At 52.5% G+C, this 57,671-nt stretch carries 51 protein-coding genes and 1 pseudogene (1 of these 52 running past the window's edge); 36 read left to right on the forward strand and 16 right to left on the reverse strand.

The genetic code is table 11. The features are described 5' to 3' along the window. Positions 1-131: 131 nt before the first annotated feature. The 6 genes from folK to thpR form a co-directional block, all read right to left on the reverse strand. Positions 132-611, reverse strand: a complete 480-nt coding sequence (gene folK / locus ACUU1I_RS03235; protein WP_000215147.1) for a 2-amino-4-hydroxy-6-hydroxymethyldihydropteridine diphosphokinase — start codon at positions 609-611, stop codon at positions 132-134. After that, positions 608-2,005, reverse strand: coding sequence for a polynucleotide adenylyltransferase PcnB (pcnB, locus tag ACUU1I_RS03240; RefSeq protein ID WP_203401281.1), 1,398 nt, complete (start codon positions 2,003-2,005; stop codon positions 608-610). Before pcnB ends, folK begins: the two co-directional genes overlap by 4 nt. 59 nt (positions 2,006-2,064) lie before the next feature. Then, entirely contained in the window at positions 2,065-2,961 is an 897-nt protein-coding gene (gene gluQRS / locus ACUU1I_RS03245; protein ID WP_005066037.1) for a tRNA glutamyl-Q(34) synthetase GluQRS, read from the reverse strand. A 66-nt stretch (positions 2,962-3,027) separates the two neighbouring features. Then, complete coding sequence (gene dksA / locus ACUU1I_RS03250) at positions 3,028-3,483, reverse strand: RNA polymerase-binding protein DksA (RefSeq protein WP_001155227.1); 456 nt, start codon at positions 3,481-3,483, stop codon at positions 3,028-3,030. 177 nt (positions 3,484-3,660) lie between these two features. After that, positions 3,661-4,365 carry a DNA/RNA nuclease SfsA gene (gene sfsA, locus ACUU1I_RS03255; protein ID WP_000396044.1) on the reverse strand — a complete coding sequence of 235 codons (705 nt, stop codon included), beginning with the start codon at positions 4,363-4,365 and terminating at the stop codon, positions 3,661-3,663. 14 nt (positions 4,366-4,379) lie between these two features. Then, a complete protein-coding gene (gene thpR, locus ACUU1I_RS03260; protein WP_001294709.1) occupies positions 4,380-4,910 on the reverse strand; it encodes an RNA 2',3'-cyclic phosphodiesterase in 531 nt (176 codons plus the stop codon). 73 nt (positions 4,911-4,983) lie between these two features. Here thpR and hrpB point away from each other — a divergent pair, with 73 nt between their 5' ends. From hrpB to fhuB, 6 genes are all read left to right on the forward strand, one after another. Further along, positions 4,984-7,413 carry an ATP-dependent helicase HrpB gene (gene hrpB / locus ACUU1I_RS03265; protein WP_005114862.1) on the forward strand — a complete coding sequence of 810 codons (2,430 nt, stop codon included), beginning with the start codon at positions 4,984-4,986 and terminating at the stop codon, positions 7,411-7,413. A gap of 201 nt (positions 7,414-7,614) precedes the next feature. Then, positions 7,615-10,149 carry a bifunctional glycosyl transferase/transpeptidase gene (mrcB, locus tag ACUU1I_RS03270; protein WP_000918143.1) on the forward strand — a complete coding sequence of 845 codons (2,535 nt, stop codon included), beginning with the start codon at positions 7,615-7,617 and terminating at the stop codon, positions 10,147-10,149. 219 nt (positions 10,150-10,368) lie between these two features. Beyond that, on the forward strand, positions 10,369-12,612 hold the full coding sequence (gene fhuA / locus ACUU1I_RS03275) for a ferrichrome porin FhuA (protein ID WP_000124426.1): 2,244 nt from the start codon (positions 10,369-10,371) through the stop codon (positions 12,610-12,612). 50 nt (positions 12,613-12,662) lie between these two features. Then, positions 12,663-13,460, forward strand: coding sequence for a Fe3+-hydroxamate ABC transporter ATP-binding protein FhuC (gene fhuC / locus ACUU1I_RS03280; RefSeq protein WP_001158930.1), 798 nt, complete (start codon positions 12,663-12,665; stop codon positions 13,458-13,460). After that, positions 13,460-14,350, forward strand: coding sequence for a Fe(3+)-hydroxamate ABC transporter substrate-binding protein FhuD (fhuD, locus tag ACUU1I_RS03285; protein ID WP_000015992.1), 891 nt, complete (start codon positions 13,460-13,462; stop codon positions 14,348-14,350). Before fhuC ends, fhuD begins: the two co-directional genes overlap by 1 nt. After that, complete coding sequence (gene fhuB / locus ACUU1I_RS03290; protein ID WP_000044075.1) at positions 14,347-16,329, forward strand: Fe(3+)-hydroxamate ABC transporter permease FhuB; 1,983 nt, start codon at positions 14,347-14,349, stop codon at positions 16,327-16,329. The genes fhuD and fhuB overlap by 4 nt, the downstream gene beginning before the upstream one ends. Positions 16,330-16,363: 34 nt before the next feature. Here the strand turns inward: fhuB and hemL are convergent, their stop codons facing one another. Beyond that, entirely contained in the window at positions 16,364-17,644 is a 1,281-nt protein-coding gene (hemL, locus tag ACUU1I_RS03295) for a glutamate-1-semialdehyde 2,1-aminomutase (RefSeq protein ID WP_000045271.1), read from the reverse strand. A gap of 165 nt (positions 17,645-17,809) precedes the next feature. Between hemL and yadX the strand changes: the two genes are divergently transcribed. From yadX to erpA, 4 genes are read left to right on the forward strand one after another with little or no spacing between them, the layout of a single operon-like run. Beyond that, entirely contained in the window at positions 17,810-17,857 is a 48-nt protein-coding gene (yadX, locus tag ACUU1I_RS03300; RefSeq protein ID WP_211180485.1) for a protein YadX, read from the forward strand. A gap of 11 nt (positions 17,858-17,868) precedes the next feature. Then, positions 17,869-19,290, forward strand: a complete 1,422-nt coding sequence (clcA, locus tag ACUU1I_RS03305; RefSeq protein ID WP_000845381.1) for a H(+)/Cl(-) exchange transporter ClcA — start codon at positions 17,869-17,871, stop codon at positions 19,288-19,290. Positions 19,291-19,313: 23 nt separating this feature from the next. Beyond that, positions 19,314-19,379 carry a small protein YadW gene (gene yadW, locus ACUU1I_RS03310; RefSeq protein ID WP_128567298.1) on the forward strand — a complete coding sequence of 22 codons (66 nt, stop codon included), beginning with the start codon at positions 19,314-19,316 and terminating at the stop codon, positions 19,377-19,379. After that, positions 19,372-19,716 carry an iron-sulfur cluster insertion protein ErpA gene (gene erpA, locus ACUU1I_RS03315; protein WP_001295564.1) on the forward strand — a complete coding sequence of 115 codons (345 nt, stop codon included), beginning with the start codon at positions 19,372-19,374 and terminating at the stop codon, positions 19,714-19,716. Before yadW ends, erpA begins: the two co-directional genes overlap by 8 nt. Before the next feature lie 46 nt (positions 19,717-19,762). Here the strand turns inward: erpA and ACUU1I_RS03320 are convergent, their stop codons facing one another. The 3 genes from ACUU1I_RS03320 to mtnN are packed head-to-tail and all read right to left on the reverse strand — an operon-like array spanning position 19,763 to position 21,915. Further along, entirely contained in the window at positions 19,763-20,386 is a 624-nt protein-coding gene (locus ACUU1I_RS03320) for a TRIC cation channel family protein (protein WP_000964211.1), read from the reverse strand. Between the two features lie 37 nt (positions 20,387-20,423). Then, positions 20,424-21,224 carry a vitamin B12 ABC transporter substrate-binding protein BtuF gene (gene btuF / locus ACUU1I_RS03325; RefSeq protein WP_005053399.1) on the reverse strand — a complete coding sequence of 267 codons (801 nt, stop codon included), beginning with the start codon at positions 21,222-21,224 and terminating at the stop codon, positions 20,424-20,426. Beyond that, the gene (gene mtnN / locus ACUU1I_RS03330) at positions 21,217-21,915 is read right to left on the reverse strand and encodes a 5'-methylthioadenosine/S-adenosylhomocysteine nucleosidase (protein WP_000689849.1); all 699 of its coding nucleotides are present in this window, start codon (positions 21,913-21,915) and stop codon (positions 21,217-21,219) included. The genes btuF and mtnN overlap by 8 nt, the downstream gene beginning before the upstream one ends. A gap of 83 nt (positions 21,916-21,998) precedes the next feature. Here mtnN and dgt point away from each other — a divergent pair, with 83 nt between their 5' ends. From dgt to cdaR, 3 genes and pseudogenes are all read left to right on the forward strand, one after another. Then, positions 21,999-23,516, forward strand: coding sequence for a dGTPase (gene dgt / locus ACUU1I_RS03335; RefSeq protein ID WP_000057067.1), 1,518 nt, complete (start codon positions 21,999-22,001; stop codon positions 23,514-23,516). Positions 23,517-23,645: 129 nt separating this feature from the next. Next, positions 23,646-25,070 carry a serine endoprotease DegP gene (gene degP / locus ACUU1I_RS03340; protein WP_000753940.1) on the forward strand — a complete coding sequence of 475 codons (1,425 nt, stop codon included), beginning with the start codon at positions 23,646-23,648 and terminating at the stop codon, positions 25,068-25,070. Positions 25,071-25,224: 154 nt separating this feature from the next. After that, positions 25,225-26,381: pseudogene (gene cdaR, locus ACUU1I_RS03345) on the forward strand (DNA-binding transcriptional regulator CdaR). Positions 26,382-26,469: 88 nt separating this feature from the next. Here the strand turns inward: cdaR and ACUU1I_RS03350 are convergent. From ACUU1I_RS03350 to map, 4 genes are all read right to left on the reverse strand, one after another. After that, the gene (locus tag ACUU1I_RS03350) at positions 26,470-26,856 is read right to left on the reverse strand and encodes a DUF3461 family protein (RefSeq protein WP_000272188.1); all 387 of its coding nucleotides are present in this window, start codon (positions 26,854-26,856) and stop codon (positions 26,470-26,472) included. 313 nt (positions 26,857-27,169) lie between these two features. Next, positions 27,170-27,994 (reverse strand): 2,3,4,5-tetrahydropyridine-2,6-dicarboxylate N-succinyltransferase, encoded by an 825-nt coding sequence (dapD, locus tag ACUU1I_RS03355; protein ID WP_001186650.1) that lies wholly within the window; start codon positions 27,992-27,994, stop codon positions 27,170-27,172. A gap of 30 nt (positions 27,995-28,024) precedes the next feature. After that, the gene (gene glnD, locus ACUU1I_RS03360; RefSeq protein WP_001094600.1) at positions 28,025-30,697 is read right to left on the reverse strand and encodes a bifunctional uridylyltransferase/uridylyl-removing protein GlnD; all 2,673 of its coding nucleotides are present in this window, start codon (positions 30,695-30,697) and stop codon (positions 28,025-28,027) included. A gap of 61 nt (positions 30,698-30,758) precedes the next feature. Further along, complete coding sequence (gene map, locus ACUU1I_RS03365) at positions 30,759-31,553, reverse strand: type I methionyl aminopeptidase (protein ID WP_001018194.1); 795 nt, start codon at positions 31,551-31,553, stop codon at positions 30,759-30,761. A 367-nt stretch (positions 31,554-31,920) separates the two neighbouring features. Here map and rpsB point away from each other — a divergent pair, with 367 nt between their 5' ends. The 20 genes from rpsB to tilS all read left to right on the forward strand — a co-directional run bounded on the left by rpsB (position 31,921) and on the right by tilS (position 55,676). Continuing rightward, positions 31,921-32,646 carry a 30S ribosomal protein S2 gene (rpsB, locus tag ACUU1I_RS03370; RefSeq protein ID WP_000246888.1) on the forward strand — a complete coding sequence of 242 codons (726 nt, stop codon included), beginning with the start codon at positions 31,921-31,923 and terminating at the stop codon, positions 32,644-32,646. Between the two features lie 257 nt (positions 32,647-32,903). Next, positions 32,904-33,755, forward strand: a complete 852-nt coding sequence (gene tsf / locus ACUU1I_RS03375; RefSeq protein WP_000818114.1) for a translation elongation factor Ts — start codon at positions 32,904-32,906, stop codon at positions 33,753-33,755. Positions 33,756-33,901: 146 nt separating this feature from the next. Next, positions 33,902-34,627, forward strand: coding sequence for a UMP kinase (gene pyrH, locus ACUU1I_RS03380; RefSeq protein WP_000224573.1), 726 nt, complete (start codon positions 33,902-33,904; stop codon positions 34,625-34,627). A 291-nt stretch (positions 34,628-34,918) separates the two neighbouring features. Continuing rightward, positions 34,919-35,476 carry a ribosome recycling factor gene (gene frr / locus ACUU1I_RS03385; RefSeq protein WP_000622418.1) on the forward strand — a complete coding sequence of 186 codons (558 nt, stop codon included), beginning with the start codon at positions 34,919-34,921 and terminating at the stop codon, positions 35,474-35,476. A 91-nt stretch (positions 35,477-35,567) separates the two neighbouring features. Next, entirely contained in the window at positions 35,568-36,764 is a 1,197-nt protein-coding gene (gene ispC, locus ACUU1I_RS03390; RefSeq protein ID WP_000811938.1) for a 1-deoxy-D-xylulose-5-phosphate reductoisomerase, read from the forward strand. A 188-nt stretch (positions 36,765-36,952) separates the two neighbouring features. Continuing rightward, the gene (gene ispU / locus ACUU1I_RS03395) at positions 36,953-37,711 is read left to right on the forward strand and encodes a (2E,6E)-farnesyl-diphosphate-specific ditrans,polycis-undecaprenyl-diphosphate synthase (protein ID WP_001295562.1); all 759 of its coding nucleotides are present in this window, start codon (positions 36,953-36,955) and stop codon (positions 37,709-37,711) included. A gap of 12 nt (positions 37,712-37,723) precedes the next feature. Beyond that, entirely contained in the window at positions 37,724-38,581 is an 858-nt protein-coding gene (gene cdsA / locus ACUU1I_RS03400; RefSeq protein WP_000922444.1) for a phosphatidate cytidylyltransferase, read from the forward strand. A gap of 11 nt (positions 38,582-38,592) precedes the next feature. Further along, the gene (rseP, locus tag ACUU1I_RS03405) at positions 38,593-39,945 is read left to right on the forward strand and encodes a sigma E protease regulator RseP (protein ID WP_005066075.1); all 1,353 of its coding nucleotides are present in this window, start codon (positions 38,593-38,595) and stop codon (positions 39,943-39,945) included. Positions 39,946-39,974: 29 nt separating this feature from the next. Beyond that, positions 39,975-42,407, forward strand: a complete 2,433-nt coding sequence (gene bamA / locus ACUU1I_RS03410) for an outer membrane protein assembly factor BamA (protein WP_001240915.1) — start codon at positions 39,975-39,977, stop codon at positions 42,405-42,407. A 121-nt stretch (positions 42,408-42,528) separates the two neighbouring features. Then, positions 42,529-43,014, forward strand: coding sequence for a molecular chaperone Skp (gene skp, locus ACUU1I_RS03415; RefSeq protein WP_000758956.1), 486 nt, complete (start codon positions 42,529-42,531; stop codon positions 43,012-43,014). Positions 43,015-43,017: 3 nt separating this feature from the next. Further along, complete coding sequence (lpxD, locus tag ACUU1I_RS03420; protein ID WP_001139282.1) at positions 43,018-44,043, forward strand: UDP-3-O-(3-hydroxymyristoyl)glucosamine N-acyltransferase; 1,026 nt, start codon at positions 43,018-43,020, stop codon at positions 44,041-44,043. Positions 44,044-44,147: 104 nt separating this feature from the next. Beyond that, positions 44,148-44,603 carry a 3-hydroxyacyl-ACP dehydratase FabZ gene (gene fabZ, locus ACUU1I_RS03425; RefSeq protein ID WP_000210739.1) on the forward strand — a complete coding sequence of 152 codons (456 nt, stop codon included), beginning with the start codon at positions 44,148-44,150 and terminating at the stop codon, positions 44,601-44,603. Positions 44,604-44,606: 3 nt separating this feature from the next. Then, positions 44,607-45,395, forward strand: coding sequence for an acyl-ACP--UDP-N-acetylglucosamine O-acyltransferase (lpxA, locus tag ACUU1I_RS03430; RefSeq protein WP_449144809.1), 789 nt, complete (start codon positions 44,607-44,609; stop codon positions 45,393-45,395). Next, positions 45,395-46,543: a lipid-A-disaccharide synthase gene (gene lpxB / locus ACUU1I_RS03435; RefSeq protein WP_000132063.1), complete on the forward strand. Its 1,149-nt coding sequence runs from the start codon at positions 45,395-45,397 to the stop codon at positions 46,541-46,543. Before lpxA ends, lpxB begins: the two co-directional genes overlap by 1 nt. Continuing rightward, positions 46,540-47,136, forward strand: a complete 597-nt coding sequence (gene rnhB, locus ACUU1I_RS03440) for a ribonuclease HII (protein WP_000569431.1) — start codon at positions 46,540-46,542, stop codon at positions 47,134-47,136. Before lpxB ends, rnhB begins: the two co-directional genes overlap by 4 nt. A gap of 36 nt (positions 47,137-47,172) precedes the next feature. After that, on the forward strand, positions 47,173-50,655 hold the full coding sequence (gene dnaE / locus ACUU1I_RS03445; RefSeq protein WP_001294740.1) for a DNA polymerase III subunit alpha: 3,483 nt from the start codon (positions 47,173-47,175) through the stop codon (positions 50,653-50,655). A 12-nt stretch (positions 50,656-50,667) separates the two neighbouring features. Next, positions 50,668-51,627, forward strand: coding sequence for an acetyl-CoA carboxylase carboxyl transferase subunit alpha (accA, locus tag ACUU1I_RS03450; protein WP_000055741.1), 960 nt, complete (start codon positions 50,668-50,670; stop codon positions 51,625-51,627). A gap of 98 nt (positions 51,628-51,725) precedes the next feature. Continuing rightward, positions 51,726-53,867 carry a lysine decarboxylase LdcC gene (ldcC, locus tag ACUU1I_RS03455; RefSeq protein WP_001021011.1) on the forward strand — a complete coding sequence of 714 codons (2,142 nt, stop codon included), beginning with the start codon at positions 51,726-51,728 and terminating at the stop codon, positions 53,865-53,867. A gap of 56 nt (positions 53,868-53,923) precedes the next feature. Then, positions 53,924-54,313, forward strand: coding sequence for a VOC family protein (locus ACUU1I_RS03460; RefSeq protein WP_000901098.1), 390 nt, complete (start codon positions 53,924-53,926; stop codon positions 54,311-54,313). Between the two features lie 64 nt (positions 54,314-54,377). Next, a complete protein-coding gene (gene tilS / locus ACUU1I_RS03465; RefSeq protein WP_024260590.1) occupies positions 54,378-55,676 on the forward strand; it encodes a tRNA lysidine(34) synthetase TilS in 1,299 nt (432 codons plus the stop codon). A 48-nt stretch (positions 55,677-55,724) separates the two neighbouring features. On the opposite strand, the gene rof is transcribed toward tilS, so the two are convergent. Next, on the reverse strand, positions 55,725-55,985 hold the full coding sequence (gene rof / locus ACUU1I_RS03470; protein ID WP_000062312.1) for a Rho-binding antiterminator: 261 nt from the start codon (positions 55,983-55,985) through the stop codon (positions 55,725-55,727). Continuing rightward, positions 55,972-56,172: a YaeP family protein gene (locus ACUU1I_RS03475; protein WP_000417058.1), complete on the reverse strand. Its 201-nt coding sequence runs from the start codon at positions 56,170-56,172 to the stop codon at positions 55,972-55,974. The genes rof and ACUU1I_RS03475 overlap by 14 nt, the downstream gene beginning before the upstream one ends. Before the next feature lie 153 nt (positions 56,173-56,325). Between ACUU1I_RS03475 and ACUU1I_RS03480 the strand changes: the two genes are divergently transcribed. The 3 genes in view from ACUU1I_RS03480 to nlpE are tightly spaced (at most 13 nt apart) and all read left to right on the forward strand, a layout consistent with a single transcriptional unit that may run on beyond the window. Further along, positions 56,326-56,859 carry a YaeQ family protein gene (locus ACUU1I_RS03480; RefSeq protein ID WP_001185289.1) on the forward strand — a complete coding sequence of 178 codons (534 nt, stop codon included), beginning with the start codon at positions 56,326-56,328 and terminating at the stop codon, positions 56,857-56,859. An 8-nt stretch (positions 56,860-56,867) separates the two neighbouring features. After that, positions 56,868-57,290, forward strand: a complete 423-nt coding sequence (gene arfB, locus ACUU1I_RS03485) for an alternative ribosome rescue aminoacyl-tRNA hydrolase ArfB (RefSeq protein ID WP_000635531.1) — start codon at positions 56,868-56,870, stop codon at positions 57,288-57,290. Between the two features lie 13 nt (positions 57,291-57,303). Next, on the forward strand, positions 57,304-57,671 hold the 5' portion of the coding sequence (gene nlpE, locus ACUU1I_RS03490; RefSeq protein ID WP_000239155.1) for an envelope stress response activation lipoprotein NlpE. It continues 343 nt past the right edge of the window; only the first 368 of its 711 coding nucleotides appear in the window; it begins with the start codon at positions 57,304-57,306; its stop codon lies beyond the right edge, outside the window.

The following is a 57,671-nucleotide window of genomic DNA, read 5'->3' on the forward strand; positions in this document are numbered from 1 at the left end:
GCGATGGGATTGATATTTATCTGCGGGAATTTATATTATGTTTCTGCAAAAATGTTTAAACTAAAATTTTTATTAAGGAAAGAGAGGATGTATGATTTTCAGAAAATATTTATATTCGTAATATAAATAAATTACCATTTGCTTAATTTGTCAAATGCTCTTGTATGTAAGACTTCACGCAACGTCTCCCCATCAGGAAACGCCAGCTCCGGTGCAATCTCAAACAGCGGCCACAGCATAAATCCACGATTCTTCATATCGTAGTGCGGAACGGTCAGGCGTTCGGTATTTATCACTTCATTACCAAACAGCATGATATCGAGATCCAGCGTGCGTGGTCCCCAGCGTTCAGCTTTACGAACACGACCCTGTTGCAGTTCTATGCGCTGTGTATGGTTGAGTAACTCTTCCGGGGCGGGCGAAGTTTCAAGCGCCACGGCGGCGTTGAGGTAATCGGGTTGATCTTGCGGCCCCAGCGGTGGGGTGCGGTAAAACGAAGAAACGGCAAGAATGCGGCTTTCAGGGATATCGCCTAATGCTTTCAGGGCAGCATTGACCTGCTCCAGCGGAGAGGCCAGATTGCTGCCTATGGCAATATACGCCACTGTCATGTGGTACCCTCACGACGCGGTGCGCGTTTGCGTGGACGACGAGTACGACGACGCGGTGACGGTTCTTCATCCAGCTCGTTAAGCATCCCTTTTTGATCTGGTGGTGCGGAAACCTGGAACTCACCCCACCATTTCACCAGACGCTGCAGTTCAGCATTACGTTCAACTTCAGCTCGCAAGGCCAACAGGTCATAAGCCGCACGGAACTTAGGATGCTCCAGCAGTTTCCATGCGCGTTTACCCTGACGACGGGACATACGCAACTGCAACTGCCAGATATCGCGGGTTAACGTCGTCAGACGTTTCGGGATTGCCAGTGAACGGCAGGCTTCGTCCAGCACGTCGTTCATCGCCAGCGCGAAAGCGTCGTGATAGGTCAGGCCGCTTTCCTGGGCGATCTTCTGTGCCGTCTCCAGCAGTGGGTACCAGAACATGGCGGCAAACAAGAACGCCGGGTTCACGCGCATATCGTTATGGATACGCGTATCGGTATTCTTCAGCACCTGTTCAATGATCCGCTCCATCGGGCTGTCGCCATTTTCCGTGAAGTAGCGGGTAATGGTCGGGAACAGCGGCTGGAACAGATGATATTCACACAACAGCTTATAGGTTTCGTAACCGTAGCCCGCTTGTAGCAGTTTAAGCGATTCTTCAAACAGGCGTGCCGGTGGGATATCGTTCAGCAGGGTAGCGAGGCGAGGGATCGGTTCTGCGGTTTCCGGGCTGATGCGCATACCCAATTTGGCGGCAAAACGTACCGCGCGCAGCATACGTACCGGATCTTCACGGTAGCGCGTTTCCGGGTTACCAATCAGACGGATAACGCCGTCCTTCAGATCCTTCATACCGCCAACGTAATCACGGACGGTAAAATCCGCTACGCTGTAATACAGGCTGTTGATAGTGAAATCGCGGCGCTGGGCGTCTTCTTCGATGGAGCCGAAAATGTTGTCGCGCAGCAACATGCCGTTTTGCCCGCGTTGGGAGGTCGTGCGGTCGCTGACGTTACCTTCGTGGTGTCCACGGAAGGTCGCAACTTCGATAATCTCCGGGCCAAACATTACATGAGCCAGACGGAAACGGCGACCCACCAGGCGGCAGTTACGGAACAGTTTGCGCACCTGCTCAGGCGTGGCGTTAGTGGTTACGTCAAAATCTTTCGGCTTTTTGCCAAGTAACAGGTCGCGCACGCCGCCGCCAACCAGCCAGGCTTCGTATCCCGCTTTGTTGAGCCTGTACATTACCTTCAGGGCATTTTCACTGATATCTTTGCGGGAAATAGCATGCTGCTCACGCGGGATCACCGTCACCTGTGGACGGGCGACTGCCTGTTCAGCCTCGCTTTCCTCGCGGCTTAGCACCTTGCGGCAAAAATTAGCGACTCGGGTAAAAATAGTACACCTCGGTAGTGTCAAACATCATTCAGGACAAAAAAATAGCGGCTAATCATAGCTCAGCATGACGCATTTGAGAATGTTGAATTTACAATTGCCGACTCGGGCACGGCGGTCAGCATCCAGTTTTTGACGGCTGACTGAAGGATTTGCTCGACGCTGAAATCCTGCCAGTGTGCTTCTGCCTGCTGCCCCAGAAATTGAAGTGCCGCGATTAGTACCGGGCGTGGATCGCCTTTCGGCAACGCAGGCGCATGATTCTGCTTGGAAAGTTTAGCGCCTTGTGGATTAAGCGCCAGCGGCAGATGAATGTAATCTGGCACTTTCCAGCCAAAAAGCTGGTACAGCGAGATTTGCCTTACTGTTGGTTCAATCAGATCAGCCCCACGCACTATTTCTGTAACGCCCTGGAAATGATCATCAACCACAACAGCCAGGTTGTAGGCGAACAACCCATCACGGCGATGAATGATAAAATCTTCCCGTGCCAGTTTTTCGTCGGCGTGAATAATGCCTCGCAGCAGGTCAGTAAATTGCGTGACCGGATGCTGCTGGCGGATACGCACTGCGGCGTTGTCTGGTCCATGATGCAACACCCGGCAATGACCGTCGTAAATACCGCCAATGCTTTGAATACGCGCACGCGTACAGGTGCAGTAATAACTTAGTCCTTGTTCATGTAACCAGGCGAGTGCTTCACGATAGGCGTCGTGACGTTGCGATTGCCAGAGAACATCGCCGTCCCAGTGCAGACCGTAATGTTCCAGCTGGCGCAGGATAGTTTCTGCGGCACCGGGAACTTCACGAGGCGGGTCGATATCTTCTATGCGTACCAGCCAGCGACCTTGCCGGGCGCGACCCTGCAAATAGCTGCCGAGCGCGGCGATCAGAGAGCCAAAATGAAGCTCGCCGGAAGGAGAGGGGGCGAAGCGGCCAATATACTGTGTGTCTGTCATCTCTTTGAACAAAAAATAAGGCGGGAGCATTTCCCGCCTGTGGTAAACATGATGGAACGGCTGTAATTAGCCAGCCATCTGTTTTTCGCGAATTTCAGCCAGCGTTTTGCAGTCGATGCACAGATCGGCTGTCGGGCGCGCTTCCAGACGGCGAATACCAATTTCAACACCGCAGGATTCGCAGTAGCCGAAATCTTCGTCTTCCACTTTTTTCAGCGTCTTCTCGATCTTTTTGATCAGCTTACGCTCGCGATCGCGGTTACGCAGTTCGAGGCTGAACTCTTCTTCCTGGGCTGCACGGTCTACCGGGTCCGGGAAGTTGGCTGCTTCATCCTGCATATGTGTAACGGTGCGATCGACTTCATCCCTGAGTTGATTACGCCATGCTTCCAGAATACGACGGAAGTGCGCCAGCTGGGCTTCATTCATATACTCTTCGCCCGGCTTCTCCTGATATGGTTCCACCCCAGCGATGGCGAGAATACTCAGGGACGATGTTTTACGGTTTTGCCCTTCTTGCATGTTGCTTCTCCTTAACACGCACTATCGATCCCCATGTTCGGGGGAAAAATGAGGCCGCTATAAATAGCAGATGCTTTTCCGGATAGCAATTATCTAAACGTAACACTTGACAACTGTGTGAGGAAAAGCGTATTCGCGCACGCGACCAGAATGTAAATTAACCAGTTACTTACTTTACTACAATGTAACCGGCAGTGATTTTTTAAGAGCCATGCCTTCAGCAGAAATTTCCGCTTTGTAAGCCAGAATTTCTACCCCCCTCTGTTGAGCTTCTGACAATAGTTGCGCGTATTTCTCATCGATGTGGCGCGCGGGTGAAAACCGTGTAATGGCTGAATGCAGCACGGCGAAAAAGATAACCGCACGCTGGCCTTCAGCCGCTACGCTCATCAACTCCCGAAGGTGTTTCTGACCTCGTTCAGTGACCGCATCGGGAAAATATCCCTGTTCGTTCTCCGCTAACGTAACCGATTTCACTTCAATATAGCAGTCTGGACGCGAATCCGCCTGCAACATAAAGTCAATACGGCTGCGTTCGGAGCCGTATTTTACTTCGCTTTTCAGCGAGCTATAGCCTGACAGTTCTGAAATTGATTCATTAAGGATAGCCTCTTTCGTCAACCTGTTAGCCCAAAGCGTATTGACGCAAATAAATGCGCCGCTCTGGCTTTGAGTTAATTCCCAGGTGTGTGGGTATTTCCGTTTGGTGTTGTCTGAAGTCGAATACCAGACGGTATCGCCAGGCGTTGCACAACCGGTCATCGCACCCGTATTCGGGCAGTGTAGCGTTAATTCGCGACCATCGGGTGTGATCACATCGGCTAAAAAACGTTTGTAACGCTGAATTAGCGTCGCGCGCTGTAGAGGGGGAGAAAATTCCATTGCGACAATCCTTGTTATTGCGTTAGCGCCCAGCGTTTTAGCGGCGTGTAGCGTGTGCGTCCACGGGCAAACGAGGAGGCGTAAAGGGTGAACTCCGTCACCGCATAAGACCAGTTAAAACCCGGCGGCGGGAATGTCACCGCCTCGCTGGCGTCGCGCAATAAGGTAATATGTGGATGAAACGGACGATTGCTTTGAAAACAACCGCTGCGGGCAGCCTGTGAACGGAGCATATTCGCCAGCTGGATTAAGCCGCGTGGAGGCTGACGCATCCCTAACCACACCACACGCGAACGCAGCCATTGTCCGGCGTCATCAAGCGTGAGTGTGAAACCTGGTTGACGAATCCGTCCGGCTAAAAGAGAAAGCGCCTTCTCTTTCTCTGCGCTCACTTCGCCTAAAAATGCCAGAGTCAGATGCAAATTATCGGCGGCGACCGGACGTCCCGCCTCAGGTGGGAAGTGTGTGGCGCGCCAATGGATAATCTGTTCGCGGGTTTCTGCAGGTAAGTCGATAGCAAAGAACAGACGTTGCGGTTCAGACATGTGAGGCACTCGGTTATGAATTACCGCGATGCTACAATGTGGCGCGAAGAATGTTAACCCTCTGGAGCGTTTTGTGTCGTCGTTGCCCGTTGCTGCCGTCTTACCTGAATTACTTACCGCTCTCGATTGTGCGCCGCAGGTATTATTAAGTGCGCCGACCGGGGCCGGGAAATCAACCTGGCTGCCGCTGCAACTGCTGGCGCATCCCGGCATTAACGGGAAAATTATCCTGCTGGAGCCGCGTCGTCTGGCGGCGCGTAACGTCGCGCAACGGCTGGCGGAGCTGCTTAACGAAAAGCCAGGCGATACCGTTGGCTACCGGATGCGTGCGCAAAACTGCGTCGGGCCGAATACCCGCCTGGAAGTGGTTACCGAAGGCGTGCTGACGCGGATGATCCAGCGTGACCCGGAACTGAGCGGTGTTGGATTGGTGATCCTTGATGAGTTTCATGAGCGCAGTTTGCAGGCGGATTTGGCGTTGGCGCTGTTACTCGATGTGCAACAAGGTCTGCGTGATGACCTTAAACTGCTGATTATGTCGGCTACGCTGGACAATGACCGCTTGCAGCAAATGCTGCCGGAAGCGCCCGTCGTCATCTCAGAAGGGCGCTCGTTTCCGGTTGAACGCCGTTATTTACCGCTGCCCGCGCATCAGCGTTTTGACGAAGCCGTTGCGGTAGCCACCGCCGAAATGGTGCGTCAGGAAAGTGGATCATTACTGTTATTTTTACCTGGCGTCGGAGAAATTCAGCGCGTGCAGGAACAACTGGCTTCGCGCATCGGCAGTGATGTGGTGCTCTGCCCGCTGTATGGCGCGTTGTCACTGAACGATCAGCGAAAAGCGATCCTCCCGGCACCGCAAGGGATGCGCAAAGTGGTGCTGGCGACCAATATTGCTGAAACCAGTTTAACCATCGAAGGTATTCGTCTGGTGGTGGATTGTGCCCAGGAGCGTGTGGCGCGCTTTGATCCGCGCACGGGGCTTACGCGGTTGATTACTCAACGCGTTAGTCAGGCATCCATGACGCAGCGTGCCGGGCGCGCCGGGCGTCTGGAGCCGGGTATCAGCCTGCATTTAATCGCCAAAGAACAAGCAGAACGCGCCGCGGCGCAAAGTGAGCCGGAGATCTTACAAAGCGATCTTTCCGGTTTGCTGATGGAATTACTGCAATGGGGATGCAGCGATCCGGCGCAGATGAGCTGGCTGGATCAACCGCCAACGGTGAATCTACTGGCCGCGAAACGCCTGTTACAAATGCTGGGGGCGCTGGAGGGTGAACGGCTTAGTGCGCAAGGGCAAAAAATGGCAGCGCTGGGTAACGATCCGCGTTTAGCGGCAATGCTGGTTAACGCAAAGAGCGATGACGAAGCTGCTACCGCGGCAAAAATTGCCGCCATTCTCGAAGAGCCGCCACGGATGGGCAATAGTGACCTGGGCGTGGCGTTTTCGCGCAATCAACCAGCCTGGCAGCAACGTAGTCAGCAACTGTTAAAACGCTTAAACGTACGCGGCGGTGAGGCAGACAGTTCGCTTATCGCGCCGCTACTTGCCGGGGCGTTTGCCGATCGCATTGCTCATCGCCGTGGGCAAGATGGACGCTATCAACTGGCAAACGGCATGGGAGCGATGCTCGATGCCGACGACGCGCTAAGCCGCCACGAATGGTTGATCGCACCGTTATTATTGCAGGGCAGCGCCTCGCCGGATGCGCGGATTTTACTGGCGCTACCGGTCGATATTGATGAATTAGTACAACGCTGTCCGCAGCTGGTGCAGCAATCTGACACCGTGGAATGGGATGACGCGCAAGGTACGCTGAAAGCCTGGCGTCGGCTACAAATCGGTCAGTTGACGGTGAAAGTGCAGCCGCTGGCGAAACCGTCAGAAGACGAGTTGCATCAGGCGATGCTTAATGGCATCCGTGATAAAGGTTTAAGCGTGCTCAACTGGACGGCGGAAGCGGAACAGCTACGCTTGCGTTTGTTATGCGCCGCAAAGTGGTTGCCGGAATATGACTGGCCAGCGGTTGATGATGAAAGTTTGTTGGCGACGCTGGAAACGTGGCTGCTGCCACATATGACCGGCGTACATTCACTACGCGGCCTGAAATCACTCGACATTTATCAGGCACTACGCGGATTACTTGATTGGGGAATGCAGCAACGTCTGGATAGTGAATTGCCTGCGCATTACACTGTGCCGACGGGAAGCCGGATCGCCATTCGTTATCATGAAGATAACCCGCCCGCGCTGGCGGTGAGAATGCAGGAGATGTTTGGTGAGGCCACTAATCCGACGATCGCCCAGGGGCGCGTGCCGCTGGTGCTGAAGTTGCTTTCCCCTGCCCAAAGGCCGCTGCAAATCACGCGTGATTTGGGGGCCTTCTGGAAAGGGGCGTATCGTGAGGTGCAAAAGGAGATGAAAGGGCGTTATCCCAAACACGTCTGGCCGAACGACCCGGCAAACACGGCACCGACGCGACGGACGAAAAAGTATTCGTAAGGTTGGTTTTCTCCCTCTCCCTGTGGGAGAGGGCCGGGGTGAGGGCATCAGCGCGCACGTTCACCCTCACCCTAACCCTAACCCTCTCCCTCAAGGGAGAGGGGACCGATCGAGCACAAATTTTGAGAGATATCTTCTTCTGTCTTGTAACAGAAGAACAGAAAATCGGGCTTTTGCGCCTGAATATTGCGGAGAAAAAGCATGGCCGGGAATGACCGCGAGCCAATTGGACGCAAAGGGAAACCGACGCGTCCGGTCAAACAAAAGGTAAGCCGTCGTCGTTACGAAGATGACGATGATTACGACGATTATGATGACTATGAGGATGAAGAACCGATGCCGCGCAAAGGTAAGGGCAAAGGCAAAGGGCGTAAGCCTCGTGGCAAACGCGGCTGGCTATGGCTACTGCTAAAACTGGCTATCGTTTTTGCCGTGCTGATCGCCATTTACGGCGTTTATCTCGATCAAAAAATTCGTAGCCGTATTGATGGCAAGGTCTGGCAACTGCCCGCGGCAGTTTATGGCCGAATGGTCAACCTTGAACCAGATATGACCATCAGCAAGAACGAAATGGTGAAGCTGCTGGAGGCAACACAGTATCGTCAGGTGTCGAAAATGACCCGTCCTGGCGAATTTACCGTGCAGGCCAACAGCATTGAGATGATCCGCCGTCCGTTTGATTTCCCGGACAGTAAAGAAGGGCAGGTGCGTGCGCGTCTGACCTTTGATGGTGATCATCTGGCGGCCATCGTCAATATGGAGAACAACCGTCAGTTCGGTTTCTTCCGTCTTGATCCGCGTCTGATCACCATGATCTCCTCGCCAAACGGTGAGCAGCGTTTGTTTGTGCCGCGCAGTGGTTTCCCTGATTTGCTGGTGGATACTTTGCTGGCGACAGAAGACCGTCATTTTTACGAGCATGATGGAATCAGTCTCTACTCCATTGGGCGTGCGGTGCTGGCAAACCTGACCGCAGGTCGCACGGTGCAGGGTGCGAGTACGCTGACGCAACAGCTGGTGAAAAACCTGTTCCTCTCCAGCGAGCGTTCTTACTGGCGTAAAGCGAACGAAGCTTACATGGCGCTGATCATGGACGCGCGTTACAGCAAAGACCGTATTCTTGAGCTGTATATGAACGAGGTGTATCTCGGTCAGAGCGGCGACAACGAAATCCGCGGCTTCCCGCTGGCAAGCTTGTATTACTTTGGTCGCCCGGTAGAAGAGCTAAGCCTCGACCAGCAGGCGCTGTTAGTCGGTATGGTGAAAGGGGCGTCCATCTACAACCCGTGGCGTAACCCGAAACTGGCGCTGGAGCGACGTAATCTGGTGCTGCGTCTGCTGCAACAGCAACAGATTATTGATCAAGAACTCTATGACATGTTGAGTGCCCGTCCGCTGGGGGTTCAGCCGCGTGGTGGGGTGATCTCTCCTCAGCCAGCCTTTATGCAGTTGGTGCGTCAGGAGTTGCAGGCAAAACTGGGCGATAAGGTAAAAGATCTCTCCGGCGTGAAGATCTTCACTACCTTTGACTCGGTGGCCCAGGACGCGGCAGAAAAAGCCGCCGTGGAAGGCATTCCGGCACTGAAGAAACAGCGTAAGTTGAGCGATCTTGAAACTGCGATTGTGGTCGTCGACCGCTTTAGTGGTGAAGTTCGTGCGATGGTCGGAGGTTCTGAGCCGCAGTTTGCGGGCTACAACCGTGCGATGCAGGCGCGTCGTTCGATTGGTTCCCTTGCAAAACCAGCGACTTATCTGACGGCTTTAAGCCAGCCGAAAATCTATCGCCTGAACACGTGGATTGCCGATGCGCCAATCGCGCTGCGTCAGCCGAATGGCCAGGTCTGGTCACCGCAGAACGATGACCGTCGTTATAGCGAAAGCGGCAGAGTGATGCTGGTGGATGCGTTGACACGTTCGATGAACGTGCCGACGGTAAATCTGGGGATGGCGCTGGGGCTGCCTGCGGTTACGGAGACCTGGATCAAACTGGGCGTACCGAAAGATCAGTTGCATCCGGTTCCGGCAATGCTGCTGGGGGCGTTGAACTTAACGCCAATCGAAGTGGCGCAGGCATTCCAGACCATCGCCAGCGGTGGTAACCGTGCACCGCTTTCTGCACTGCGTTCGGTAATCGCGGAAGATGGTAAGGTGCTGTATCAGAGCTTCCCGCAGGCAGAACGCGCTGTTCCGGCGCAGGCGGCGTATCTGACACTATGGACCATGCAGCAGGTGGTACAACGTGGTACGGGTCGTCAGCTTGGGGCGAAATACCCGAACCTGCATCTGGCAGGGAAAACAGGGACTACCAACAATAACGTAGATACCTGGTTTGCAGGCATTGACGGCAGCACGGTGACCATCACCTGGGTAGGCCGTGATAACAACCAGCCGACCAAACTGTATGGAGCCAGCGGGGCAATGTCGATTTATCAGCGTTATCTGGCTAACCAGACGCCAACGCCGCTGAATCTTGTTCCGCCAGAAGATATTGCAGATATGGGCGTGGACTACGACGGCAACTTTGTTTGCAGCGGTGGCATGCGTGTCTTGCCGGTCTGGACCAGCGATCCGCAATCGCTGTGCCAGCAGAGCGAGATGCAGCAGCAGCCGTCAGGCAATCCGTTTGATCAGTCTTCTCAGCCGCAGCAACAGCCGCAACAGCAACCTGCTCAGCAAGAGCAGAAAGACAGCGACGGTGTAGCCGGTTGGATCAAGGATATGTTTGGTAGTAATTAACATCTAAGCGTGAAATACCGGATGGCGAGTTGCCATCCGGTAAAATAACATCCCATCTAAGATATTAACCCTTTCTTTTCATCTGGTTGTTTATTAACCCTTCAGGAACGCTCAGATTGCGTACCGCTTGCGAACCCGCCAGCGTTTCGAATATTATCTTATCTTTATAATAATCATTCTCGTTTACGTTATCATTCACTTTACATCAGAGATATACCAATGGCGCGTTCCAAAACTGCTCAGCCAAAACACTCACTGCGTAAAATCGCAGTTGTAGTAGCCACAGCGGTTAGCGGCATGTCTGTTTATGCACAGGCAGCGGTTGAACCGAAAGAAGACACTATCACCGTTACCGCTGCACCTGCGCCGCAAGAAAGCGCATGGGGGCCTGCTGCAACTATTGCGGCGCGGCAGTCAGCTACCGGCACTAAAACCGATACGCCGATTCAAAAAGTGCCACAGTCTATTTCTGTTGTGACCGCCGAAGAGATGGCGCTGCATCAGCCGAAGTCGGTAAAAGAAGCGCTTAGCTACACGCCGGGTGTCTCTGTTGGTACGCGTGGCGCATCCAACACCTATGACCACCTGATCATTCGCGGTTTTGCGGCAGAAGGCCAAAGCCAAAATAACTATCTGAATGGCCTGAAGTTGCAGGGCAACTTCTATAACGATGCGGTCATTGACCCGTATATGCTGGAACGCGCTGAAATTATGCGTGGCCCGGTTTCCGTGCTTTACGGTAAAAGCAGTCCTGGCGGTCTGTTGAATATGGTCAGCAAGCGTCCGACCACCGAACCGCTGAAAGAAGTTCAGTTTAAAGCCGGTACTGACAGCCTGTTCCAGACTGGTTTTGACTTTAGCGATGCGTTGGATGATGACGGTGTTTACTCTTATCGCCTGACCGGTCTTGCGCGTTCTGCCAATGCCCAGCAGAAAGGGTCAGAAGAGCAGCGTTATGCTATTGCACCGGCGTTCACCTGGCGTCCGGATGATAAAACCAATTTCACCTTCCTTTCTTACTTCCAGAACGAGCCGGAAACCGGTTATTACGGCTGGTTGCCGAAAGAGGGAACCGTTGAGCCGCTGCCGAACGGTAAGCGTCTGCCGACAGACTTTAATGAAGGGGCGAAGAACAACACCTATTCTCGTAATGAGAAGATGGTCGGCTACAGCTTCGATCACGAATTTAACGACACCTTTACTGTGCGTCAGAACCTGCGCTTTGGTGAAAACAAAACCTCGCAAAACAGCGTTTATGGTTACGGCGTCTGCTCCGATCCGGCGAATGCTTACAGCAAACAGTGTGCGGCATTAGCGCCAGCGGATAAAGGCCATTATCTGGCACGTAAATACGTCGTTGATGATGAGAAGCTGCAAAACTTCTCCGTTGATACCCAGTTGCAGAGCAAGTTTGCCACTGGCGATATCGACCACACCCTGCTGACCGGTGTCGACTTTATGCGTATGCGTAATGACATCAACGCCTGGTTTGGTTACGACGACTCTGTGCCACTGCTCAATCTGTACAATCCGGTGAATCCCGATTTCGACTTCAATGCCAAAGATCCGGCAAACTCCGGCCCTTACCGCATTCTGAATAAACAGAAACAAACGGGCGTTTATGTTCAGGATCAGGCGCAGTGGGATAAAGTGCTGGTCACCCTAGGCGGTCGTTATGACTGGGCAGATCAAGAATCTCTTAACCGCGTTGCTGGGACGACCGATAAACGTGATGACAAACAGTTTACCTGGCGTGGTGGTGTTAACTACCTGTTTGATAATGGTGTAACACCTTACTTCAGCTATAGCGAATCGTTTGAACCTTCTTCGCAAGTTGGGAAGGATGGTAATATTTTCGCACCGTCTAAAGGTAAGCAGTATGAAGTCGGCGTGAAATATGTACCGGAAGATCGTCCGATTGTAGTTACTGGTGCCGTGTATAATCTCACTAAAACCAACAACCTGATGGCGGACCCTGAGGGTTCCTTCTTCTCGGTTGAAGGTGGCGAGATCCGCGCACGTGGCGTAGAAATCGAAGCGAAAGCGGCGCTGTCGGCGAGTGTTAACGTAGTCGGTTCTTATACTTACACCGATGCGGAATACACCACCGATACTACCTATAAAGGCAATACGCCTGCACAGGTGCCAAAACACATGGCTTCGCTGTGGGCTGACTATACCTTCTTTGACGGTCCGCTTTCAGGTTTGACGCTGGGCACCGGTGGTCGTTATACTGGCTCCAGCTATGGTGATCCGGCTAACTCCTTTAAAGTGGGAAGTTATACGGTCGTGGATGCGTTAGTGCGTTATGATCTGGCGCGAGTCGGCATGGCGGGCTCCAACGTGGCGCTGCATGTTAACAACCTGTTCGATCGTGAATACGTCGCCAGCTGCTTTAACACTTATGGCTGCTTCTGGGGCGCAGAACGTCAGGTCGTTGCAACCGCAACCTTTCGTTTCTAATTTCTCTTTTGGGGCACGGATTTCCGTGCCCATTTCACAAGTTGGCTGTTATGCAGGAATACACGAATCATTCCGATACCACTTTTGCACTGCGTAATATCTCCTTTCGTGTGCCCGGGCGCACGCTTTTGCATCCGCTGTCGTTAACCTTTCCTGCCGGGAAAGTGACCGGTCTGATTGGTCACAACGGTTCTGGTAAATCCACTCTGCTCAAAATGCTTGGTCGTCATCAGCCTCCGTCAGAAGGGGAGATTCTTCTTGATGCCCAGCCGCTGGAAAGCTGGAGCAGCAAAGCGTTTGCCCGCAAAGTGGCTTATTTGCCGCAGCAGCTTCCTCCGGCAGAAGGGATGACCGTGCGTGAACTGGTGGCGATTGGTCGTTACCCGTGGCATGGCGCGCTGGGGCGCTTTGGTGCGGCAGATCGCGAAAAGGTCGAGGAAGCTATCTCGCTGGTTGGCTTAAAACCGCTGGCGCATCGGCTGGTCGATAGTCTCTCTGGCGGCGAACGTCAGCGGGCGTGGATCGCCATGCTGGTGGCGCAGGATAGCCGTTGTCTGTTGCTCGACGAACCGACTTCGGCGCTGGATATCGCCCACCAGGTTGATGTGCTGGCGCTGGTGCACCGTTTAAGTCAGGAACGTGGCCTGACGGTCATTGCCGTGTTGCACGATATCAATATGGCGGCACGCTACTGTGATTATCTGGTCGCCCTGCGCAGTGGTGAAATGATTGCTCAGGGAACGCCTGCGGAAATTATGCGCGGCGAAACCCTCGAAATGATTTATGGCATCCCGATGGGTATTTTGCCGCATCCGGCGGGTGCTGCACCTGTGAGTTTTGTTTATTGATGAGCGGCTTACCTCTTATTTCGCGCCGTCGACTGTTAACGGCGATGGCGCTTTCTCCGTTGTTATGGCAGATGAATACCGCCCACGCGGCGGCTATTGACCCCAATCGTATTGTGGCGCTGGAGTGGTTGCCGGTGGAATTACTGCTGGCGCTCGGCATCGTGCCTTACGGCGTGGCGGATACCATCAACTATCGCCTGTGGGTCAGCGAACCACCATTGCCGGACTCAGTGATTGACGTCGGTTTGCGTACAGAACCTAACCTTGAACTGCTGACCGAAATGAAACCGTCGTTTATGGTCTGGTCGGCAGGATATGGCCCTTCATCAGAAATGCTGGCACGTATTGCGCCGGGTCGCGGATTTAACTTCAGTGACGGCAAACATCCGTTGGCGATGGCGCGTAAATCGCTGACGGAAATGGCAGATTTACTTAACCTGCAAAGCGCAGCGGAAACGCATTTAGCGCAATACGAAGACTTTATCCGCAGCATGAAACCCCGCTTTGTGAAGCGTGGTGCACGCCCGTTACTGCTGACGACGCTTATCGATCCGCGCCATATGCTGGTCTTCGGTCCAAACAGCTTGTTCCAGGAAATTCTCGATGAGTACGGCATCCCAAATGCCTGGCAAGGGGAAACCAACTTCTGGGGCAGTACCGCCGTCAGTATCGATCGTCTGGCAGCGTATAAAGACGTTGATGTGCTCTGTTTTGATCACGACAACAGCAAAGACATGGATGCGCTAATGGCAACCCCGCTGTGGCAGGCCATGCCGTTTGTCCGTACAGGGCGCTTTCAGCGCGTACCCGCAGTCTGGTTTTATGGTGCAACGCTTTCGGCAATGCACTTTGTGCGTGTTCTGGATAACGCCATCGGAGGTAAAGCGTGAGTAAACGAATTGCGCTTTTCCCGGCGTTATTGCTGGCGCTGTTAGTGATTGTCGCTACGGCGCTCACCTGGATGAACTTCTCACAGGCGCTGCCGCGCAGTCAGTGGGCGCAGGCCGCCTGGTCGCCGGATATTGACGTCATCGAGCAGATGATTTTTCACTACAGCTTGTTGCCGCGTCTGGCGATTTCGCTGCTGGTGGGCGCGGGCCTGGGGCTGGTGGGCGTGCTGTTTCAGCAAGTACTGCGTAACCCGCTGGCGGAACCGACGACGTTGGGCGTTGCAACAGGCGCGCAACTGGGGATTACCGTCACCACGCTCTGGGCGATCCCTAGCGCGATGGCGAGCCAGTTTGCTGCGCTGGCAGGGGCTTGCGTTGTTGGCTTAATTGTCTTTGGCGTCGCGTGGGGGAAACGGCTGTCGCCGGTAACGCTGATTCTCGCGGGGTTGGTAGTGAGCCTTTATTGCGGCGCAATCAATCAGTTACTGGTTATCTTCCATCATGACCAGTTGCAAAGCATGTTTCTGTGGAGCACTGGAACGCTGACGCAAACCGACTGGGGCGGTGTTGAGCGTTTATGGCCGCAGTTGCTGGGCGGTGTGATGCTGACGTTGCTGCTACTTCGTCCGTTAACCCTGATGGGGCTTGATGATGGCGTGGCGCGCAATCTCGGGCTGGCCTTGTCGCTTGCGCGTCTGGCGGCGCTGTCGCTGGCGATTGTCATCAGTGCGCTGCTGGTGAACGCTGTGGGGATTATCGGCTTTATCGGGTTGTTCGCGCCGCTGCTGGCAAAAATGCTGGGGGCGCGGCGTCTGCTGCCACGACTGATGCTGGCGTCGTTGATTGGTGCGCTGATCCTCTGGCTTTCCGATCAAATCATCCTCTGGCTGACTCGCGTGTGGATGGAAGTGTCCACCGGTTCGGTCACTGCGTTGATCGGTGCGCCGCTGCTACTGTGGCTGCTGCCGCGTTTACGCAGCATTAGCGCGCCGGATATGAAGGTTAACGATCGTGTCGCGACTGAACGCCAACATGTGCTGGCGTTTGCCCTCGCGGGCGGCGTGCTGTTGTTGATGGCTGTGGTGGTGGCGCTGTCGTTTGGTCGTGATGCGCACGGCTGGACGTGGGCGAGCGGGGCGTTGCTCGAGGATTTAATGCCCTGGCGCTGGCCGCGAATTATGGCGGCGCTGTTTGCGGGCGTCATGCTGGCGGTAGCGGGCTGTATTATTCAGCGACTGACCGGCAACCCGATGGCAAGCCCGGAAGTGCTGGGGATTAGCTCCGGCGCGGCGTTTGGTGTGGTGTTAATGCTGTTTCTGGTACCGGGTAATGCCTTTGGCTGGTTGTTACCCGCAGGCAGTCTCGGGGCGGCGGTGATGCTGTTGATCATTATGATCGCCGCCGGACGCGGTGGATTTTCCCCACACCGCATGTTACTGGCGGGGATGGCGTTAAGTACCGCGTTCACCATGCTTTTGATGATGTTGCAGGCAAGTGGTGACCCGCGAATGGCGCAAGTGCTGACCTGGATTTCCGGTTCGACCTACAACGCGACCGATGCTCAGGTCTGGCGCACCGGAATTGTGATGGTGATTTTGCTGGCGATTACTCCGCTGTGCCGCCGCTGGCTGACCATTTTACCGCTGGGTGGTGATACCGCGCGGGCGGTAGGGATGGCGCTGACGCCGACGCGAATTGCGCTGCTGCTGTTAGCGGCTTGCCTGACGGCGACCGCGACGATGACTATTGGACCGTTGAGTTTTGTTGGTTTAATGGCACCGCATATTGCGCGGATGATGGGCTTTCGACGGACGATGCCACATATCGTAATTTCGGCGCTGGTGGGTGGTTTACTGCTGGTGTTCGCTGACTGGTGTGGGCGGATGGTGCTGTTTCCATTCCAGATCCCGGCGGGGCTGCTGTCGACCTTTATCGGTGCGCCATATTTTATCTATTTGCTGAGAAAGCAGAGCCGTTAATAGAATGCCTCGCCCGGTGGGCGAGGCAAAATTATCACAACTTCGCGAACACCCGACGTGCAGCATCGATGGTGTTATTGATATCTTCCATGCTGTGCGCCACAGACATAAAGCCCGCTTCAAACGCTGACGGTGCCAGGTAAACACCTTCATCCAGCATCATATGGAAGAAACGCTTAAAACGCTCGACGTCACAGGCCATCACATCCTGATAGCACGTCACGGACTCGGCGTCGGTAAAGAAGATACCGAACATACCACCGACGTGGTTAACGACCAGCGGAATTCCCGCTTCTTCTGCCGCTTCCAGCAGACCTTCTGCCAGACGTGTTGTCAGCTCATCCAGCGTTTCGTGAATGCCCGGCTGCGCGACTTCATTCAGACAGGCGAAACCCGCTGCCATCGCAATCGGGTTACCGGAAAGCGTACCCGCCTGATAGACCGGACCTGTAGGGGCCAGCGCATCCATTACATCACGACGACCACCGAATGCGCCTACCGGCATTCCACCGCCGATGATTTTTCCGAGGCAGGTTAAATCTGGCACTACGCCGAAATAATCCTGTGCGCCAGCTAGCGCTACGCGGAAACCGGTCATCACTTCATCGATGATCAGCAACGCGCCAAATTCGTCGCACAGCGCACGCAGACCTGGCAGGAACTCTGGCAGCGGCGGAACACAGTTCATATTGCCTGCCACCGGCTCGACGATAATACAGGCAATCTCTTGCGGGTATTGCTCAAACGCGGCGCGTACAGAGGCCAGATCGTTATAAGTACAGGTTAAGGTATGTTTGGCGAAATCTGCCGGAACGCCCGGCGAGTTTGGCTGGCCTAACGTGAGTGCGCCAGAACCGGCTTTCACCAGCAGGCAGTCAGCGTGACCGTGGTAACAACCTTCAAATTTAATGATTTTGTCGCGACCGGTAAAACCACGGGCCAAGCGGATGGCGCTCATCGTCGCCTCGGTGCCGGAGTTCACCATGCGCACCATATCTATGGTCGGGACCAGTTCGGTCATCAGTTGCGCCATTTTCACTTCCATTTCGGTCGGTGCACCAAAGCTTAAACCACGCTCGGCGGCTTCAATCACGGCATTGCGGATCGCCGGATGGTTATGGCCCAGCACCATCGGCCCCCAGGAACCGACATAATCGATATAGGCTTTGCCATCAACATCGTACAGATAAGCGCCGTCCGCTTTTTCGATAAACAGTGGAGTGCCGCCCACGCCAGTAAAGGCGCGAACAGGGGAGTTCACACCGCCAGGGATCAGCTCGCGCGCTGCGCTGTAAAGATTTTCAGACTTACTCATGGAGGGTTCCTGATTCGTAGAAAAAGTGAATGGCTGCTATTCTATGTTATTCATAACAAGTTAAATACTCGTCAAACATCAGGCTGCTTGTACTGGTGCAATCCTGATTTCTTAGAGTATAAAAGTTTTGTGCATTTGAAACATTACGCTTTGCAAAGGATTTTCATGGAACGTGCGAGTAAAATGCCGTCATCTTATTTGTATGACCAATAAGTGATCATTGGATGAAAACTGATACTCCCTCTTTAGAAACACCGCAGGCCGCGCGCCTGCGACGCAGACAACTGATTCGCCAACTTCTTGAGCGCGATAAAACCCCGTTAGCCATTTTGTTTATGGCGGCAGTCGTCGGCACGCTTATCGGGCTGGCTGCGGTTGCTTTTGACAAAGGTGTCGCCTGGTTGCAGAACCAACGTATGGGAGTGCTGGTACATACTGCTGATAATTATCCGCTACTGTTAACCGTCGCTTTTCTCTGTTCGGCGGTGCTGGCGATGTTCGGCTACTTTTTGGTGCGCAAATACGCGCCCGAAGCAGGGGGATCGGGGATCCCGGAAATTGAAGGGGCGCTGGAAGATCAACGTCCTGTTCGCTGGTGGCGTGTATTGCCGGTGAAATTCTTTGGCGGGCTGGGGACACTCGGCGGAGGCATGGTGCTAGGGCGCGAAGGACCAACCGTGCAGATCGGCGGCAATATCGGTCGCATGGTGCTTGATATTTTCCGCCTGAAAGGTGATGAAGCTCGCCATACGCTGCTGGCAACCGGTGCTGCTGCGGGGCTGGCTGCGGCCTTTAACGCGCCGCTGGCGGGTATTTTGTTTATTATCGAAGAGATGCGTCCGCAGTTTCGCTATACGTTAATTTCGATTAAAGCGGTATTTATTGGCGTCATTATGTCGACCATTATGTACCGGATTTTTAATCATGAAGTTGCGTTGATTGACGTCGGTAAACTTTCTGATGCGCCGCTTAATACGCTGTGGCTTTATCTGATCCTCGGTATTATTTTTGGCATTTTCGGCCCTATTTTTAATAAATGGGTGCTGGGGATGCAGGATTTGCTGCACCGTGTGCACGGCGGCAATATTACCAAATGGGTACTGATGGGGGGGGCGATTGGCGGTCTGTGTGGATTGCTGGGGTTTGTGGCACCAGCAACGTCGGGCGGCGGTTTTAACCTGATTCCTATCGCTACCGCGGGGAATTTCAGCATGGGAATGCTGGTGTTTATCTTCGTCGCTCGGGTCATTACCACCTTACTCTGCTTCTCTTCCGGCGCGCCGGGCGGTATTTTTGCCCCGATGCTGGCGCTGGGTACTGTGCTGGGAACCGCTTTCGGAATGGTTGCCGTTGAGCTGTTTCCGCAATATCACCTGGAGGCGGGGACGTTTGCTATTGCCGGAATGGGGGCATTACTGGCGGCATCTATTCGCGCGCCGTTAACGGGGATCATTCTGGTTCTGGAGATGACCGATAACTACCAGCTCATTTTGCCAATGATTATTACCGGTCTTGGCGCAACACTATTAGCGCAATTTACCGGCGGGAAACCTCTATACTCGGCGATTCTTGCGCGCACGCTGGCAAAACAGGAAGCTGAGCAACTGGCGCGAAGCAAGGCCGCATCAGCCAGCGAGAATACTTGAACGAAATACCAGGGTATTAGATAATGGCGATTATTATTGGGTTAGAATTTGCCCGATTGCCGATGTCGTTTGGAGCAAAATATGAGTGATGACGTAGCACTGCCGCTGGAGTTTACCGACGCAGCAGCCAACAAAGTTAAAAGCCTGATCGCTGACGAAGATAACCCGAATCTGAAATTACGCGTGTATATCACCGGTGGCGGTTGCAGCGGCTTCCAGTATGGTTTCACCTTTGATGATCAGGTGAACGAAGGCGATATGACCATCGAAAAACAGGGCGTTGGCCTGGTGGTTGATCCGATGAGCCTGCAATATCTGGTCGGCGGTTCCGTTGACTACACCGAAGGACTGGAAGGTTCTCGTTTCATCGTGACCAACCCGAACGCGAAAAGCACCTGCGGTTGCGGTTCTTCCTTTAGCATCTAATCTGTTGTTCATGTGCCGGATAAACTATCCGGCACATCTTCTCTCTTCAACGCCCATTCTCATCCAGCGCAAACGTCGGTAGCTTAAGATGCCAACGAATAGCCGCCAGCCGAATCAATAGCGTCACGACCATGCCCATCATACTGGCTGTTTCCAGTGGTACGGAAAATGTGTAATAAGCCGTAGCGTGGACAATACCGCCGATAATACAGGCAGTTGCGTAGATTTCTGTACGTAAAATCATGGGGATTTCGCGGGCCAGTACATCACGAATGATCCCGCCGCCAACGCCAGTAATGACGCCCATACAAACCGCGATTAACGGACCGGCTTCCGCATTAAAGGCTTTATTCACGCCAATGCCGACAAACACCGCCAGACCAACGGCGTCCAGCACCGGCAACATCCATTTTGGTAAGCGTCTTGGCTGGCGCACCAGCACGATGGTCAGCATGCTGGTGACCATGGCAACGACCAGATCGGTGGGATCTTTCACCCAAAATACCGGGCCGTGATCCAGCGCCATGTCGCGAATTGTTCCGTCGCCTACTGCGGTAACCACGCCCAGTACCAGAACACCAAAAGGGTCCATACGCAATTTTCCGGCTAACAAAACGCCGGAGATGGCAAATACCGCTGTGCCGACTATATCCAGCCAATAGACGAGCATTGTTCAATCCCCACTGAGCACCTGAAAAGGTCAGGCACTAATCTACCTGTGAAAGCGCATTACAGAGCTGTTGTGCTGCGAGGATAATACGTGGGCTTGCACGTTCAAACCAGTCACTCGTGAGAGGAATAACGGGAATTTTGAGCTGTTCACCCCAGTATTGTTTGATTTTAGGAATTTGGTCCGGTCCGCCTGTAATGACAATCGCCTGTGGCGAGCGTGCTAACACCTGTTCGCGGCTAACTTGCGGCCAGGGAACCCGGCTGTCTTTAAAGATGTTTTCTCCGCCACAAACTTCGAGTACCTGGTTCTGAATCGACTCTTTTCCACTGGTAAATGGCGGATTAATGCCGAATTGCAGAAAAACACGTTTTTTAGGTTTATCAGCATATTGCGCTTTCAATTGCACGTACTGATCCAGCAGGGATTGCGCGGCTTGTTCGGCCTTGTCTGGTTGCGGACTCCAGGGGGCCAGTTGACGTAACGCATTGGCAATTTGTTCAATGCTTGTCGCATCGACCCACATCACTTTTATTCCCAGCGAAGCCAGCTGGTCAACCTGCCGCTCGGCATTACCTCCACGCCAGGCAATCACCAGATCGGGTTTCAGCGCGACAATGCGTTCCAGATTCATCCCCTGCCAGGTGGAAACCTGCTCAATCTTTTGCGCTTGTGGAGGATAGTCGGAATAGCTGCTGACCCCAACCGGCGTGATCCCGGCGGCAAAGGCAAGTTCAGTGTTGGCGGGAGAAAGCGTGATGACGCGCGGCGCGGCGTTGAGCCACAGTGGCGCGAGAAAAGACAGGGCGACCAGCGCCCTGAACAGTGATTTAGCCATGTGCCAGTTTCTGCACCAGTGACTCAACCATCAGGCTGGACTGTTTAGCGGCAACAGCCAGGAACTCATCGAAGCTAAGATGAGACTGTTGATCGGCCACGTCGGAGATGGCGCGTACGACAACAAACGGGACGTTGAAATTGTGGCAGACATGGGCGATTGCCGTCGCTTCCATCTCTACAGCAATGGCCTGTGGGAAGTTGTGGCGGATTTTCGCCAGACCAACAGAACCGTTGATGAAAGCGTCGCCGCTAACAATCAGGCCACGTACAGCGTTAAGATTCAGTTCGGCAATGCAGGCCTCAGCGGCAGCGATCAGTTTATCGTCAGCTTTAAAGCCTGTCGGACAGCCTGGTAACTGACCGTATTCATAACCAAATGCCGTGACATCCGCGTCGTGATAACGCGCTTCGTCCGAGACAACGATATCGCCCACTTTCAGCGTTGGTGCCAGGCCACCGGCAGAACCGGTGTTAATAATCACATCTGGCTTGCAGTGTTCCAACAGCAGAGTGGCACCCAGCGCCGCAGCGACTTTACCGATGCCCGATTTCAGAAGCGCAACCTCGGTTCCATTCAGTTGGCCGGTATAGATTTCGCAACCGCCGAGACTGATAGTTTGACGGTTTTCGATTTTGTCACGCAGCAGCGTAACTTCTTCTTCCATTGCACCAATGATGCCGATTTTCATAGATTTACTCGCGATAAGCCCGATTTGAAGGCATAGTTTACCATGCGCTTACGGGGAAGCGTATTTCTCACGCGGGAGAGGACATGGCACAGATTGATTTCCGAAAAAAAATAAACTGGCATCGTCGTTACCGTTCACCGCAGGGCGTTAAAACCGAACATGAGATCCTGCGGATCTTCGAGAGCGATCGCGGGCGTATCATCAACTCTCCGGCAATTCGTCGTCTGCAACAAAAGACCCAGGTTTTTCCACTGGAGCGCAATGCCGCCGTGCGCACGCGTCTTACCCACTCGATGGAAGTCCAGCAGGTGGGACGCTACATCGCCAAAGAAATTTTAAGCCGTCTGAAAGAGCTTAAATTGCTGGAAGCATACGGCCTGGATGAACTGACCGGCCCCTTTGAAAGCATTGTTGAGATGTCATGCCTGATGCACGATATCGGCAATCCGCCGTTTGGTCATTTTGGCGAAGCAGCGATAAATGACTGGTTTCGCCAACGTTTGCACCCGGAAGATGCCGAAAGCCAGCCTCTGACTGACGATCGCTGCAGCGTGGCGGCACTACGTTTACGGGACGGGGAAGAACCGCTTAACGAGCTGCGGCGCAAGATTCGTCAGGACTTATGTCATTTTGAGGGGAATGCACAAGGCATTCGTCTGGTGCATACATTGATGCGGATGAATCTCACTTGGGCACAGGTTGGCGGTATTTTAAAATATACCCGTCCGGCGTGGTGGCGTGGCGAAACGCCTGAGACACATCACTATTTAATGAAAAAGCCGGGTTATTATCTTTCTGAAGAAGCCTATATTGCCCGGTTGCGTAAAGAACTTAATTTGGCGCTTTACAGTCGTTTTCCATTAACGTGGATTATGGAAGCTGCCGACGACATCTCCTATTGTGTGGCAGACCTTGAAGATGCGGTAGAGAAAAGAATATTTACCGTTGAGCAGCTTTATCATCATTTGCACGAAGCGTGGGGCCAGCATGAGAAAGGTTCGCTCTTTTCGCTGGTGGTTGAAAATGCCTGGGAAAAATCACGCTCAAATAGTTTAAGCCGCAGTACGGAAGATCAGTTTTTTATGTATTTACGGGTAAACACCCTAAACAAACTGGTACCCTACGCGGCACAACGATTTATTGATAATCTGCCTGCGATTTTCGCCGGAACGTTTAATCATGCATTATTGGAAGATGCCAGCGAATGCAGCGATCTTCTTAAGCTATATAAAAATGTCGCTGTAAAACATGTATTTAGCCATCCGGATGTCGAGCAGCTTGAATTGCAGGGCTATCGGGTCATTAGCGGATTATTAGAGATTTATCGTCCTTTATTAAGCCTGTCGTTATCAGACTTTACTGAACTGGTAGAAAAAGAACGGGTGAAACGTTTCCCTATTGAGTCGCGCTTATTCCACAAACTCTCGACGCGCCATCGGCTGGCCTATGTCGAGGCTGTCAGTAAATTACCGTCAGATTCTCCTGAGTTTCCGCTATGGGAATATTATTACCGTTGCCGCCTGCTGCAGGATTATATCAGCGGTATGACCGACCTCTATGCGTGGGATGAATACCGACGTCTGATGGCCGTAGAACAATAACCAGGCTTTTGTAAAGACGAACAATAAATTTTTACCTTTTGCAGAAACTTTAGTTCGGAACTTCGGGCTATAAAACGAATCTGAAGAACACAGCAATTTTGCGTTATCTGTTAATCGAGACTGAAATACATGAAAAAAACCACATTAGCACTGAGTGCACTGGCTCTGAGTTTAGGTTTGGCGTTATCTCCGCTCTCTGCAACGGCGGCTGAGACTTCTTCAGCAACGACAGCCCAGCAGATGCCAAGCCTTGCACCGATGCTCGAAAAGGTGATGCCTTCAGTGGTCAGCATTAACGTAGAAGGTAGCACAACCGTTAATACGCCGCGTATGCCGCGTAATTTCCAGCAGTTCTTCGGTGATGATTCTCCGTTCTGCCAGGAAGGTTCTCCGTTCCAGAGCTCTCCGTTCTGCCAGGGGGGCCAGGGCGGTAATGGCGGCGGCCAGCAACAGAAATTCATGGCGCTGGGTTCCGGCGTCATCATTGATGCCGATAAAGGCTATGTCGTCACCAACAACCACGTTGTTGATAACGCGACGGTGATTAAAGTCCAGCTGAGCGATGGTCGTAAGTTCGACGCGAAGATGGTTGGCAAAGATCCGCGCTCTGATATCGCGCTGATCCAAATCCAGAACCCGAAAAAACTGACCGCAATTAAGATGGCGGATTCTGATGCACTGCGCGTGGGTGATTACACCGTAGCGATTGGTAACCCGTTTGGTCTGGGCGAGACGGTAACTTCCGGGATTGTCTCTGCGCTGGGGCGTAGCGGCCTGAATGCTGAAAACTACGAAAACTTCATCCAGACCGATGCAGCGATCAACCGTGGTAACTCCGGTGGTGCGCTGGTTAACCTGAACGGCGAACTGATCGGTATCAACACCGCGATCCTCGCACCGGACGGCGGCAACATCGGTATCGGTTTTGCTATCCCGAGTAACATGGTGAAAAACCTGACCTCGCAGATGGTGGAATACGGGCAGGTGAAACGCGGTGAGCTGGGTATTATGGGGACTGAGCTGAATTCCGAACTGGCGAAAGCGATGAAAGTTGACGCCCAGCGCGGTGCTTTCGTAAGCCAGGTTCTGCCTAATTCCTCGGCTGCAAAAGCGGGCATTAAAGCGGGTGATGTGATCACCTCACTGAACGGTAAGCCGATCAGCAGCTTTGCCGCACTGCGTGCTCAGGTGGGTACTATGCCGGTGGGCAGCAAACTGACCCTGGGCTTACTGCGCGACGGTAAGCAGGTTAACGTGAACCTGGAACTGCAGCAGAGCAGCCAGAATCAGGTTGATTCCAGCTCCATCTTCAACGGCATTGAAGGCGCTGAGATGAGCAACAAAGGTAAAGATCAGGGCGTGGTAGTGAACAACGTGAAGACGGGCACTCCGGCTGCGCAGATCGGCCTGAAGAAAGGTGATGTGATTATTGGTGCGAACCAGCAGGCAGTGAAAAACATCGCTGAACTGCGTAAAGTTCTCGACAGCAAACCGTCTGTGCTGGCACTGAACATTCAGCGCGGCGACAGCACCATCTACCTGTTAATGCAGTAATCTCCCTCAACCCCTTCCTGAATACGGGAAGGGGTTCTCCTTACAATCTGTGAACTTCGCCACAACTCCATACATCTTCATCATCCTTTGGGCATTTGCACAATGCCGTACGTTACGTACTTCCTTATGCTAAGCCGTGCATAACGGAGGACTTATGGCTGGCTGGCATCTTGATACCAAAATGGCGCAGGATATCGTGGCACGTACCATGCGCATCATCGATACCAATATCAACGTAATGGATGCCCGCGGGCGAATTATCGGCAGCGGCGATCGTGAGCGTATTGGTGAATTGCACGAAGGTGCATTGCTGGTACTTTCACAGGGACGAGTCGTCGATATCGATGACGCGGTAGCACGTCATCTGCACGGTGTGCGGCAGGGGATTAATCTACCGTTACGGCTGGAAGGTGAAATTGTCGGCGTAATTGGCCTGACAGGTGAACCAGAGAATCTGCGTAAATATGGCGAACTGGTCTGCATGACGGCTGAAATGATGCTGGAACAGTCGCGGTTGATGCACTTGTTGGCGCAGGATAGCCGTTTGCGGGAAGAACTGGTGATGAACCTGATTCAGGCAGAGGAGAATACTCCCGCACTTCTGAATGGGCGCAACGGCTGGGGATCGATCTCAATCAACCGCGAGTGGTGGCTATTGTTGAGGTCGACAGCGGTCAGCTTGGCGTGGACAGCGCAATGGCGGAGTTACAACAACTGCAAAACGCGCTGACTACGCCCGAGCGTAATAATCTGGTGGCGATTGTCTCGCTAACCGAAATGGTGGTGTTGAAACCGGCGTTGAACTCTTTTGGGCGCTGGGATGCAGAAGATCATCGTAAGCGAGTTGAACAACTGATTACCCGCATGAAAGAGTACGGCCAGCTGCGTTTTCGCGTTTCACTGGGCAACTATTTTACCGGTCCTAGCAGTATTGCCCGATCCTATCGTACGGCGAAAACGACGATGGTGGTGGGTAAACAGCGGATGCCAGAAAGTCGCTGCTATTTTTATCAGGATCTGATGTTACCTGTGTTACTCGACAGTTTGCGTGGCGACTGGCAGGCCAACGAACTGGCGCGACCGCTGGCGCGGCTGAAAGCGATGGACAATAACGGCTTGCTGCGACGAACGCTGGCGGCGTGGTTTCGCCACAATGTGCAACCGCTGGCAACGTCAAAGGCGTTGTTTATTCATCGTAATACCCTGGAGTATCGGCTTAATCGTATATCGGAACTGACCGGGCTTGATTTGGGCAATTTTGATGACAGGTTGCTGCTGTATGTGGCGTTACAACTGGATGAAGAGCGGTAGATTATGCGTTAAGGTTGAGGCGGCGCTGGCTCATTCCCCTCAGCCCGAAGGGGAGAGGGGAATGCCCGAGTTAACCGTCAATTCGGGATTATTTACGCGTTAGTTTTTCCAGATCGGCTTCAATCTCGCTGATCTTATTGGTTACGACTGACTCCAGGTGACGTAAGTCGTCGAGGATCTTACGCTTAAGATCAACTTCGCTGCGGTCACGCTGACAGATTTGATCAAGCTCATCAATGATATACCGTAGATTCGGGCTGATTTCCTGGACTTCTTTATAACCCTGACCCACACCATCAGCGACGACCGTTTTACGCTGACGCGGATATTTAAACTTAACGCTCTTGGCGAAAAACTCGCCTTTGTCTTTCTGGAAATAGATTTTCAGAATATCGTTGTTGGCTTCCTGCCGGAGGCTGTAACGATCAATTTCTTCAGGATTGGTAATACCCAGACTTTTCAGATTGTCGTACATAGCGTTACCTCAAAATGAGTCAGTAAATTGTGCTTATTTTAGCATTTGGCTTGGCCCGCCCGGCTCGACTGTGATCGCAGAAAGCCTTTTTCTTCCAGACTTCTATCATGGCGTAAAAATCAAAAAATTACCTGCTTTATTGTGGCGATATTCCATGGGATGGATTAGCACATTTATCTTCGTTTTGCGAATTACATGACAGTCCGAAACAAGATGAAAAAGTATTTAAAAAAGGGGGAGGAAGAATGAGTAGGACGAATTATTCTGAGCCAGAAAGCATACGGGCAGCATCATGCTGCCCGTATATGTACTCTTAATCGATGGTACGCAGCAGTTCGTTAATGCCGACTTTGCCGCGAGTTTTCGCGTCAACTTTCTTAACGATAACCGCACAGTAGAGGCTGTATTTGCCATCTTTTGACGGCAGATTACCTGAAACAACCACAGACCCCGCCGGAACGCGACCGTAGTGGATTTCGCCGGTTTCACGGTCGTAAATACGGGTGCTCTGACCAATGTATACGCCCATAGAGATGACGGAACCTTCTTCGACAATCACCCCTTCAACCACTTCAGAGCGTGCGCCAATGAAGCAGTTATCTTCAATAATGGTCGGGTTAGCCTGCAGCGGCTCCAGCACGCCGCCGATGCCCACGCCACCGGAAAGGTGGACGTTTTTACCAATCTGCGCACAAGAACCGACGGTCGCCCAGGTATCAACCATGGTGCCTTCATCAACATATGCGCCGATGTTAACGTAAGACGGCATCAGCACGGTGTTACGGGCAATAAACGCACCCTGACGTACCGCCGCTGGTGGCACAACGCGGAAGCCTTCTTTCTGGAAACGTGCTTCGTCGTAGTCGGCGAATTTCATCGGCACTTTGTCGAAGTAGCGGCTTTCTGCCCCTTCGATCACCTGATTATCATTAATACGGAAAGAGAGCAGCACCGCTTTTTTCAACCACTGATGCGTCACCCACTGACCGTCAATTTTTTCCGCTACACGCAGTGCGCCGGAATCCAGCAGGGCGATCACCTGATTTACCGCTTCGCGGGTAACGGTGTCTGCATTGGCTGGCGTGATCTCGGCACGGCGTTCAAAAGCGGTTTCAATAATGTTCTGTAACTGCTGCATTGTTAAACTCTTTTCATATCAGTAAACACATCACCCTTTATCGTTTGGATTGAGGGCCTCTGTCAACCGCTGATGCACTTCCTGCTGCAACTCGTTATTAAGCGCACGCCGGTCAGCGGTGGCAATTATGAATAAATCTTCTACTCGCTCGCCAATGGTTGTAATTCGGGCACCATGAAGCGAAATTCCCAGATCGGCAAAAATTTTCCCGACTCGCGCCAGCAGTCCAGGTTGGTCGAGGGCGATCAGTTCGAGGAACGATTTGCGGTCGGTATGGGTCGGCAAAAACGTTACTTCGGTTTCAACAGTAAAATGGCGTAATTTGGCGGGTTGGCGACGGGGCTGCGGTGGCTGCCAGCTACTTTGCGTCAGCACCTGCTCCAGACCAAACCGAATAACCTCATGGCGATCTGCGGACAGCGGGCTGCCATCGGGTTCCAGCACGATAAAGGTATCCATCGCCATACCGTCGCGAGTGGTGAAAATTTGTGCGTCGTGAACACTTAAATTGCGGCGGTCTAATTCGGCACAGACGGCGGCAAACAGATAGGGGCGGTCCGGGCTCCAGATAAAAATCTCGGTGCCTCCACGCGTAGCCTGCGGGCTAAGCAATACCAGCGGTTTGCTTAAATCATGCTGTAATAAATGGCGGGCATGCCAGGCCAGTTGATTTGGGCTATGGCGGACAAAATAGTTAGCACGACAGCGTGACCAAATTTGGTGCAGCGCCTCTTCGTCGATGTTATCCATGCGCAGTAGTGCCAGTGCCTGGAGTTGGTGATGGCGAACCCGTTCGCGCATATCCGGCGTGTTTTGCATTCCGCGTCGTAGCTGCTTTTCGGTGGCAAAATAGAGTTCGCGCAACAGACTTTGCTTCCAGCTATTCCACAGCGTTTCGTTGGTGGCGCAAATGTCAGCCACTGTCAGGCATACCAGATAGCGCAGACGATTTTCCGTTTGAACTTCTTCGGCAAACTGCTTGATGACTTCAGGGTCCTGAATATCGCGGCGTTGTGCTGTCACCGACATCAGCAAGTGCTGGCGAACCAGCCAGGCAACCAGCTGTGTTTCGCGTGAGTTCAGCCCGTGGAGTTCTGCAAAATGCACTACATCCTGAGCACCGAGAATGGAGTGGTCGCCGCCGCGTCCTTTGGCGATATCGTGAAACAGCGCGGCGATGAAAATCAGCTCAGTTGACGGCAGGCGCGGCCAGACGTCCACACACAACGGATGGCGCTGGCGCGTTTCTTCACTGGCAAAACTCTCCAGTTTCAGCATCACGCGGATAGTATGTTCATCCACCGTGTAGGCGTGGAACAGATCAAACTGCATCTGCCCGACGATATGCGACCATTGCGGCATATACGCGCCGAGCACGCTATGGCGATGCATTGGCAATAGCCCGCGCCGCACCGCTCCGGGGTGACGCAGAATGCTCAAAAACAGTTTTCGTGCTTGCGGAATATTACACAGCGGTTGTTGCAGATGGCGACGGGCATGGCGTAACTGGCGCAGCGTGGTGGAGTAAATACCGGTGATCGCACTGTTGCGCACCATGGTGTAGAACATACGCAAGATGGCTTCCGGCTGGCGCATAAATAGTGTTTCATCACGCAGGTCGATTAGCGTACCGCGTAGCTGAAACTCATCGTCGAGTGGACGTGGTTTTTCGTCGGCGGGAAGGGCGAGGATGGCTTCATCGAACAGTTGCAGCAGCATCTGGTTGAGTTCACTGACGCGGCGTGTAACGCGGAAGTAATCCTTCATCATCCGCTCGACCGGTTCGTTGCCTTCACCACTGTAATTCAGACGCTGAGCGACGCTAAGTTGGCGATCGAATAACAGACGATTATCGTAACGGCTGACGACCAGATGCAGGGCAAAGCGAATACGCCACAGTATATGCAGACATTCGTTTAATTCCGCCCGCTCCGCTGAGGTTAAGAAGCCAAACCCGACCATTTCATCCAGCGATGTTGCGCCAAAATGACGGCGGGCCACCCATTGCAGAGTGTGAATATCGCGCAAGCCGCCAGGGCTACTTTTGATGTCTGGTTCAAGGTTGTAGCTGGTGCCATGGTAACGCTGATGGCGCTGGTTCTGTTCTTCAACTTTCGCTGCGTAGAACTTGTCGGAAGGCCAGAATCCTTCGCTAAAAATATGTTTTTGCAGTTCGAGGAAGAGCGCAACATCGCCAATTAATAAGCGGGATTCGATTAAATTGGTGGCGACGGTTAAATCCGATAACCCTTCCAACATGCACTCTTCAAGCGTGCGCACACTATGACCGACTTCCAGCTTTACATCCCAGAGCAGCGTTAACAGCTCGCCCACTTTTTGCGCCTGATCGTCCGGGAGCTTTTTACGGCTTAAAATCAGTAAATCGATGTCAGAAAGTGGATGCAGCTCGCCACGACCGTAGCCACCGACGGCAACCAATGCCAGGTCGGCAATCTGGCTGAATCCCGCTTCAATCCATAATCGTTGCAGGAGCTGGTCTATGAACTCGGTACGTGCCTCAATCAACTGTTCTGCAGAGATCCCATTGTCAAAGGCATCACCCAGCCAACGCTGGAAAGTATCGATATGGGCTTTTATCCCACAGACGGTTAATTCATCACGGGGCCAGGCGCATGGATTTTGCGGTTGACCGGGCAGGGTGGAGAGAGCGGTGTTTGCGTACTGTTCTGGAAGGGTATTCATTGTGCGCCACCCATAAGATTAAATTATCGCATTAAAAAAGCCGGCATTCGCCGGCTTCATCTTATTCGTCGTGCGAGATTATCGCCGGGATGGTGTCATCCTTGCGTAGCGTCAAAATTTCGCAGCCGTTATCAGTCACCACAATAGTATGCTCATATTGTGCAGACAAGCTGCGATCTTTGGTTTTTACCGTCCAGCCATCTTTCATGGTGCGGATCTCTTTTTTACCCGCGTTGACCATTGGCTCAATGGTGAACGTCATCCCCGGTTTCAGCACGACGTTGGTTTCACGGGAGTCATAGTGCAGCACCTGCGGTTCTTCATGGAAGCCGCGACCAATACCGTGTCCGCAATATTCACGAACGACGGAGAAGCCTTCTGCTTCGACAAATTTCTGAATCGCCGCACCGATTTCGCGCAGATTAATGCCTGGTTTTACCATGCGTAGCGCCAGGTACAGGCTTTCTTGCGTGATGCGGCACAGGCGTTCGCCCATGATGGTCGGCTTACCGACGATAAACATTTTCGAGGTATCGCCGTGGAAACCATCTTTGATTACGGTGACATCAATGTTAACGATATCGCCATCTTTCAGCAGCTTAGCATCGTCCGGGATACCGTGGCACACCACTTCATTAATAGAGATGCAAACGGATTTCGGATAGCCGTGATAGCCGAGGCAGGCAGAAACCGCGTGTTGTTCATTAACAATGTAATCATTACAGATGCGATCCAGCTCGCCGGTGCTGACGCCCGGTTTAACATACGGTTCGATCATCTCCAGCACTTCGGCAGCCAGTCGGCCAGCGACGCGCATTTTTTCGATATCTTCTGGGGTCTTGATTGAGATAGCCATTAATTCTGTCCATCAGCGTCGGTGATACCGACAATATATATGTAAGTGCCGTCAATGGTATCACACCCGGGCAAATTGAGAATCATTCTGAATTTCGCCAAACGTGCCACTGAAGGTTTTCTATAATAGAAAATTCGACGTCTGATGCTGTACACAGCGCCAACAATTATTGGTGTCCACGACGTATTTGTGGTATAAAGCGCGCCGGACTTCCGATCCATTTCGTATACACAGACTGGACGGAAGCGACAATCTCACTTTGTGTAACAACACACACGTATCGGCACATATTCCGGGGTGCCCTTTGGGGTCGGTAATATGGGATACGTGGAGGCATAACCCCAACTTTTATATAGAGGTTTTAATCATGGCAACTGTTTCCATGCGCGACATGCTCAAGGCTGGTGTTCACTTCGGTCACCAGACCCGTTACTGGAACCCGAAAATGAAGCCGTTCATCTTCGGTGCGCGTAACAAAGTTCACATCATCAACCTTGAGAAAACTGTACCGATGTTCAACGAAGCTCTGGCTGAACTGAACAAGATTGTTTCTCGCAAAGGTAAAATCCTTTTCGTTGGTACTAAACGCGCTGCAAGCGAAGCGGTGAAAGACGCTGCTCTGAGCTGCGACCAGTTCTTCGTGAACCATCGCTGGCTGGGCGGTATGCTGACTAACTGGAAAACCGTTCGTCAGTCCATCAAACGTCTGAAAGACCTGGAAACTCAGTCTCAGGACGGTACTTTCGACAAGCTGACCAAGAAAGAAGCGCTGATGCGCACTCGTGAGCTGGAGAAACTGGAAAACAGCCTGGGCGGTATCAAAGACATGGGCGGTCTGCCGGACGCTCTGTTTGTAATCGATGCTGACCACGAACACATTGCTATCAAAGAAGCAAACAACTTGGGTATTCCGGTATTTGCTATCGTTGATACCAACTCTGATCCGGACGGTGTTGACTTCGTTATCCCGGGTAACGACGACGCAATCCGTGCTGTGACCCTGTACCTGGGCGCTGTTGCTGCAACCGTACGTGAAGGCCGTTCTCAGGATCTGGCTTCCCAGGCGGAAGAAAGCTTCGTAGAAGCTGAGTAATAAGGCTTGATAACTCCCCCAAAATAGTTCGAGTTGCAGAAAGGCGGCAAGCTCGAGAATTCCCGGGAGCTTACATCAGTAAGTGACCGGGATGAGCGAGCGAAGACAACGCATCTGCGGCGCGAAATATGAAGGGGGAGAGCCCTTATAGACCAGGTAGTACACGTTTGGTTAGGGGGCCTGCATATGGCCCCCTTTTTCACTTTTATATCTGTGCGGTTTAATGCCGGGCAGATCACATCTCCGAGGATTTTAGAATGGCTGAAATTACCGCATCCCTGGTAAAAGAGCTGCGTGAGCGTACTGGCGCAGGCATGATGGATTGCAAAAAAGCACTGACTGAAGCTAACGGCGACATCGAGCTGGCAATCGAAAACATGCGTAAGTCCGGTGCTATTAAAGCAGCGAAAAAAGCAGGCAACGTTGCTGCTGACGGCGTGATCAAAACCAAAATCGACGGCAACTACGGCATCATTCTGGAAGTTAACTGCCAGACTGACTTCGTTGCAAAAGACGCTGGTTTCCAGGCGTTCGCAGACAAAGTTCTGGACGCAGCTGTTGCTGGCAAAATCACTGACGTTGAAGTTCTGAAAGCACAGTTCGAAGAAGAACGTGTTGCGCTGGTAGCGAAAATTGGTGAAAACATCAACATTCGCCGCGTTGCTGCGCTGGAAGGCGACGTTCTGGGTTCTTATCAGCACGGTGCGCGTATCGGCGTTCTGGTTGCTGCTAAAGGCGCTGACGAAGAGCTGGTTAAACACATCGCTATGCACGTTGCTGCAAGCAAGCCAGAATTCATCAAACCAGAAGACGTATCCGCTGAAGTGGTAGAAAAAGAATACCAGGTACAGCTGGATATCGCGATGCAGTCTGGTAAGCCGAAAGAAATCGCAGAGAAAATGGTTGAAGGCCGCATGAAGAAATTCACCGGCGAAGTTTCTCTGACCGGTCAGCCGTTCGTTATGGAACCAAGCAAAACTGTTGGTCAGCTGCTGAAAGAGCATAACGCTGAAGTGACTGGCTTCATCCGTTTCGAAGTGGGTGAAGGCATCGAGAAAGTTGAGACTGACTTTGCAGCAGAAGTTGCTGCGATGTCCAAGCAGTCTTAATTATCAAAAAGGAGCCGCCTGAGGGCGGCTTCTTTTTGTGCCCATCTTGTAAATTCAGCTAACCCTTGTGGGGCTGCGCTGAAAAGCGACGTACAATGTCGCTAGTATTAATTCATTTCAATCGTTGACAGTCTCAGGAAAGAAACATGGCTACCAATGCAAAACCCGTCTATAAACGCATTCTGCTTAAGTTGAGTGGCGAAGCTCTGCAGGGCACTGAAGGCTTCGGTATTGATGCAAGCATACTGGATCGTATGGCTCAGGAAATCAAAGAACTGGTTGAACTGGGTATTCAGGTTGGTGTGGTGATTGGTGGGGGTAACCTGTTCCGTGGCGCTGGTCTGGCGAAAGCGGGTATGAACCGCGTTGTGGGCGACCACATGGGGATGCTGGCGACCGTAATGAACGGCTTGGCAATGCGTGATGCACTGCACCGCGCCTATGTGAACGCTCGTCTGATGTCCGCTATTCCATTGAATGGCGTGTGCGACAGCTACAGCTGGGCAGAAGCTATCAGCCTGTTGCGCAACAACCGTGTGGTGATCCTCTCCGCCGGTACAGGTAACCCGTTCTTTACCACCGACTCAGCAGCTTGCCTGCGTGGTATCGAAATTGAAGCCGATGTGGTGCTGAAAGCAACCAAAGTTGACGGCGTGTTTACCGCTGATCCGGCGAAAGATCCAACCGCAACCATGTACGAGCAATTGACTTACAGCGAAGTGCTGGAAAAAGAGCTGAAAGTCATGGACCTGGCGGCCTTCACGCTGGCTCGTGACCATAAATTACCGATTCGTGTTTTCAATATGAACAAACCGGGTGCGCTGCGCCGTGTGGTAATGGGTGAAAAAGAAGGGACTTTAATCACGGAATAATTCCCGTGATGGATAAATAAGGGTAAGATTCCGCGTAAGTATCGCGGGGGCGTAAGTCTGGTTATAAGGCGTTATTGTTGCAGGCAGTTTGGTCACGGCCAGCGCGCAGCAACCGGAGCGTACAAAAGTACGTGAGGATGGCGAGCACTGCTCGGGGCCAAAATGGCAAATAAAATAGCCTAATAATCCAGACGATTACCCGTAATATGTTTAATCAGGGCTATACTTAGCACACTTCCACTGTGTGTGACTGTCTGGTCTGACTGAGACAAGTTTTCAAGGATTCGTAACGTGATTAGCGATATCAGAAAAGATGCTGAAGTACGCATGGACAAATGCGTAGAAGCGTTCAAAACCCAAATCAGCAAAATACGCACGGGTCGTGCTTCTCCCAGCCTGCTGGATGGCATTGTCGTGGAATATTACGGCACGCCGACGCCGCTGCGTCAGCTGGCAAGCGTAACGGTAGAAGATTCCCGTACTCTGAAAATCAACGTGTTTGATCGTTCAATGTCTCCGGCCGTTGAAAAAGCGATTATGGCCTCCGATCTCGGCCTGAACCCGAACTCTGCGGGTAGCGACATCCGTGTTCCGCTGCCGCCGCTGACGGAAGAACGTCGTAAAGATCTGACCAAAATCGTTCGTGGTGAAGCAGAACAAGCGCGTGTTGCAGTACGTAATGTGCGTCGTGACGCGAACGACAAAGTGAAAGCACTGTTGAAAGATAAAGAGATCAGCGAAGACGACGATCGCCGTTCTCAGGACGATGTACAGAAACTGACTGATGCTGCAATCAAGAAAATTGAAGCGGCGCTGGCAGACAAAGAAGCAGAACTGATGCAGTTCTGATTTCTTGAACGACAAAAACGCCGCTCAGTAGATCCTTGCGGATCGGCTGGCGGCGTTTTGCTTTTTATTCTGTCTCAACTCTGGATGTTTCATGAAGCAACTCACCATTCTGGGCTCGACCGGCTCGATTGGTTGCAGCACGCTGGACGTGGTGCGCCATAATCCCGAACACTTCCGCGTAGTTGCGCTGGTGGCAGGCAAAAATGTCACTCGCATGGTAGAACAGTGCCTGGAATTCTCTCCCCGCTATGCCGTAATGGACGATGAAGCGAGTGCGAAACTTCTTAAAACGATGCTACAGCAACAGGGGAGCCGCACCGAAGTCTTAAGTGGGCAACAAGCCGCTTGCGATATGGCAGCGCTTGAGGAGGTTGATCAGGTGATGGCAGCCATTGTTGGTGCTGCTGGGCTGTTACCTACGCTTGCTGCGATCCGCGCGGGTAAAACCATTTTGCTGGCCAATAAAGAATCACTGGTTACCTGCGGACGTCTGTTTATGGACGCCGTAAAGCAGAGCAAAGCGCAATTGTTACCGGTCGATAGCGAACATAACGCTATTTTTCAGAGTTTACCGCAACCTATCCAGCATAATCTGGGATACGCTGACCTTGAGCAAAATGGCGTGGTGTCCATTTTACTTACCGGGTCTGGTGGCCCTTTCCGTGAGACGCCATTGCGCGATTTGGCAACAATGACGCCCGATCAAGCTTGCCGTCATCCGAACTGGTCGATGGGACGTAAAATTTCTGTCGATTCGGCTACCATGATGAACAAAGGTCTGGAATACATTGAAGCGCGTTGGCTGTTTAACGCCAGCGCCAGCCAGATGGAAGTGCTGATTCACCCGCAGTCAGTGATTCACTCAATGGTGCGCTATCAGGACGGCAGTGTTCTGGCGCAGCTGGGGGAACCGGATATGCGTACGCCAATTGCCCACACCATGGCATGGCCGAATCGCGTGAACTCTGGCGTGAAGCCGCTCGATTTTTGCAAACTAAGTGCGTTGACATTTGCCGCACCGGATTATGAGCGTTATCCATGCCTGAAACTGGCGATGGAGGCGTTCGAACAAGGCCAGGCAGCGACGACAGCATTGAATGCCGCAAACGAAATCACCGTTGCTGCTTTTCTTGCGCAACAAATCCGCTTTACGGATATCGCTGCGTTGAATTTATCTGTACTGGAAAAAATGGATATGCGCGAACCACAATGTGTGGACGATGTGTTATCTGTTGATGCGAACGCGAGTGAAGTCGCCAGAAAAGAGGTGATGCGTCTCGCAAGCTGAGGATAATCCGGCTACAGAGAGTCGCGCTATTTGTTAGCGTAGGGCTTCAATGATATAGTCTGCGCCATCTGATCGTAAGTAGTTGGCTTTATAAGGTCAGGTATGCCGTGGTTTTACACGGCTTTTTTTTGTATAGGCTTCAGTATTCCTGAGTACCGTAAACCCTGTCAGGGAATAAAAAACGCGTGATGTTGTCTGCTACTCAACCACTTAGCGAAAAATTGCCAGCGCATGGCTGCCGTCATGTTGCGATCATTATGGACGGCAATGGTCGCTGGGCAAAAAAGCAAGGGAAGATTCGTGCCTTTGGGCATAAAGCCGGGGCAAAATCCGTCCGCCGGGCTGTCTCTTTTGCGGCCAACAACGGTATTGAAGCGTTAACGCTGTATGCCTTTAGTAGTGAAAACTGGAACCGACCAGCGCAGGAAGTCAGTGCGTTAATGGAACTGTTTGTGTGGGCGCTCGATAGCGAAGTAAAAAGTCTGCACCGACATAACGTGCGTCTGCGTATTATTGGCGATACCAGTCGTTTTAACTCGCGTTTGCAAGAACGTATTCGTAAATCTGAAGCGCTAACAGCCGGAAATACCGGTCTGACGCTGAATATTGCGGCGAACTACGGTGGACGTTGGGATATAGTCCAGGGAGTCAGGCAACTGGCTGAAAAGGTGCAGCAAGGAAACCTGCAACCAGATCAGATAGATGAAGAGATGTTAAACCAGCATGTCTGTATGCATGAACTGGCCCCTGTAGATTTAGTAATTAGGACTGGGGGAGAGCATCGCATTAGTAACTTTTTGCTTTGGCAAATTGCCTATGCCGAACTTTACTTTACAGATGTTCTCTGGCCCGATTTCGATGAACAAGACTTTGAAGGGGCGTTAAATGCCTTTGCTAATCGAGAGCGTCGTTTCGGCGGCACCGAGCCCGGTGATGAAACAGCCTGATGGGGGTCGCTTTTGCTGAAGTATCGCCTGATATCTGCTTTTGTGTTAATACCCGTCGTCATCGCGGCGTTGTTTCTGTTGCCGCCGGTGGGGTTCGCCATTGTAACGCTGGTGGTCTGCATGCTGGCAGCGTGGGAATGGGGACAGCTTAGCGGTTTTACCACTCGTTCGCAGCGAGTATGGTTGGCGGTGTTATGCGGGTTATTGTTGGCGCTGATGCTTTTTCTGTTGCCGGAATATCACCGAAATATTCATCAACCGCTGGTTGAAATCTCACTTTGGGCTTCGTTGGGTTGGTGGATTGTCGCGCTATTGCTGGTGCTGTTTTACCCAGGTTCCGCAGCAATCTGGCGTAACTCTAAAACATTGCGCCTTATTTTTGGCGTGCTAACCATTGTTCCCTTCTTCTGGGGCATGCTGGCGTTACGGGCCTGGCACTATGACGAGAATCATTACAGTGGCGCAATATGGCTGCTCTATGTCATGATCCTGGTATGGTGCGCTGACTCCGGCGCATATATGTTTGGCAAATTGTTTGGTAAACATAAGCTGGCACCGAAGGTTTCTCCGGGTAAAACCTGGCAAGGCTTTATAGGTGGACTCGCTACTGCAGCGGTAATCTCATGGGGTTATGGCATGTGGGCGAATCTCGACGTCGCTCCCGTCACCTTACTCATTTGCTCTATTGTCGCAGCGTTAGCCTCAGTGCTCGGCGATCTGACCGAGAGTATGTTTAAGCGTGAAGCAGGAATTAAGGACAGCGGTCATTTAATTCCAGGACACGGTGGTATTTTAGATCGTATTGATAGCCTGACGGCTGCGGTACCGGTCTTTGCTTGCTTGTTGTTACTGGTATTCAGGACGCTTTAACGGAAGGTAATATGCTGAGTTTTCTCTGGGATTTGGCTTCGTTCATCGTTGCACTGGGTGTACTTATCACCGTGCATGAATTTGGTCATTTCTGGGTTGCCCGGCGTTGTGGTGTTCGCGTTGAGCGTTTCTCAATAGGGTTTGGTAAGGCGCTCTGGCGGCGAACTGATAAGCTCGGCACCGAATATGTTATCGCCCTGATCCCGTTGGGCGGTTATGTCAAAATGCTGGATGAGCGCGCAGAACCGGTCGTTCCGGAACTCCGCCACCATGCCTTCAATAATAAATCTGTCGGCCAACGAGTGGCGATTATTGCCGCAGGTCCGGTTGCAAACTTCATTTTTGCTATCTTTGCCTACTGGCTGGTTTTTATTATTGGTGTGCCTGGCGTACGTCCGGTGGTTGGCGAAATAGCAGCCAATTCGATAGCTGCGGAAGCACAAATTGCACCAGGTACGGAACTAAAAGCCGTAGATGGTATCGAAACGCCTGATTGGGATGCCGTGCGTTTGCAGTTGGTCGATAAAATTGGCGATGAAAGCACCACCATTACAGTAGCGCCATTTGGCAGCGACCAACGGCGGGATGTAAAGCTCGATTTACGTCACTGGGCGTTTGAGCCTGATAAAGAAGATCCGGTATCTTCGCTGGGGATTCGTCCTCGTGGGCCGCAAATTGAACCTGTACTGGAAAATGTGCAGCCAAACTCGGCGGCAAGCAAGGCAGGTTTGCAAGCAGGCGACAGGATCGTTAAAGTCGATGGTCAGCCCTTAACGCAGTGGGTGACCTTTGTGATGCTTGTCCGGGATAACCCGGGTAAATCCTTAGCGTTAGAAATCGAAAGGCAGGGGAGTCCCTTGTCTTTGACATTAATCCCGGAGAGTAAACCGGGTAATGGTAAAGCGATTGGTTTTGTCGGTATTGAGCCGAAAGTCATTCCTTTGCCAGATGAGTATAAAGTTGTACGCCAGTATGGGCCGTTCAACGCCATCGTCGAAGCCACGGACAAAACGTGGCAGCTGATGAAGCTGACGGTCAGTATGCTGGGAAAATTGATCACCGGTGATGTGAAACTGAACAACCTCAGTGGGCCGATTTCTATCGCCAAGGGGGCTGGGATGACAGCGGAACTCGGGGTAGTTTATTACCTGCCGTTTCTTGCGCTTATTAGCGTGAACTTAGGGATAATTAACCTGTTTCCGTTGCCCGTACTTGACGGGGGGCATCTGCTGTTCCTTGCGATCGAAAAGATCAAGGGCGGACCGGTATCCGAGCGGGTTCAAGACTTTTGTTATCGCATTGGCTCGATTCTGCTGGTGCTGTTAATGGGGCTTGCACTTTTCAATGATTTCTCTCGGTTATGAGAGTTAGTTAGGAAGAACGCATAATAACGATGGCGATGAAAAAGTTGCTCATAGCGTCGCTGCTGTTTAGCAGCGCCACCGTATACGGTGCTGAAGGGTTCGTAGTGAAAGATATTCATTTCGAAGGCCTTCAGCGTGTCGCCGTTGGTGCGGCCCTCCTCAGTATGCCGGTGCGTACAGGCGACACGGTTAATGATGAAGATATCAGTAATACCATTCGCGCTCTGTTTGCTACCGGCAACTTTGAGGATGTTCGCGTCCTTCGTGATGGTGATACCCTTCTGGTTCAGGTAAAAGAACGTCCGACCATTGCCAGCATTACTTTCTCCGGTAACAAATCGGTGAAAGATGACATGCTAAAGCAAAACCTCGAGGCTTCTGGTGTGCGTGTGGGCGAATCCCTCGATCGCACCACCATTGCCGATATCGAGAAAGGTCTGGAAGACTTCTACTACAGCGTCGGTAAATATAGCGCCAGCGTTAAAGCTGTCGTGACCCCGCTGCCGCGCAACCGTGTTGACCTAAAACTGGTGTTCCGGGAAGGTGTGTCAGCTGAAATCCAGCAAATTAACATTGTTGGTAACCATGCTTTCACCACCGACGAACTGATCTCTCATTTCCAACTGCGTGACGAAGTGCCGTGGTGGAATGTGGTAGGCGATCGTAAATACCAGAAACAGAAACTGGCGGGCGACCTTGAAACCCTGCGCAGCTACTATCTGGACCGCGGTTATGCCCGTTTCAACATCGACTCTACCCAGGTCAGTCTGACGCCAGATAAAAAAGGTATTTACGTCACGGTGAACATCACCGAAGGCGATCAGTACAAGCTTTCTGGCGTTGAAGTGAGCGGCAACCTTGCCGGGCACTCCGCTGAAATTGAGCAGCTGACTAAGATCGAGCCGGGCGAGCTGTATAACGGCACTAAAGTGACCAAAATGGAAGATGACATTAAAAAGCTTCTCGGTCGCTATGGTTATGCCTATCCGCGCGTACAGTCGATGCCTGAAATTAACGATGCCGACAAAACCGTTAAATTACGCGTGAACGTTGATGCGGGTAACCGTTTCTACGTGCGTAAGATCCGTTTTGAAGGTAACGATACCTCGAAAGATGCCGTCCTGCGTCGCGAAATGCGTCAGATGGAAGGTGCATGGTTGGGGAGCGATCTGGTCGATCAGGGTAAGGAGCGTCTGAATCGTCTGGGCTTCTTTGAAACTGTCGATACTGATACCCAACGTGTTCCGGGTAGCCCGGACCAGGTTGATGTAGTCTACAAGGTGAAAGAACGTAACACTGGTAGCTTCAACTTCGGGATTGGTTACGGTACTGAAAGTGGCGTGAGCTTCCAGGCTGGCGTGCAACAGGATAACTGGTTAGGTACAGGTTATGCTGTTGGTATCAACGGGACCAAAAACGATTACCAGACCTATGCTGAACTGTCGGTAACCAACCCGTACTTCACCGTAGATGGCGTAAGCCTCGGTGGTCGTCTCTTCTATAATGACTTCCAGGCAGATGACGCCGACCTGTCCGACTATACCAACAAGAGTTATGGTACAGACGTGACGTTGGGCTTCCCGATTAACGAATATAACTCGCTGCGTGCAGGTCTGGGTTATGTACATAACTCCCTGTCCAACATGCAGCCTCAGGTTGCGATGTGGCGTTATCTGTACTCTATGGGTGAACATCCGAGCACTTCTGATCAGGATAACAGCTTCAAAACGGACGACTTCACGTTCAACTATGGTTGGACCTATAACAAGCTTGACCGTGGTTACTTCCCGACAGATGGTTCACGTGTCAACCTGACCGGTAAAGTGACCATTCCTGGATCGGATAACGAATACTACAAAGTGACGTTAGACACGGCGACTTATGTGCCGATCGATGACGATCACAAATGGGTTGTTCTGGGTCGTACCCGCTGGGGTTATGGTGATGGTTTAGGCGGCAAAGAGATGCCGTTCTACGAGAACTTCTATGCCGGTGGTTCCAGCACCGTGCGTGGCTTCCAGTCCAATACCATTGGTCCGAAAGCAGTTTACTTCCCGCATCAGGCCAGTAATTATGATCCGGACTATGATTACGAATGTGCGACTCAGGACGGCGCGAAAGACCTGTGTAAATCGGATGATGCTGTAGGCGGTAACGCCATGGCGGTTGCCAGCCTCGAGTTCATCACCCCGACGCCGTTTATTAGCGATAAGTATGCTAACTCGGTTCGTACTTCATTCTTCTGGGATATGGGTACCGTTTGGGATACAAACTGGGATTCCAGCCAATATTCTGGATATCCGGACTATAGTGATCCAAGCAATATCCGTATGTCTGCGGGTATCGCATTACAATGGATGTCCCCATTGGGGCCGTTGGTGTTCTCCTACGCCCAGCCGTTCAAAAAGTACGATGGAGACAAGGCAGAACAGTTCCAGTTTAACATCGGTAAAACCTGGTAAGTGTTCTCCACAAAGGAATGTAGTGGTAGTGTAGCGATGACTTTAGGCGATCAATATAAGATCGCCGGGCCACGCAAAGAACTGCACCCTCCGGTGCAAATGGGATGGTAAGGAGTTTATTGTGAAAAAGTGGTTATTAGCTGCAGGTCTTGGTTTAGCACTGGCAACTTCTGCTCAGGCGGCTGACAAAATTGCAATCGTCAATATGGGCAGCCTGTTCCAGCAGGTAGCGCAGAAAACCGGTGTTTCTAACACGCTGGAAAATGAGTTCAAAGGCCGTGCCAGCGAACTGCAGCGTATGGAAACCGATCTGCAGGCTAAAATGAAAAAACTGCAGTCCATGAAAGCGGGCAGCGATCGCACCAAACTGGAAAAAGACGTGATGGCTCAGCGCCAGACTTTTGCTCAGAAAGCGCAGGCTTTTGAGCAGGATCGCGCACGTCGTTCCAACGAAGAACGCGGCAAACTGGTTACTCGTATCCAGACTGCTGTGAAATCCGTTGCCAACAGCCAGGATATCGATCTGGTTGTTGATGCAAACGCTGTTGCTTACAACAGCAGCGATGTAAAAGACATCACTGCCGACGTACTGAAACAGGTTAAATAAGTAATGCCTTCAATTCGACTGGCTGATTTAGCGCAGCAGTTGGATGCAGAACTACACGGTGATGGCGATATCGTCATCACCGGCGTTGCGTCCATGCAATCTGCACAAACAGGTCACATTACGTTCATGGTTAACCCAAAATACCGTGAGCATTTAGGCTTGTGCCAAGCGTCCGCGGTTGTCATGACCCAGGACGATCTTCCTTTCGCGAAAAGTGCCGCGCTGGTAGTGAAGAATCCCTACCTGACTTACGCGCGCATGGCGCAAATTTTAGATACCACGCCGCAGCCCGCGCAGAACATTGCACCCAGTGCGGTGATCGACGCGACGGCGAAGCTGGGTAACAACGTATCGATTGGCGCTAACGCGGTGATTGAGTCCGGCGTTGAACTGGGCGATAACGTGATTATCGGTGCCGGTTGCTTCGTAGGTAAAAACAGCAAAATCGGTGCAGGTTCGCGTCTCTGGGCGAACGTAACCATTTACCATGAGATCCAGATCGGTCAGAATTGCCTGATCCAGTCCGGAACAGTGGTAGGCGCAGACGGCTTTGGTTATGCCAACGATCGTGGTAACTGGGTGAAGATCCCACAGATTGGTCGCGTAATTATTGGCGATCGAGTGGAGATCGGTGCCTGCACAACCATCGATCGCGGCGCGCTGGATGACACTGTTATTGGCAATGGCGTGATCATTGATAACCAGTGCCAGATTGCACATAACGTCGTGATTGGCGACAATACGGCGGTTGCCGGTGGCGTCATTATGGCGGGCAGCCTGAAAATTGGTCGTTACTGCATGATCGGCGGAGCCAGCGTAATCAACGGGCATATGGAAATATGCGACAAAGTGACGGTTACGGGCATGGGTATGGTGATGCGTCCCATCACTGAACCAGGCGTCTATTCCTCAGGCATTCCGCTGCAACCCAACAAAGTCTGGCGCAAAACCGCTGCACTGGTGATGAACATTGATGACATGAGCAAGCGTCTGAAATCGCTTGAGCGCAAGGTTAATCAACAAGACTAACGTTCCATCTTTTGTTCGCCAAACTTTACGGCCTGTCTCATTCTTACGATTGCGGCAGGCCGTGTTATTATTGTCGTTTCTTATATTTTGACAGGAAGAGTATCTTGACTACTAACACTCATACTCTGCAGATTGAAGAGATTTTAGAACTTCTGCCGCACCGTTTCCCGTTCTTACTGGTGGATCGCGTGCTGGATTTTGAAGAAGGTCGTTTTCTGCGCGCAGTAAAAAATGTCTCTGTCAATGAGCCATTCTTCCAGGGCCATTTCCCTGGAAAACCGATTTTCCCGGGTGTGCTGATTCTGGAAGCAATGGCACAGGCAACAGGTATTCTGGCGTTTAAAAGCGTAGGAAAACTGGAACCGGGTGAGCTGTACTACTTCGCTGGTATTGACGAAGCGCGCTTCAAGCGCCCGGTCGTGCCTGGCGATCAAATGATCATGGAAGTCACTTTCGAAAAAACGCGCCGCGGCCTGACCCGTTTTAAAGGGGTTGCTCTGGTCGATGGTAAAGTAGTTTGCGAAGCAACGATGATGTGTGCTCGTAGCCGGGAGGCCTGATACGTGATTGATAAATCCGCCTTTGTGCATCCAACCGCCATTGTGGAAGAGCGCGCGTCAATTGGCGCGAACGCACACATTGGTCCTTTTTGTATCGTTGGACCCCATGTCGAAATTGGTGAGGGTACCGTACTGAAATCTCACGTTGTCGTGAATGGTCATACTAAAATTGGCCGCGATAATGAGATTTATCAGTTTGCCTCCATCGGCGAAGTTAACCAGGATTTGAAATATGCTGGCGAACCGACCCGTGTGGAAATCGGCGATCGTAACCGCATTCGCGAAAGCGTCACCATTCATCGTGGCACAGTCCAGGGCGGTGGATTGACGAAGGTGGGCAGCGACAACTTACTGATGATCAACGCGCACATTGCGCACGATTGTACGGTAGGTAACCGCTGTATTCTCGCCAACAACGCAACGCTGGCGGGTCACGTATCGGTTGACGACTTCGCGATCATCGGCGGCATGACCGCAGTCCATCAGTTCTGCATCATTGGTGCGCATGTGATGGTTGGCGGCTGCTCCGGTGTGGCGCAGGACGTCCCTCCTTATGTCATTGCGCAGGGTAACCACGCAACGCCGTTCGGTGTCAATATCGAAGGGCTGAAGCGCCGCGGATTCAGCCGTGAGGCGATTACCGCTATCCGCAATGCGTATAAGCTAATTTATCGTAGCGGTAAAACGCTCGATGAAGTGAAACCGGAAATTGCTGAACTGGCGGAAACATATCCGGAAGTGAAAGCCTTTACCGATTTCTTTGCACGCTCAACGCGCGGTCTGATTCGTTAATGACTGACCAGCGTCCATTAACGATTGCCCTGGTCGCCGGAGAAATCTCCGGCGATATCCTGGGGGCCGGTTTAATCCGCGCTCTGAAAGAACGTGTGCCCAACGCCCGCTTTGTTGGTGTTGCCGGGCCACGAATGCAGGCTGAAGGCTGCGAAGCCTGGTACGAAATGGAAGAACTGGCGGTGATGGGCATTGTTGAAGTGCTCGGTCGTCTGCGTCGCTTACTGCATATTCGTGCCGATCTGACAAAGCGTTTTGGCGAACTGAAGCCAGATGTTTTTGTTGGTATTGATGCGCCCGACTTCAATATTACTCTTGAAGGTAACCTCAAAAAGCAGGGTATCAAAACCATTCATTACGTCAGTCCATCCGTCTGGGCGTGGCGACAGAAACGCGTTTTCAAAATAGGCAGAGCCACCGATCTGGTGCTCGCATTTCTGCCTTTCGAAAAAGCGTTTTATGACAAATACAATGTACCGTGCCGCTTTATCGGTCATACCATGGCTGATGCCATGCCGTTAGATCCAGATAAAAATGGTGCCCGTGATGTGCTGGGGATCCCTTACGATGCCCACTGTCTGGCATTGTTGCCGGGCAGCCGTGGTGCAGAAGTCGAAATGCTTAGTGCCGATTTCTTGAAAACTGCCCAGCTTTTGCGCCAGACATATCCGGATCTCGAAATCGTGGTGCCGCTGGTGAATGCCAAACGCCGCGAGCAGTTTGAACGCATCAAAGCTGAAGTCGCGCCAGACCTGTCGGTTCATTTGCTGGATGGAATGGGCCGTGAGGCGATGGTCGCCAGCGATGCGGCACTACTGGCGTCGGGGACGGCAGCCCTGGAGTGTATGCTGGCGAAATGCCCGATGGTGGTGGGATATCGCATGAAGCCTTTTACCTTCTGGTTGGCGAAGCGGCTGGTGAAAACTGATTATGTCTCGCTGCCAAATCTGCTGGCGGGCAGAGAGTTAGTCAAAGAGTTATTGCAGGAAGAGTGTGAGCCGCAAAAACTGGCTGCGGCGCTGTTACCGCTGTTGGCGAACGGGAAAACCAGCCACGCGATGCACGATACCTTCCGTGAACTGCATCAGCAGATCCGCTGCAATGCCGATGAGCAGGCGGCACAAGCCGTTCTGGAGTTAGCACAATGATCGAATTTGTTTATCCGCACACGCAGCTGGTTGCGGGTGTGGATGAAGTCGGACGCGGGCCGTTAGTTGGCGCGGTCGTCACCGCTGCGGTGATCCTTGACCCGGCGCGCCCGATTGCCGGGCTGAATGATTCCAAAAAGCTGAGCGAAAAACGCCGTCTGGCGCTCTATGAAGAGATCAAAGAGAAAGCGTTGAGCTGGAGTCTGGGCCGCGCGGAACCCCACGAAATCGACGAGCTGAACATTCTTCATGCGACCATGCTGGCGATGCAGCGTGCCGTCGCTGGGCTGCATATTGCGCCGGAATATGTGTTGATTGATGGTAACCGCTGCCCGAAATTACCGATGCCTGCGATGGCTGTGGTGAAAGGGGATAGCCGCGTACCAGAAATCAGTGCCGCGTCTATCCTAGCGAAAGTGACGCGTGACGCCGAAATGGCGGCGCTGGATATTGTTTTCCCGCAATATGGTTTTGCCCAACATAAAGGGTATCCAACCGCTTTTCATCTGGAAAAACTGGCTGAATATGGCGCGACTGAACATCATCGTCGCAGCTTTGGGCCTGTCAAACGCGCACTGGGACTTGCGTCCTGATTCTTGTGTCGAGATTAAGTAAACCGGAATCTGAAGATGTCTGAACCACGTTTCGTACACCTGCGGGTGCACAGCGACTACTCGATGATCGATGGCTTGGCCAAAACCGCACCGCTGGTAAAAAAGGCGGCGGCGTTGGGTATGCCAGCACTGGCGATCACCGATTTCACCAACCTTTGCGGTCTGGTGAAGTTCTACGGAGCGGGACATGGCGCAGGGATTAAGCCTATCGTCGGGGCAGATTTTAATGTCCAGTGCGACCTGCTGGGTGATGAGTTAACCCACCTGACGGTACTGGCGGCGAACAATACCGGCTATCAGAATCTGGCGTTGCTGATCTCAAAAGCGTATCAGCGCGGGTACGGTGCCGCCGGGCCGATCATCGATCGCGACTGGCTTATCGAATTAAACGAAGGGTTGATCCTTCTTTCCGGCGGGCGCATGGGCGACGTCGGACGCAGTCTTTTGCGTGGTAACAGCGCGCTGGTAGATGAGTGTGTCGCGTTTTATGAAGAACACTTCCCGGATCGCTATTTTCTAGAGCTGATCCGCACCGGCAGGCCGGATGAAGAAAGCTATCTGCACGCGGCGGTGGAACTGGCGGAAGCGCGCGGTTTGCCCGTCGTGGCGACTAACGATGTGCGCTTTATCGACAGCAGCGACTTTGACGCACACGAAATCCGCGTCGCGATCCACGACGGCTTTACCCTCGACGATCCTAAACGCCCGCGTAACTATTCGCCGCAGCAATATATGCGTAGCGAAGAGGAGATGTGTGAGCTGTTTGCCGACATCCCAGAAGCCCTTGCCAACACCGTTGAGATCGCCAAACGCTGTAACGTAACTGTGCGTCTTGGTGAATACTTCCTGCCGCAGTTCCCGACCGGGGACATGAGCACCGAAGATTATCTGGTCAAGCGTGCAAAAGAAGGCCTGGAAGAGCGTCTGGCATTTTTATTCCCTGACGAGGAAGAACGTCTTAAACGCCGCCCGGAATATGACGAACGTCTGGAGACTGAACTTCAGGTTATCAACCAGATGGGTTTCCCGGGCTACTTCCTCATCGTTATGGAATTTATCCAGTGGTCGAAAGATAACGGCGTACCGGTAGGACCAGGCCGTGGCTCCGGTGCGGGTTCACTGGTGGCCTACGCGCTGAAAATCACCGACCTCGATCCGCTGGAATTTGACCTGCTGTTCGAACGTTTCCTTAACCCGGAACGTGTCTCCATGCCTGACTTCGACGTTGACTTCTGTATGGAGAAACGCGATCAGGTTATCGAACACGTGGCGGACATGTACGGTCGTGATGCGGTATCGCAGATTATCACCTTCGGTACGATGGCGGCGAAAGCGGTGATCCGCGACGTAGGCCGCGTGCTGGGGCATCCGTACGGCTTTGTCGACCGTATCTCGAAACTGATCCCGCCCGATCCGGGGATGACGCTGGCGAAAGCGTTTGAAGCCGAGCCGCAGCTGCCGGAAATCTACGAAGCGGATGAAGAAGTTAAGGCGCTGATCGACATGGCGCGCAAACTGGAAGGGGTCACCCGTAACGCCGGTAAGCACGCCGGTGGGGTGGTTATCGCGCCGACCAAAATTACCGATTTTGCGCCGCTTTATTGCGATGAAGAGGGCAAACATCCGGTCACCCAGTTTGATAAAAGCGACGTTGAATACGCCGGACTGGTGAAGTTCGACTTCCTTGGTTTGCGTACGCTCACCATCATCAACTGGGCGCTGGAGATGATCAACAAGCGGCGGGCGAAGAATGGCGAGCCACCGCTGGATATCGCCGCGATCCCGCTGGATGACAAGAAAAGCTTCGACATGCTGCAACGCTCGGAAACCACGGCGGTATTCCAGCTTGAATCGCGCGGCATGAAGGACCTGATCAAGCGTCTGCAACCTGACTGCTTCGAAGATATGATCGCACTGGTGGCACTGTTCCGCCCTGGTCCGTTGCAGTCAGGGATGGTGGATAACTTTATCGACCGTAAACATGGTCGTGAAGAGATCTCCTATCCGGACGTGCAGTGGCAGCATGAAAGCCTGAAATCGGTACTGGAGCCAACCTACGGCATTATCTTGTATCAGGAACAGGTCATGCAGATTGCCCAGGTGCTTTCTGGTTATACCCTCGGTGGCGCGGATATGCTGCGCCGTGCGATGGGTAAGAAAAAGCCGGAAGAGATGGCTAAGCAGCGTTCTGTATTTGCTGAAGGTGCAGAAAAGAACGGAATCAACGCCGAACTGGCGATGAAAATCTTCGACCTGGTGGAGAAATTCGCGGGTTACGGATTTAACAAATCGCACTCTGCGGCCTATGCTTTGGTGTCATATCAAACGTTATGGCTGAAAGCGCACTATCCGGCGGAGTTTATGGCGGCGGTAATGACCGCCGATATGGACAACACCGAGAAGGTGGTGGGCCTGGTGGATGAGTGCTGGCGGATGGGGCTGAAAATCCTGCCACCAGATATAAACTCCGGTCTTTACCATTTCCACGTCAACGACGACGGCGAAATCGTGTATGGTATTGGCGCCATCAAAGGGGTAGGTGAAGGTCCGATTGAGGCCATCATCGAAGCCCGTAATAAAGGCGGCTACTTCCGCGAACTGTTTGATCTCTGCGCCCGTACCGACACCAAAAAGTTAAACCGGCGGGTGCTGGAAAAACTGATCATGTCCGGGGCGTTTGACCGTCTTGGGCCACACCGCGCGGCGCTGATGAACTCGCTGGGTGATGCGTTAAAAGCGGCAGATCAACACGCGAAAGCGGAAGCTATCGGTCAGGCCGATATGTTCGGCGTGCTGGCCGAAGAGCCGGAACAAATTGAACAATCCTACGCCAGCTGCCAACCGTGGCCGGAGCAGGTGGTATTAGATGGGGAACGTGAAACGTTAGGCCTGTACCTGACCGGACACCCTATCAACCAGTATTTAAAAGAGATTGAGCGTTATGTCGGAGGCGTAAGGCTGAAAGACATGCACCCGACAGAACGTGGTAAAGTCATCACAGCTGCGGGGCTCGTTGTTGCCGCGCGGGTTATGGTCACCAAGCGCGGCAATCGTATCGGTATCTGCACGCTGGATGACCGTTCCGGGCGGCTGGAAGTGATGTTGTTTACTGACGCCCTGGATAAATACCAGCAATTGCTGGAAAAAGACCGCATACTTATCGTCAGCGGACAGGTCAGCTTTGATGACTTCAGCGGTGGGCTTAAAATGACCGCTCGCGAAGTGATGGATATTGACGAAGCCCGGGAAAAATATGCTCGCGGGCTTGCTATCTCGCTGACGGACAGGCAAATTGATGACCAGCTTTTAAACCGACTCCGTCAGTCTCTGGAACCCCACCGCTCTGGGACAATTCCAGTACATCTCTACTATCAGAGGGCGGATGCACGCGCGCGGTTGCGTTTTGGCGCGACGTGGCGTGTCTCTCCGAGCGATCGTTTATTAAACGATCTCCGTGGCCTCATTGGTTCGGAGCAGGTGGAACTGGAGTTTGACTAATACAGGAATACTATGAGTCTGAATTTCCTTGATTTTGAACAGCCGATTGCAGAGCTGGAAGCGAAAATCGATTCTCTGACTGCGGTTAGCCGTCAGGATGAGAAACTGGATATTAACATCGATGAAGAAGTGCATCGTCTGCGTGAAAAAAGCGTAGAACTGACGCGTAAAATCTTCGCCGATCTCGGTGCATGGCAGATTGCGCAACTGGCACGCCATCCGCAGCGTCCTTATACCCTAGATTACGTTCGCCTGGCATTTGATGAATTTGACGAACTGGCTGGCGACCGTGCGTATGCAGACGATAAAGCTATCGTCGGTGGTATCGCCCGTCTCGATGGTCGTCCGGTGATGATCATTGGTCATCAAAAAGGTCGTGAAACCAAAGAAAAAATTCGCCGTAACTTTGGTATGCCAGCGCCAGAAGGTTACCGCAAAGCACTGCGTCTGATGCAAATGGCTGAACGCTTTAAGATGCCTATCATCACCTTTATCGACACCCCGGGGGCTTATCCTGGCGTGGGCGCAGAAGAGCGTGGTCAGTCTGAAGCCATTGCACGCAACCTGCGTGAAATGTCTCGCCTTGGCGTACCGGTAGTTTGTACGGTTATCGGTGAAGGTGGTTCTGGCGGTGCGCTGGCGATTGGCGTGGGCGATAAAGTGAATATGCTGCAATACAGCACCTATTCCGTTATCTCGCCGGAAGGTTGTGCGTCCATTCTGTGGAAGAGCGCCGACAAAGCGCCGCTGGCGGCTGAAGCGATGGGTATCATCGCTCCGCGTCTGAAAGAGCTGAAACTGATCGACTCCATCATCCCGGAACCGCTGGGCGGCGCTCACCGTAACCCGGAAGCGATGGCGGCATCGTTGAAAGCGCAACTGCTGGCGGATCTGGCCGATCTCGATGTGTTAAGCACTGAAGATTTAAAAAATCGTCGTTATCAGCGCCTGATGAGCTACGGTTACGCGTAATTCGCAAAAGTTCTGAAAAAGGGTCACTTCGGTGGCCCTTTTTTATCGCCACGGTTTGAGCAGGCTATGATTAAGGAAGGATTTTCCAGGAGGAACACATGAACATCATTGCCATTATGGGACCGCATGGCGTCTTTTATAAAGATGAGCCCATCAAAGAACTGGAGTCGGCGCTGGTGGCGCAAGGCTTTCAGATTATCTGGCCACAAAACAGCGTTGATTTGCTGAAATTTATCGAACATAACCCTCGAATTTGCGGCGTGATTTTTGACTGGGATGAGTACAGTCTCGATTTATGCAGCGATATCAATCAACTTAATGAATATCTCCCGCTTTATGCCTTCATCAACACCCACTCGACGATGGATGTCAGCGTGCAGGATATGCGGATGGCGCTCTGGTTTTTTGAATATGCGCTGGGGCAGGCGGAAGATATCGCCATTCGTATGCGTCAGTACACCAACGAATATCTTGATAACATTACGCCGCCGTTCACGAAAGCCTTGTTTACCTACGTCAAAGAGCGGAAGTACACCTTTTGTACGCCGGGGCATATGGGCGGCACCGCATATCAAAAAAGCCCGGTTGGCTGTCTGTTTTATGATTTTTTCGGCGGGAATACCCTTAAGGCTGATGTCTCTATTTCGGTCACCGAGCTTGGTTCGTTGCTTGACCACACCGGGCCACACCTGGAAGCGGAAGAGTACATCGCGCGGACTTTTGGCGCGGAACAGAGTTATATCGTTACCAACGGGACATCGACGTCGAACAAAATTGTGGGTATGTACGCCGCGCCATCCGGCAGTACGCTGTTGATCGACCGCAACTGCCATAAATCACTGGCGCATCTGTTGATGATGAACGATGTAGTGCCAGTCTGGCTGAAACCGACGCGTAATGCGTTGGGGATTCTGGGGGGGATCCCGCGCCGTGAATTTACTCGCGACAGCATCGAAGAGAAAGTCGCTGCCACTACGCAAGCACAATGGCCGGTTCATGCGGTGATCACCAACTCCACCTATGATGGTTTGCTCTACAACACCGACTGGATCAAACAGACGCTGGATGTCCCGTCGATCCACTTCGATTCCGCCTGGGTGCCGTATACTCATTTTCATCCAATCTACCAGGGTAAAAGTGGTATGAGCGGCGAGCGTGTTGCGGGAAAAGTTTTCTTCGAAACGCAATCGACCCACAAAATGCTGGCGGCGTTATCGCAGGCTTCACTGATCCACATTAAAGGCGAGTATGACGAAGAGGCGTTTAACGAAGCCTTTATGATGCATACCACCACCTCGCCCAGTTATCCCATTGTTGCTTCGGTTGAGACGGCGGCGGCGATGCTGCGTGGTAATCCGGGCAAACGGCTGATTAACCGTTCGGTGGAGCGGGCGCTGCATTTTCGCAAAGAGGTCCAGCGGCTGCGGGAAGAGTCTGACGGTTGGTTTTTCGATATCTGGCAACCGCCGCAGGTGGATGAAGCCGAATGCTGGCCCGTTGCGCCTGGCGAACAATGGCACGGCTTTAACGATGCGGATGCCGATCATATGTTTCTCGATCCGGTTAAAGTCACTATTTTGACACCGGGGATGGACGAACAGGGCAATATGAGTGAGGAGGGGATCCCGGCGGCGCTGGTAGCAAAATTCCTCGACGAACGTGGGATCGTAGTAGAGAAAACCGGCCCTTATAACCTGCTGTTTCTCTTTAGTATTGGCATCGATAAAACCAAAGCAATGGGATTATTGCGTGGGTTGACGGAATTTAAGCGCTCTTACGATCTCAACCTGCGGATCAAAAATATGCTGCCCGATCTCTATGCTGAAGATCCCGATTTCTACCGCAATATGCGTATTCAGGATCTGGCGCAAGGGATCCATAAGCTGATTCGTAAACACGATCTTTCCGGTTTGATGTTGCGGGCATTCGATACTTTGCCGGAAATGATCATGACGCCACATCAGGCATGGCAGAGACAGATTAAAGGTGAAGTAGAAACCATTGCGCTGGAACAACTGGTCGGTAGAGTATCGGCAAATATGATCCTGCCTTATCCACCGGGCGTACCGCTGTTGATGCCAGGAGAAATGCTGACCAAAGAGAGCCGCACGGTACTCGATTTTCTACTGATGCTTTGTTCCGTAGGGCAACATTACCCCGGTTTTGAAACGGATATTCACGGCGCGAAACAGGACGAAGACGGCGTTTACCGCGTACGAGTCCTAAAAATGGCGGGATAACTTGCCAGAGCGGCTTCTGGGCGAGTAACGTGCTGTTAACAAATAAAGGAGACGTTATGCTGGGTTTAAAACAGGTTCACCATATTGCGATTATTGCGACGGATTATGCGGTGAGCAAAGCTTTCTACTGCGATATTCTTGGTTTCACGCTGCAAAGCGAAGTCTATCGCGAAGCGCGCGACTCGTGGAAAGGGGATTTGGCGCTTAATGGGCAATATGTGATTGAGCTTTTCTCTTTTCCGTTCCCGCCGGAGCGCCCCAGCCGACCGGAAGCTTGCGGCCTGCGTCATCTGGCTTTTAGCGTTGATGACATCGATGCGGCAGTGGCGCACCTTGAAAGCCATAACGTGAAGTGTGAAGCCATCCGTGTCGATCCATACACGCAAAAACGCTTCACCTTCTTTAACGATCCGGACGGGCTGCCGTTGGAACTGTATGAGCAGTAAGGCTTGTCATCGCCGCATTTGCCCGGTAACGTGCCGGGCATTGCTACTGTAAAATCGCACCATCATGACACTCACGCTCAATAGACCACTTCTCACCTCACGCCAGATTCTGGTGGCCTTTAGCGGCGGGCTTGACTCCACCGTTCTGCTGCATCAGTTGGTGCAGTGGCGGACGGAAAATCCGGGCGTCACTCTGCGCGCTATTCATGTGCATCACGGTTTAAGTGCCAATGCCGATGCCTGGGTTACGCATTGCGAAAACGTCTGCCAACAGTGGCAGGTGCCGCTGGTGGTCGAACGCGTACAACTTGCGCAAGAGGGGCTGGGGATTGAGGCCCAGGCGCGGCAGGCGCGTTATCAGGCATTTGCCCGTACCCTATTGCCCGGCGAAGTGCTGGTCACCGCGCAACATCTCGACGATCAATGTGAAACCTTTCTGCTGGCGCTAAAACGCGGTAGCGGCCCTGCCGGGCTTTCGGCTATGGCGGAAGTTTCGGAGTTTGCTGGAACACGGCTTATCCGCCCGTTGCTTGCCCGCACGCGGGGGGAACTGGAGCAGTGGGCATTGGCGCATGGTTTACGCTGGATTGAAGACGAAAGTAATCAGGACGACTCATACGATCGTAACTTTCTGCGCCTGCGCGTAGTGCCGTTATTGCAGCAGCGTTGGCCGCATTTTGCGGAAGCAACGGCCCGCAGCGCCACACTTTGTGCTGAACAAGAGAGTCTGTTGGATGAACTGCTGGCGGATGATTTAGCACACTGCCAAACGTCGCAGGGGACGCTGCAGATTGCGCCAATGCTGGCGATGAGTGATGCCCGTCGCGCGGCGATTATTCGCCGCTGGCTGGCAGGGCAGAATGCACCGATGCCTTCCCGCGACGCGCTGGTGCGCATCTGGCAGGAAGTGGCGCTGGCGCGGGAAGATGCTTCCCCCTGTTTACGTTTGGGCGCCTTTGAAATCCGCCGCTATCAGTCGCAACTGTGGTGGATTAAATCCGTCACCGGGCAAAGCGAAACCATTGTGCTGTGGCAGACGTGGCTACAACCGCTGGAATTACCGGCGGGGCTGGGAACCGTACAGCTTACTGCGGGAGGCGATATTCGCCCTCCGCGTGCAGACGAAGCGGTCAGCGTGCGTTTCAAAGCGCCAGGATTGCTGCATATTGTCGGGCGCAACGGCGGACGTAAGCTGAAGAAAATCTGGCAAGAGTTAGGCGTGCCGCCGTGGCTACGTGACACCACGCCACTGCTGTTTTATGGAGAAACGCTGATTGCGGCGGCAGGGGTATTTGTGACGCAAGAAGGTGTGGCTGAAGGTGAGAATGGCGTAAGTTTTGTCTGGCAGAAAACGCTTAGTTAAGTGAAAGCCGGATAAGACGCATCAAACGTCGCATCCGGCGAAAGTCAATCAGGATTCGCTTACCACCACCGTACCGATTTCAGGGTGGCTAAAGCTGGTAATTTTATCCAGACGCAGCTCGCGGGTTTCGCCAGCGGCCTCGACGACCAGATACTCCACATTTTTGCGGGAGACTAAATCACTGGCTTTTGCCTGCAATTTTTCGCCATCTTTCAGCTCAAGTGTCAGCATTAAATGATGCTGGCAGGCGAGCTCAAGATTATCGTAATCATCACAATTAATTGGTTGATACGTATCATTCATTGACATAATCGCTCACCAGTAAGTTTGCCGCAGCGTATGCTGCTTTTTCCCTGACAGCCTCAGAAAGGGCGTCGTCGGCAGCCATTTCATTCAGCACTTTCAAAACGCAGCCCAGCGCGTCCGGAACGTATCCTAAGTCTCCGCTGGCGATTTCCGCGTACCGCTTGCGTATTAACTCACAATATTTTTCCACATGCCCTCCTGTCAGCACTCTGACTTAACCGTGGATGCAAGTCTAAGCCTACGAAGATAAACTCTGTTTCGCAAGGTGACTATACCACACTCATTTCTGCAATATCAGCGCCGCAACTGCACAATGGCCTCCTGATTCGAAAGGAGTTTTCTTATGGCGCTTAAAGCGACAATTTATAAAGCGACGGTTAATGTGGCCGATCTCGACCGCAACCAGTTTCTCGATGCCTCTCTGACGCTGGCGCGCCACCCTTCAGAAACCCAGGAGCGTATGATGCTGCGCTTGCTGGCGTGGCTGAAATATGCTGATGAACGTCTGCAATTTACCCGTGGTTTGTGTGCCGATGATGAGCCGGAAGCGTGGCTGCGTAACGATCACCTGGGCATTGATTTGTGGATTGAGCTGGGGCTGCCGGATGAGCGACGAATTAAGAAAGCCTGCACCCAGGCCGCAGAAGTGGCGCTGTTTACCTATAATAGTCGGGCGGCGCAAATCTGGTGGCAGCAAAATCAGAGCAAATGTGTGCAGTTTGCCAATCTTTCCGTCTGGTATCTGGACGATGAACAACTGGCGAAAGTAAGCGCCTTTGCCGATCGTACCATGACGCTGCAGGCAACGATTCAGGATGGTGTTATCTGGTTATCGGATGATAAGAATAATCTGGAAGTTAACTTAACCGCCTGGTAACAACCTTCATGATTGTGATTTCCCGACATGTTGCTATTCCCGATGGTGAGCTTGAGATCACCGCCATTCGTGCGCAGGGCGCTGGCGGGCAGCATGTTAATAAGACCTCAACGGCTATTCATCTGCGTTTTGACATTCGGGCGCCCAGCCTGCCAGAGTATTACAAAGAGCGTCTGCTCGCCGCCAGCCATCATTTGATCAGCAGTGATGGCGTGATTGTCATTAAGGCACAGGAATACCGCAGTCAGGAACTGAACCGCGAAGCCGCTCTGGCCCGGTTGGTGGCAGTGATTAAAGATTTAACAAAAGAACAAAAAGCCCGACGACCCACGCGGCCCACCCGTGCATCGAAAGAGCGCAGGCTGGCATCGAAAGCACAAAAATCAAGCGTGAAGGCGATGCGCGGCAAAGTACGCAGCGGTCGGGAATAAAAAGAAGGAATGGATGGTGAAAAAAGCGATAGTGACAGCGATGGCTGTAATCAGCCTCTTTACTCTGATGGGATGTAATAATCGGGCCGAAGTCGATACGCTTTCTCCGGCGCAGGCTGCCGAACTGAAACCGATGCCGCAAAGTTGGCGCGGCGTGCTACCGTGTGCCGATTGCGAAGGAATCGAAATCTCTCTGTTCCTCGAAAAAGACGGAACATGGGTGATGAATGAGCGTTATCTCGGTGCTCGTGAAGAACCTTCCTCCTTCGCTTCCTACGGTACATGGGCGCGAACCGCTGACAAGCTGGTATTAACCGACAGCAAAGGTGAAAAGTCATATTATCGGGCGAAAGGCGATGCGCTGGAGATGCTCGATCGTGA

Source organism: Shigella sp. SIG3 (genome assembly GCF_053555855.1).

Coding starts and splice junctions, on each gene's coding strand:
- btuF (WP_005053399.1), bottom strand. CDS start 21,224: ATGGCTAAATCACTGTTCAGGGCGCTGGTCGCCCTGTCTTTTCTCGCG.
- sfsA (WP_000396044.1), bottom strand. CDS start 4,365: ATGGAATTTTCTCCCCCTCTACAGCGCGCGACGCTAATTCAGCGTTAC.
- tilS (WP_024260590.1), top strand. CDS start 54,378: ATGACACTCACGCTCAATAGACCACTTCTCACCTCACGCCAGATTCTG.
- ispC (WP_000811938.1), top strand. CDS start 35,568: ATGAAGCAACTCACCATTCTGGGCTCGACCGGCTCGATTGGTTGCAGC.
- arfB (WP_000635531.1), top strand. CDS start 56,868: ATGATTGTGATTTCCCGACATGTTGCTATTCCCGATGGTGAGCTTGAG.
- lpxD (WP_001139282.1), top strand. CDS start 43,018: ATGCCTTCAATTCGACTGGCTGATTTAGCGCAGCAGTTGGATGCAGAA.
- thpR (WP_001294709.1), bottom strand. CDS start 4,910: ATGTCTGAACCGCAACGTCTGTTCTTTGCTATCGACTTACCTGCAGAA.
- ldcC (WP_001021011.1), top strand. CDS start 51,726: ATGAACATCATTGCCATTATGGGACCGCATGGCGTCTTTTATAAAGAT.
- tsf (WP_000818114.1), top strand. CDS start 32,904: ATGGCTGAAATTACCGCATCCCTGGTAAAAGAGCTGCGTGAGCGTACT.
- gluQRS (WP_005066037.1), bottom strand. CDS start 2,961: ATGACAGACACACAGTATATTGGCCGCTTCGCCCCCTCTCCTTCCGGC.
- ACUU1I_RS03350 (WP_000272188.1), bottom strand. CDS start 26,856: ATGTACGACAATCTGAAAAGTCTGGGTATTACCAATCCTGAAGAAATT.
- dnaE (WP_001294740.1), top strand. CDS start 47,173: ATGTCTGAACCACGTTTCGTACACCTGCGGGTGCACAGCGACTACTCG.
- ACUU1I_RS03480 (WP_001185289.1), top strand. CDS start 56,326: ATGGCGCTTAAAGCGACAATTTATAAAGCGACGGTTAATGTGGCCGAT.
- ACUU1I_RS03320 (WP_000964211.1), bottom strand. CDS start 20,386: ATGCTCGTCTATTGGCTGGATATAGTCGGCACAGCGGTATTTGCCATC.
- bamA (WP_001240915.1), top strand. CDS start 39,975: ATGGCGATGAAAAAGTTGCTCATAGCGTCGCTGCTGTTTAGCAGCGCC.
- mrcB (WP_000918143.1), top strand. CDS start 7,615: ATGGCCGGGAATGACCGCGAGCCAATTGGACGCAAAGGGAAACCGACG.
- fhuC (WP_001158930.1), top strand. CDS start 12,663: ATGCAGGAATACACGAATCATTCCGATACCACTTTTGCACTGCGTAAT.
- glnD (WP_001094600.1), bottom strand. CDS start 30,697: ATGAATACCCTTCCAGAACAGTACGCAAACACCGCTCTCTCCACCCTG.
- degP (WP_000753940.1), top strand. CDS start 23,646: ATGAAAAAAACCACATTAGCACTGAGTGCACTGGCTCTGAGTTTAGGT.
- rpsB (WP_000246888.1), top strand. CDS start 31,921: ATGGCAACTGTTTCCATGCGCGACATGCTCAAGGCTGGTGTTCACTTC.
- hemL (WP_000045271.1), bottom strand. CDS start 17,644: ATGAGTAAGTCTGAAAATCTTTACAGCGCAGCGCGCGAGCTGATCCCT.
- fhuD (WP_000015992.1), top strand. CDS start 13,460: ATGAGCGGCTTACCTCTTATTTCGCGCCGTCGACTGTTAACGGCGATG.
- lpxB (WP_000132063.1), top strand. CDS start 45,395: ATGACTGACCAGCGTCCATTAACGATTGCCCTGGTCGCCGGAGAAATC.
- ACUU1I_RS03460 (WP_000901098.1), top strand. CDS start 53,924: ATGCTGGGTTTAAAACAGGTTCACCATATTGCGATTATTGCGACGGAT.
- dgt (WP_000057067.1), top strand. CDS start 21,999: ATGGCACAGATTGATTTCCGAAAAAAAATAAACTGGCATCGTCGTTAC.
- rof (WP_000062312.1), bottom strand. CDS start 55,985: ATGTCAATGAATGATACGTATCAACCAATTAATTGTGATGATTACGAT.
- accA (WP_000055741.1), top strand. CDS start 50,668: ATGAGTCTGAATTTCCTTGATTTTGAACAGCCGATTGCAGAGCTGGAA.
- folK (WP_000215147.1), bottom strand. CDS start 611: ATGACAGTGGCGTATATTGCCATAGGCAGCAATCTGGCCTCTCCGCTG.
- pyrH (WP_000224573.1), top strand. CDS start 33,902: ATGGCTACCAATGCAAAACCCGTCTATAAACGCATTCTGCTTAAGTTG.
- fhuA (WP_000124426.1), top strand. CDS start 10,369: ATGGCGCGTTCCAAAACTGCTCAGCCAAAACACTCACTGCGTAAAATC.
- rseP (WP_005066075.1), top strand. CDS start 38,593: ATGCTGAGTTTTCTCTGGGATTTGGCTTCGTTCATCGTTGCACTGGGT.
- mtnN (WP_000689849.1), bottom strand. CDS start 21,915: ATGAAAATCGGCATCATTGGTGCAATGGAAGAAGAAGTTACGCTGCTG.
- ispU (WP_001295562.1), top strand. CDS start 36,953: ATGTTGTCTGCTACTCAACCACTTAGCGAAAAATTGCCAGCGCATGGC.
- erpA (WP_001295564.1), top strand. CDS start 19,372: ATGAGTGATGACGTAGCACTGCCGCTGGAGTTTACCGACGCAGCAGCC.
- dapD (WP_001186650.1), bottom strand. CDS start 27,994: ATGCAGCAGTTACAGAACATTATTGAAACCGCTTTTGAACGCCGTGCC.
- map (WP_001018194.1), bottom strand. CDS start 31,553: ATGGCTATCTCAATCAAGACCCCAGAAGATATCGAAAAAATGCGCGTC.
- rnhB (WP_000569431.1), top strand. CDS start 46,540: ATGATCGAATTTGTTTATCCGCACACGCAGCTGGTTGCGGGTGTGGAT.
- clcA (WP_000845381.1), top strand. CDS start 17,869: ATGAAAACTGATACTCCCTCTTTAGAAACACCGCAGGCCGCGCGCCTG.
- dksA (WP_001155227.1), bottom strand. CDS start 3,483: ATGCAAGAAGGGCAAAACCGTAAAACATCGTCCCTGAGTATTCTCGCC.